Origin of the sequence: Mesorhizobium sp. M1006 (assembly GCF_040318825.1) — a bacterium.
Lineage (GTDB): Bacteria > Pseudomonadota > Alphaproteobacteria > Rhizobiales > Rhizobiaceae > Mesorhizobium.
This window is the reverse complement of sequence record NZ_JAMYMZ010000022.1, coordinates 1-55,844: the sequence shown is the minus strand read 5'-3', so window position 1 is coordinate 55,844 and position 55,844 is coordinate 1. Positions and strand designations below refer to the sequence as shown.

Here is a 55,844-nt window from a genome sequence, read left to right as displayed (position 1 = left end):
GAGAATAACGGGACCAACCAGAGGGAAAACAAAAATGTCGAAATCGTATCGTGACGGACTGCCGATAAGCCCTGAAAAATTCGTCGACCAGTTGATGCGCCTCAAGCGCGGTTCCATCGGCCGCCGCGAGTTCCTTGGCCTCACCGGCCTAGGCATCGCAACGGCAGTAATGGCCCGCGAACTCGGCATCATGCCGTCGCCAGCCTTCGCCCAGGAGGGGCTTGGCGACCGCATGTCGATTGCCACCTGGCCCAATTATCACGACCCGGCGACGTTCGAGAATTTCAAGGCCGAAACCGGCGTTGCCGTCGAGGTGAACGTGTTCGGGTCAAACGAGGAGATGCTGGCCAAGCTGCAGGCCGGCGCCTCGGGCTGGAGCCTTTTCGTTCCGACCAACTACACGATCTCGACTTACAAGAAGCTTGGCATCATCGAGGCGCTGGATATGGCCAAGCTTGCCAATTATGACGGCTCGCAAGAAGACCCGCGCTTCACTGGGGAAGGCACGATCGATGGCGTGACCTACGCGGTGCCGAAGAATTGGGGCACCACCGGCTTTGCCGTCAACACCAAGAAACTGACCAAGCCGATGACAAGCTGGAAGGAATTCTGGGACACGGCCATGGCGGAGGGCGACGGCCGGACCATGGTTCATGATTACCAGCTGACCACGATCGGCAACGCGCTGAAATATTTCGGCTTCTCGTTCAACTCGCTGAAGCCGGACGAACTCGCCAAGGCGGAGGAATTGCTGCTGAAGGTCAAGCCGCATCTGTTCGCGGTCTCCAGCGACTACCAGCCGTCGATGCGTGCCGGCGACGCCTGGATGACGATGTGCTGGACCAATGACGGGGCGCAGCTCCACCGCGACATCCCCGAAATCGCCTACGTGCTTGGCAAGGAAGGCGGCGAGATCTGGACCGACTTCTACGCAATACCCAAGGATGCGCCGAACAAGCCTGCCGGCTATGCCTTGCTCAACTATTTGATGAACCCGAAAGTCGCGGTCAAGGAGCACCTGGCCAACGGCGCGCCTTCCACCGATGCGCGGGTCAATGCGCTGCTGCCCAAGGAGGTGCTGGACAATCCGATCCTCTATCCGGCGGCGGATCTGCTGAAGCCGCTCGAATTCGGTGCGGCTGCAACGCTAACCGATCCGGGCCGGGCCGAATTGATGGCACGCTTCAAGTCGGCTTGAACCTGGCAGGCCACAGGCTCGTTGCAGGCAACTCCCCGGCGGACAGATGTCCGCCGGCACCGGGGCGGTTTTTTCAATGCGCAGCAATGTCCTTCGTCACAATCTCCTGACCGCCCTGCTGCTCGGTCCAGCAACTGCGTGGCTGGTGGTGTTTTTAGTTTTGCCGTTCGTGGCGATTGCCGTTTTCAGCGTCGGCGAGCGGGCGCCGGAAGGCGGCTATCAGGCCGCTTTCACCTTGGCGCAGTTTGCCAATCTTCCGGCGCGGGCGACCGCCTTCTGGAACACCATGGTGCTGGCGCCGGCGGGCGCACTGGCCTGTCTTCTCGTTGCCTATCCGGTCGCCTATTACCTCGCTTTGCGCGCACCGGAACGGTGGCGGCTGATCCTGCTGGCACTTGTCGTCATCCCGTTCTGGACCAGCCTGCTGATGCGAACCTATGCCTGGATGTATGTGCTTGGCGGGCGCGGCATCCCAGCTCTCCTGGCCTATGTCGGGATGGAGGACGTGCGGCTGATCAACACGCCGGGAGCGGTTCTGCTCGGCATCGTCTATGGTTATCTGCCGCTGATGATCCTGCCGATCTATGTCAGCCTCGAGCGGCTCGACCGCCGGCTGCTGGAGGCCTCCGCCGATCTCGGCGCGACGCCGATCTCGACATTCCTCGGCGTGACGCTGCGGCTGTCGCTGCCAGGTGTGATGACCGGCTTCTCGCTGGTCATGATCCTGCTGCTCGGCGAATATCTGATCCCGACGCTACTCGGCGGCGGCAAGGTCTTCTTCATCGGCAACGCGCTGGTCGATCTGTTCCTGCAATCGCGCAATTGGCCATTCGGATCGGCAATCGCCATCACACTTGTGGCGGTTTCAGTGGTCGTGCTGCTTGCCGCGAACCGCATTTCGACCCGGCTTTCGGGTGCCCGCCGGGTGGACCTGATCTGATGCGTGCCTTCGTCGTTGCGGTCTTTGCCTTTCTCTACCTGCCGATCGCGCTGGTGGTGCTGTTTTCGTTCAACGCCGGCCACCACGCCAGCGAGTTCACTGGCTTCTCGGTGCAATGGTACGGCAAGGCACTGGCAAACCCGTTCCTGGTCGAAGCGCTGAAGAACAGCCTGTTCATCGCCACGACCAGCGCCTTGCTGGCGGCGCTGTGCGGCACGGCCGCCGCGCTTGGCCTGGCGCGTGTCGGCGCGCGGACGCGAGCCGTGTTCGATGCGCTTTTGGGTGCTGCGATCGTCGTTCCTGGTGTCGTCATCGGCATCTCGACGCTGGTCGCGCTGGTCCAGCTATTCGGGGTGGTCAACCCGTTTGTCGCTTCGCTGTGGCCGAACGACCAGCCACCGCGCCTGGCGCTCGGCTATGGCTCGATCATCGCCGCGCACGGGCTGTTTTCGATGGCGCTGGTGGCGATGATTGTCAGCACGCGCCTCGGCAGCCTCGACCGCAATCTGGTCGAGGCCTCGAGCGATCTTTACGCCACCCCGCTGACGACGTTCCGCAGCATCGTGTTGCCGCAGATCATGCCGGCGGTGATCGCCGGCTTCCTGCTCGCCTTCACATTCTCCTTCGACGATTTCATCGTCGCTTTCTTCGTCGCCGGCGCACAGACGACGTTGCCGATCTATGTCTTCGCCTCGATCCGGCGCGGGGTCACGCCGGAGATCAATGCCATCGCGACGATCGTGCTCGTCGCCTCCGTTGTGCTCGTGGTGGTTGCCCAATGGCAACTGCGGCAACGAAAACCATCACACTGAAAGATAAAAAACATGATTCTGAGAGATCGCATCGCCGTGGTGACGGGTGCCGGGTCGGGGATCGGGCGTGCCGGGGCCATGATGATGGCCAGGGAAGGTGCGCTCGTGGTGATCGCCGACAGGGACCAGGCGGCGGGGGAAGCAACCGCTTCCGACGTTCGTGCGGCCGGCGGTCGGGCCGAGGCCGTCGCCACCGACGTCGGCGAGGATGCGGCGGTCGAGCAGCTCATTGCGAGAACGCTGGGCCGGCATCGGCGGATCGACATCCTGCACAATCATGCCGGGATCCAGGTCGGCGGCACGCTGACCGAAGTCGGCGCCGACGGCATGGATGCCTCCTGGCGGATCAATGTGCGGGCGCAGTTCCTGGCGGCCAGGCTGGTCATGCCGTCGATGATCGCGCAAGGCGGCGGGGTGATCCTGAATACCGCCTCAAATTCGGGTGTGTTCTACGACCGCGAAATGATCGCCTACGCAACGTCAAAACATGCAGTGGTGGCGATGACCCGGCAGATGTCGCTCGACTATGCCAAACACAATGTCCGCATCAACGCGCTGTGCCCCGGCTGGGTCGATACGCCCTTCAACGAGCCGTTCATCGCGCAGATGGGCGGGCGGGCGGCGATCGAGAACTATGTCCGCACCAAAATTCCCATGCAGCGCTGGGCCAGCGCGGAGGAAATCGCCGAAGCGATCCTGTTCCTCGTCTCCGACCGCTCGTCCTTCATGACCGGCCAGGCGCTGGTGATCGACGGTGGAGAAAGCATCGGCTGATCCGCCGCTCCCGGCGGGCGGCAGCTGAAATTCTCTTTGGCCTAACGGCCGGCGGCGAGATGTGCTTTCGTCTCAAGGAGAATGCGGCCAACATGGCTGGGTCGGGAGCAGAAATCATCAGCGCAACCGGGAAGGCTGTATAATGGCCGAGGCCTATATCTGCGACTACATCCGCACGCCGATCGGACGCTTCGGCGGTTCGTTGTCGGCGGTCCGTGCCGACGATCTCGGCGCTATACCTCTGAAGGCGCTGGTCGAGCGCAATCCAAACATCGACTGGGCTGCCATCGACGACATCGTCTATGGCTGCGCCAACCAGGCCGGCGAGGACAACCGCAATGTGGCGCGCATGGCGCTGCTGCTGGCCGGCCTGCCGAAGCAGGTTTCGGGCTCGACCGTCAACCGTCTCTGCGGTTCGGGCATGGATGCGGTGATGATTGCTGCCCGCGCCATCAAGGCCGGCGAGGCGGAGCTGATGATATCAGGCGGCGTCGAATCGATGAGCCGCGCTCCGTTCGTGCTGCCGAAGGCAGAGACCGCCTTTTCGCGCAATGCCGAGATTTACGACACCACGATCGGCTGGCGCTTCATCAATCCGCTGATGAAGAAGCAATACGGCGTCGATTCGATGCCGGAGACCGGCGAGAACGTGGCGGAAGAGTTCGCTGTCTCCCGCGCCGACCAGGACGCATTTGCCGTGCGCAGCCAGGACAAGGCTGTAGCCGCACAAGCCAATGGCCGGCTGGCAAAGGAAATCACGCCGGTGACGATCGCGCAGCGCAAGGGCGATCCGGTCGTTGTCGACAGAGATGAGCATCCCCGCGGCGGCACGTCGAGCGAAGCGTTGGCCAAGTTGCCGACGCCGTTCCGGCAAGGCGGCACGGTTACGGCCGGCAATGCCTCGGGCGTCAATGACGGCGCCGCGGCGCTGATCGTCGCCTCGGAAGCAGCCGCGAAAAGATACGGGTTGACGCCGATCGCCCGTATCCTCGGCGGTGCCACCGCCGGCGTCGCGCCGCGCATCATGGGCATCGGTCCGGTGCCGGCCACGCAGAAGCTGTGTGCCCGGCTCGGCCTGAAGCCACAACAGTTCGATGTCGTCGAGCTCAACGAGGCCTTTGCCTCGCAAGGCATCGCCGTGCTGCGCCAGCTCGGCATTGCCGAGGATGCGGAGCACGTCAACCCGAATGGCGGTGCCATCGCGCTCGGCCATCCGCTCGGCATGTCCGGCGCGCGCATATCAGGCACGGCGGCGCTGGAGCTGCGCGAACGTAGCGCCCGCTATGCACTTGCCACCATGTGCATCGGGGTCGGCCAGGGGATCGCGGTGGCGCTGGAGAGATTGTGAGCAAGCGTCGATTTGCCGGACCATTTAATGGCGCGTTCCGCCCACTCAAATTTGACCATGTGGACAAAAGCCGGGCACCGTTCCATAGTTCCTTCGCTGATATTCCAGAGAAGAGAGCCGGCTCGACACGGCGCCAATCAGAGGGGCATGCAATGGACAACGGGAAGAGCAGAATCCAATCGAAACGCGAAGAGCTTTCGCGCCGCAACGTGCTGGAGCTGGGCGCGCTCGGCCTGGCGGCGGCGATGCTGCCGGGCAGCGCCTTTGCCAAGACCAAGAAGCTGAAAGTGGCGGCTATCTTCGCCACGCCGATCGAGGAGCCGTGGGACAACCAGATCCACGTTGCCCTGCAGAAGGCCGAGAAGGAACTCGGCATCGAATACAAATGGTCGGAGAAGGTGCAGACGGCCGATTTCAGCCGCGTCATGCGCGAATATGCGCAGGGCGGCTATGAGCTGGTGCTGGGCGATGCCTTCGCCGCCGAGCGCGAATCGCGCAGGACCGCCAAGCAGTTCCCGAAGACCGCCTTCCTGTTCGGCTCCGGCGCCGGGCCGGCCGAGCCGAATTTCGGCGTCTTCGACAACTGGATCCACGAGCCGGCCTATCTGTCCGGCATGATCGCCGGAAAAATGTCGAAATCGGGCACGATCGGCGCCGTCGCGGCGATGGGCATTCCGGAAGTGAACCGGCTGGTCAACGCCTTCTTTGCCGGCGCCAGGGAGGTCAATCCCGACATCAAGAAGAAGGTCGCCTTCATCGGCTCGTTCTTCGATCCGCCAAAGGCAAAGGAAGCGGCGGTCGCCCAGATCGACGCCGGCGTCGACGTCATCTATGCCGAGCGCTTCGGCGTCATCGAAGCGGCGGCGGAGAAGAAGATCCTCGCTATCTCCAACATGTCGGACCAGTCGAGCCTCGGCCCCGACACCGTGATCACCGGGCCGGTCTGGGACATGTATCCGACCGTCGAGCAGGCGATCAAGCTGGTCAAGGCCGGCGTCTTCACCGCGCAGGATTACGGCGATTTCTCGCGCATGGCCAAGGGCGGCTCCTATCTCGCGCCCTACCACAAGTTCGACAAGACGCTGCCGGCCGAGGTCAAGGAACTGGTCGAGAAGAAGAAGGCCGAGATCCTCGACGGCAATTTCCGCGTCGACGTCGATGAGAATACGCCGGTCTCGGACTGAGCGCTGTCTTTTGGGGGTCCGGTGCTTGTCGCACCCCCCTCTGGCCTGCCGGCCATCTCCCCCTCAAGGGGGGAGATTAGCAGCTTCGCCGACAGCACCTCTTCTTCAGCGCTGACGATTTGCGAAAGCCGAAGTGACATCCGATCTCCCCCCTTGAGGGGGAGATGGCCGGCAGGCCAGAGGGGGGTGCAGCGCATTCCCGTCGATCAAACCTGAACCGTAAAGCCAATTCCGATCGGGAGCACCCTTGTCAACGCCTGCCCCTCTCATCGAAATGCGCGGCATCTCCAAGAGCTTTGGCGCCGTCCAGGCGAACGAGGCCGTCGATCTCAGCGTCGCGCCGGGTGAAATCCTCGGGCTGCTCGGCGAAAACGGTGCCGGCAAGACGACGCTGATGAACGTGCTGTTCGGCGCCTATGCGCCCGATGCCGGCGAGATCCTGGTGCAGGGCCGGTCGGTGGCGATCAACAGTTCGGCCGATGCGCTGGCCGTCGGCATCGGCATGGTGCACCAGCATTTTCATCTCGCACCACGGCTTTCGGTGCTGGAGAACCTCTTGATCGGCATTCCCGGCAGATCGGGCCGGATCGACCGCGCCGGCGGGCTGGCGCGGCTCGCCGAGATCGGCCGCCAGCACGGGCTGACGCTCGACCCGGACCTCCCCGTCTCGGCGCTGTCGGTCGGCGAGCAACAGCGGCTCGAAATCGTCAAGGCGCTGTTTCGCGGCGCAAGGCTGCTGATCCTCGACGAGCCGACGGCGGTGTTGGCACCAACCGAGGTCGACGGGCTGTTTTCGGCGCTGCGCTCGATGGCGGCACAAGGGCTCGGCATCATTTTCATCTCGCATAAGCTCAACGAGGTGCGAGCGCTGACGCATCGCTGCGTCGTGCTCCGGCATGGGCGCGTTGCCGGCCGCGTCGATGCGCCGGCCAGCACCACGTCGTCGGAGATGGCGCGGCTGATGTGCGGCCACGAGATCGTGCCTCCGGCCAGAGGACCGTCGATGCCGGGTGCGGCCGTGCTGACCCTCGACGGTATCTCGACATCGCATCATTCCGGCATGGCGCTGCGCGATGTTTCGCTGTCGGTTCGTGGCGGCGAGATCCTCGGCATCGCCGGCGTCTCCGGCAATGGCCAGCGCGCGCTTGCCGAGGTCATCTCCGGCGTGCGTGCGCCCGATGCCGGGAAGATGACCATAGCCGGCAAAACGGTTTCGCGGTTCTCGCCGAGCACAGTGCAGGCGCTCGGCCTCGGCCGCATCCCGGAAGACCGTATGACGACAGGGCTGGTCACCAATCTGCCGCTCGCCGATTCGATGGTGCTGCCGCGCATCGGCACGGCGGCGTTCAGCCGCAACGGCCTGCTCAAGCCGGATGGGATCCGCGCCTTCGCCGAGGCACAGATCAAAGCCTACGATATACGTTGCCCCGGGCCGATGACGCGCGCCGGGGCGCTTTCCGGCGGCAATCTGCAGAAGGCGCTTTTGGCGCGCGAACTCGCCTTCGATCCGAAGGTGCTGATCGTTTCGCAGCCGACTCGCGGCCTCGACATCGGCGCCGCGCGCTTCATCCACGAAAAATTCCTCGACATGCGCGCCAAGCGCTGCGGCATCATTGTCATCGGCGAGGATCTGGAAGAGTTGCTGATGCTCTCGGATCGTATCGCGGTGATGTATGAAGGCCGCATCGTCGGCACGCTGAACAGCGCCGACGCCAGCATCGCCAGACTCGGGTTGATGATGACCGGAGCGGAGGGCCATGCCTGATGTTCCGTCTCGAGGCCCGCACCTCAACGCCCGCCTGGTTCAATCTGGCGCTGCCGCTGCTCGCTATCGGCGCGACGCTGATCCTGTGCAGCGGCCTCATCGCACTGGCCGGCGCCGGCGTCGTCGAGGCTTATGGCGTTATGTTTTCGGCGTCTTTGGGCGACAGCTACGCCATCACCGAAACGCTGGTGCGTGCCGCGCCGATGATCTTCACCGGACTGGCCGTGGCGGTCGCCTTCCGCGCCAAATTCTGGAACATCGGCGCCGAAGGGCAATTGCTGGCTGGTGCGGCGGCGAGCTGTGCCGTCGGTGCAATCCCGATGCCGGGGCCGCTCGCCATGCTGCTGATGGCGCTGGCGGGCGCTGCCGCCGGCGCGGCCGTCGCCCTGATCCCCGCCACGCTGAGGGTAAAATTCAGGGTCGATGACGTGGTCAGCTCACTGCTGCTCAACTCGGTCATTTTCTATGCACTGATGGCGCTGATCGAGGGGCCATGGAAGGACAGTTTCAGCGGCTACCCGATCTCGCCGCCGATCGAGGATACGGCCAATTTTCCGGTGCTGCTCGAAGGCACACGGCTGCATCTCGGCGTCGTCGCGGCGCTGGTCGCGGCACCGGTCATCTGGTTCGTGGTCGCGCGCACCACGCTCGGCTTCCGCATCAGGGTCACCGGCGAAAACCCCGAGGCGGCGCGCTATGGCGGCATCAATGTCGAGCGGGTGCTGATTTCGACGGCGCTGCTGTCTGGCGCATTGGCCGGCCTTGCCGGCGTCGGCGAGGTCGGCGGCGTGCATTTCCAGGTGATGAGCGACATCTCGCCGGGCTATGGCTATTCCGGCATCGTCGTCGCCATGCTGGCGAGGCTCAATCCGCTCGGCGTCGTGCCGGCGGCGATCTTCCTTGCCGCCGTCATGACCGGCGCCGAGGCGATGTCGCGGGCGACCGGCGTTCCGGCCTTCCTCAGCGATGTCATCCAGGGAACGGCGCTGCTCGCCATGCTGGTGGCGCTGCTGTTCACCGCCTATCGCATCCGTCGCGTGGGAATAGCCAAATGAGCGTGGTGCTGGAACAGATCTTCCAGGTCGGCTTCCTGGCCGCCATCATCCGCATCGCCACGCCGCTGGCCTTCGCGACGCTGGGCGAGATGTTCTCCGAGCGCGCGGGGGTGCTCAATCTCGGCATCGAAGGCATCATGCTTTTGTCGGCGATGACCGGCTTCACCGCGGCGAGCCTCAGCGGCAGCCTCTGGCTTGGCGTGCTAGCGGCGGTGCTGACCGGGGCGCTGATGGGCGCCGTGCACGCGCTGTTCACGGTTGCGCTCGGCCTCAGCCAGCATGTCTGCGGCATCGGCGTGACGCTGTTCTCGTCGGGCCTTGCCTATTTCCTCTACCGGCTGATCTTCGGCCAGCAATCGGTGCCACCGAACATCAAGGGGTTCGAGACGCTGCCGATCCCGATCCTGTCCGGCATTCCGGTGCTCGGGCCGGCGGTGTTCAACCAGTTTTCGCTGGTCTACATGGCGATGCTGGCCATTCCCCTGGCCGCCTTCGTGCTCTACCGCACGCCTTGGGGCCTGTCGGTCCGCATGGTCGGCGAAAACCCGCGCGCCGCCGATTCGGCCGGCGTCAGCGTCATTGCAACACGCTTCCAGGCGGTGATCCTCGGCGGTGCCTTGATGGGACTGGCCGGTGCCTTCCTGTCGATGGCGCAATTCAACGCCTTCACCTTCGGCGTGGTTTCGGGGCGTGGCTGGGTGGCAATCGCGCTCGTCGTTTTCGGCCGCTGGGATCCGTGGCGATCGGCAGGCGCGGCACTGCTGTTTGCCTTCGTCGATGCCCTGCAGTTGCGCATGCAGGCGAGCGGGCTTGGCCATATCCCCTACGAGGCCTTCCTGATGCTGCCGTTCATCTTCACCATCGTCGCTATGGCGGTGATGTCGCGCAATGCGGTGGCCCCGTCGGCGCTGCTCAAGCCGTTCCGGCGCGAAGAGCGGTAGCGGCGCTTCGCCTTTCACATCGCGGTGAAGCCGTTATCGACGAACAGATGGGCGCCGTTGACGAAGCTGGCCTCGTCGCTGGCCAGGAACAGGGCTGCCTTCGCGACCTCTTCCGGCTCGCCGATCCGCCCTTGTTGCGCCGCCATTGCCGCGTCGGAGACATCGACGCCGAGTTTGTCGAGATCGGCGACCTCGCGCAGGCCATGCGGTGTCCTGATGAAGCCTGGACAGACCGCATTGCAGCGGATGTTGCGGTCGCGGAACTCGACGGCGATGGCGCGCGCGAACATGTGGCAGGCGCCCTTGGTGGTGTCGTAAAGCACCTCCATCGGCGTCGCCGCCACCGCCGAGATCGACGAGGTGCAGACGATGGAACCACCGCCGGCGGCGATCATGCCGGGCAGCACGGCGCGCGCCATCAGGAACATCGAACGCACATTGACGGCATGCAGCCAGTCCCATTCCTGCAGCGTGGTCTCCAGGAAGGGTTTGATGACGAGGGTGCCGGCGTGGTTGAACAGAACCGTGACCGGGCCGAATTTTTCCGTCGCGCCCTTCACCGCCGCTTCGACCTGTGCCTCATCCGATACGTCGGCGACCCAGTGTTCGGCGACATGGCCGCGTTGCCTGATTGCCGCTGCGGTGGCCGCCGCCGCTTCGCCGTTGCGGTCGACGATCGCCACCTTGGCGCCCTCGGCCGCGAAAAGCTCCGAGGCCGCACCGCCCATTCCTGTCGCGCCACCCGAAATGATGGCGACCTTGCCGGCCAGTCTTGTCCCCATGGTTTGCTCCCTGCTGCCTTGCCGTGACGTCGCGGCTTTCCGCTGAAGCGATGCTATCCCTCATCCATTGGATGGCCAAGGAGCCACAGACACATGGACCTGACGTTTCCTGCCGTCACCCCGGCATGCCGCAAAAGGCAGCGCTAAGCAGTAAAAGCACTAACTTGTCCGCCGTTTGGAGAAAATTGTTCTAAGGATCGCGCGAAAATAGCACTCGACAAAGTCTACTGATTTTATAGATTAAGCGCCGAGACGGAGGTCGATATGTCCTATAGCCAGAACGCTCAGACTGCCCGCAAAGGCCAAAGGCTGGGTTCCGACCAGGTGTGGCGGCCGGCCTATGCCGGTGCTTTCGCCTATCTCGTCTTTGCCCTTGCGTTTGTATTCACCGGGGCAGTGGTACTGGGGCTGATCCCCTGATTGTCAAGGCTCTGATCATCGAGGCTTCCTCGGGATAGCGGCCTGCCGTTTGCAGAAATTCCGGAGTTGATGAACCGAATGCCGGTGTGCATTTGCGCGCCCTGATTCCAACGTGATGGAGGAGATGGCAATGCCGATCGAGTTCACGCATGTTCCCGGTAAGATCCACGCTGCCGACGCCAGCTTTTTCTATGACTTTGTCGAGACCGCGACGAAGCTGTCACTGATCGAGGATGCTGGATTCCAGAGGATCGTCATCGACGACCAGGCCGGGCTGCTGACCAATATGGACCTTGCCGCCCAGACGCTGGACCGGACCTCGTCCCTGGAGGTCGTGCTCACGCATTGGGCAGGCGTGATCGAACCAACCGTGGCGGCGCGGCAGCTCGCTGCCCTCGACGCGAGAAGCGGTGGCCGGCTGTCGCTCAGGATGCTCAGCGAGCCGCTGAGCGACGACGATGCCGAGGCACGTCCGGCCGGCCACACAGTGGTCTGGCAACGCATTGATGAATATCTGGTGCTGCTGAAGCGGTTGTGGTCGAACGACAGGCCGTTCGACCATGAAGGCACCTTTTACAGCATCAAAGGCGGCTATGTGCCGCGCAAGGGGCCGCATGGTGCCGATGTGACCATCCGCATGGGCGGGCAGTCGGGCACTGCGCTCAGGGTCGCGGGCAGGCATGCGGACGTGTTCGAGCTGGCGCCTGGCTCGCTTGCAGAAATTCACCAGTCAATGGAGCGCGTACGCGGCGCTGCTGCCGAACACGGCCGGGCCGGCAAGCTGCGTTTCGCGCTTCCCGTCCGAATCCGTTCGGAAGACAAATCGGCCGCTTCCTGCCAGAAGGCGCTCGAACTTGCCGGGCCGCCGGCGCAGGTCGCGCTGTCGCTGCTTTCCTACGCCGCTTTGGGGATCAAGGAGTTCATGATCGTCGGCGTCGACAGGCCACGCGAGATTGCGACCGCCGGCCGCGAGGCGATCGCGCTCTTGCGCAATTCACTGGCACGGCGCGAGGCCGATGTCCCTCAGCCGGGGGCGTTTGCGTCACGCGCGACACAGGGAGCACGCGCCGGCTGCTGAAGAGCCACCGTCGTCCCGCGCCTTGGTGACGGGTCTACCACCATTCCGGGAAAGCCGCGTAAGCGGCCTTGGCCAGCGTCGGGATCTCCTCGTCGGGAACCGAGTTGTAGGGCCAGAGCAATCGCGGACCGAGCGGCGCCCAGCCGCCGGCCGCCGCCATCGCCTTGTCGAGTGCTGCATCGCTGACATCGTAACGGGTGCGAAACGGTAGAACATGTGCGGCGAGGAACGCCCATATGCGGGCCTCGACCTCGGCAGCTGCGACCATGTCGGTGCGGATCATCTGCCACCACTGCACCGCGCCCTTCGGGTTGAGGCAGGCAACGTTGGAATAGCTGCCATGGGCACCTCCAGCATAGCCTGTTGCCAGCGTGTGGCCGGGGACGAAGACGGAAAATCCGTCCAGTTTGCGGCGCATGTCGGCATACCAGCCGGCGTCGCCGCCCGGCAGCTTGGCGCCGACCAGCGATGGCACGGCCGCACGCAGACTGGCGATGCCGTCGAGCGTCAGGTGGCGCTTGGCGTGCGGCGGATTGTAGAGCACCAGCGGTGTTTCAGGCGCGGCCTCGCACAGGCCGCCGGCAAAGCGCATGACCTCGTCGTCGCTGGGCGGCCACCAGTCGGGCAGCGTGAACTGCACCGCCGCCGGGCGAAGTCCGGCGACCCGCGTCAGTCGCTCGAGCGCGACGCGCGGATTGGACTGGCTGATGCCGATCTGGAAAGGAAGGCGCGCGCGGCCGGCTATGGTTGCGACCAACTCACAAAGCCGGTCGAATTCGGGCTCGGTCTGGCAATGGAATTCGCAGGCCGTGCCATTGGAATAGACGCCGTCGATGCCTGAGGCGCAGAGCCGGGCGATCGTCTCTTCCGTCGCCTGCCAGTCGATCGCTCCGCGATCGTCGATGGCCAGCATCACCGCGCCCCAGATGCCGCGCGGTGCGTGTGCGGGCAAGCGGGCCAGATGGTCGTCGAGGTCAGCGTCCACCGGCGATCTCGTGTTCGCGGCGGGTTTCGTTCGACGCGAAGGCAGCCTCGATAATGGCGACGATCTTGCGCGCATAGATGCCGTCGACCGGCACCGGCGTGTCATCGGCAATGGCATCGCGCATTGCGCTCCATTCGCGCACCAGCGCGTTATGCATCCAGTTCGGCTCAAAGGAACCGGGCAGCTCGGTCCAGACCGTCTCGCGGCCAAGCATGGTGCCGCGGTCCATGTCGATGCGCAGCGTTCCCCGCTCGCAGACCAGATCCATGGCATAGGTGGTGGCGCCGGTGCGATAGCCGACGCTCTGCACCTGGCCGATGCCGCCGCCGGCGAAGCGCAATCCGAGCAGAGCGCTGTCGTCTGCTTCCTGGTCATGGAACTTGGCGCCGAGCATGCCGCTCACCGACACGACATCGTCATCCATCAGCCAGACCAGGCGATCGACCGCGTGGATGCCGGCCGTCAACAGCATGCCGCCGCCGGTCGCCTTGCGCAGATGCCAGTCGCGGCGATTGTGCTCCATCCACAGCTTGATGATCCAGCTCGATCCGGCGAGCGGCCGGCCGAGCTCGCCTTCCTCCAGAATTTGCCTGGCCGCCATGCAGGGCAGGGCGAAATGCATCAGGTGGGCGACCATCAGCTTGACGCCATCCTTGGCCACGGCGGCGTTGATCGCATCGCAGGCAGCCACCGTCGGCGCCATAGGTTTTTCGAGCAGGATATGCTTGCCGGCCTTTGCCGCGCCGATGGCCATTTCGGCATGGAGATGGTGCGGGCTGGCAATGAGGACCGCATCGACCTCCTTGTCGTCCAGCAGCCTTCGCCAGTCCGCGTAGCCGCGGCCGCCATGTTCAGCGGTGAATTGCTGCAGTGCGTCGGCATTTCCTCGAGAGGCGGCGACGAGGCGAATGCCGCCAACCTCACGGATTGCCCGCGCATGGGCTGCGCCGAAATCGCCGGCGCCGATAATTCCTATTCCAATCATGGTCCTGCCTTTTGATAAGCGGCGTCGATCAGCGACATCGCCGCAACATAATCTTCGATGGACACCGGCGGAGGCGCCTTTCTGGCCAGCCGGTCAAGCGTATCGCGTATGAACAGACGGTAGCGCGTTGCCGGCAGTTCGACCGGCAAGTCGACGATTGCCGCGTCGTCGAGCGTTGCGCAGATAACATGGTCGCCATGATCGATGAGGGTGGCATTGGCACTGACGATGCGCCACTCGAAGTCACCGCCGGGGCGCATCGAAGCAAAGGAGTAACCGGCCTCGACGATGAACAGCGCGCCGGCCTCGTCTTCCAGCACCAGAAGTGCGTGATCCTCGACCGGGCCGGGATGGATGCGGTTCGCGATCGAAACGCTTTTCAGGCCGAGTTTGCCGGTTGCGAGGCTGAGTGCCGCGTCGACGCCGTGTATGCCGAGATTCCTCAACGCACCCCCGCCACCAACCGCCGGGTCGAGCACCCAGGCGACACCGTCGGCGATGTAGCGTTGCGGTGGGCCGTTGACCAGCCGGAACTGGCAATGCGCCACGGGGCCGGCGCGACCTTGCCGGCGCAGCCGTTCAAGGCCGGCAACGGCCGGCCCGAAACGGTTGGGCAGGGGAACAGCGACAAAAGCCTGGTACTGCCTGGCAAGGTCGCGCAGCGCCATCAGTTCCCTCGTATGGCTGGCCGCCGGCTTCTCCAGGATCAGCGGTATCCTTGCCGCGATGATCGCACGTGCCCGCGCCGGCACCATCGAAGGGTGCCCCATCAACAGGATCACATCCGGCGGGCTGGAGAGTATCTCCTTGAAATCTTCGATAAACGGCAGGTCGTGGTGCGCGGCGAACGCATGCGCTTGGCCAGGGTTCTCGTCCCAGATACCGGCGATCTCCGCACCGTGAAAGCGTGCGGCGTCGAGGTGCATTTCGGCGTGCCAGTGGCTCGAGCCGGCGAGGATAATCTTCATTCGGAGGCAGCACGTTTGCTATGGGCTTGCAGGATATCCTACAAGTGGCTATACGACAAGCGGCGGGCAAGCTTCAGCGGATGATGAAAGCAGTGGGATGGCGGAACTGAAGTCGATCGAACCGTTGAGCAGACCACCGCTGCTGCACGTCACCGTGCAGGAAAGCCTCAGGGCCTATATCGAAAGCAACCAGCTCAAGGCCGGCGATCCTTTGCCGCCGGAGACGTTCCTGGCGCAGCGGCTCGGCGTCGGCCGCAACTCCGTGCGCGAAGCCATCAAGGCGCTGGAATCGATCGGCATCCTGGAGACGCGACGCGGCATCGGCGTGTTCGTCAAGGAGTTCTCGTTCAAGCCGCTGCTGGACAACCTGGCCTACGGTTTGCAGGATTCGCTGCGCGACGTCGAAGAGCTGCGCGAAATCCGTCGCGTGCTGGAAACCGGCCTCATCGCCAAGACGATCGAGATGATCAGCGCCGAAGATATCGAAGCGCTGCGCCAGTTGACCGAGCGCATGCGGCAACGTGCCGAGCGCCATGAGAGCTTCGCCGAAGAGGACCAGCAATTCCATCAGCTGCTGTTCCGCTGCCAGAACAATCGCATGCTGAGCGCGCTGATCGACATCTTCTGGATGGCGTTCAACAAGGCCTCGAATTTCACCAATCTCGACAATCCGACGCCGCTGGCGACATGGCGCGACCATCACGAGATCGTCGAGGCTGTCGCCGCCAAGGATGTCGACCAGGCGCGTCGGCGGCTCGATGACCATTACCGGGGGATCCAGCGGGTTATCGCCAAAAACCGAGCAAGCTGAAGAACAACCTGACTATGCCAAGGGAGGAAACCATGCGCATCAGGACCATCGCATTCTCAGTCGCCGGGCTGCTGCTCGCCAGCATTGCCCCATTGACCAGTGTCCAGGCACAAAGCGCCAAGACCATTGCGGGCGGCTTCGACGTCGGCCCCGGCGGTTTTCCCAAGAACTTCAACCCGCTGGTCGCGACCGGCGGCTACACCTGGCTCAGCACCTATTTTGAACCGCTGGTCATCTACAATGCCGGGCTGACCGAGATCGAAGGCGACCTCGCCAAGGACTACAAGATCAGCGACGACCAGCTGAGCTATACGTTCAACCTGGTCAACGAGACCTGGCACGACGGCAAGCCGTTCACCTCGAAGGACGTCAAGTTCACCCTCGAGCTTGCCAGGAACAAGGCCTCCGGCAGCCTGTTTGCCGCCCGCCTCGCCGACATCGCCTCGATCGATGCGCCGGATGACCACACCGCAGTGGTGAAGCTATCGAAACCGAACGGCTCGTTTCTATCCATCCTCTCGCAGCTGATGATCCTGCCGGAGCATGCCCTGGCCGCTCTGCCGCCGGAATCGCTGGCGACAAGCACCTGGTGGTCGACCACACCGGTCGGCACCGGCCCGTTCAAGTTCAAGCGCTACGTGACCGACCAATATGTCGAACTGGCAGCCGATGACGATTATCGCGGCGGCAAGCCGAAGGTAGACGTGCTCATCAACCGCTATTTCGAGTCGCCGGCGGCGGCCGTTGCCGCACTCCGTGCCGGCGAAATCCAGTTCACCTATGTCGAGCCCGACGATGCGGCATCGTTCAAGAGCGACAGCAATTTCAAGGTGATCGAAGGTGCCTCGTACGTGGTCAACTATATCGGCCTGAACCAGAAGGTCGACCTGTTTAGGGATATCCGTGTCCGCCAGGCGATCATGTACGCGATCGATCGCAACGCCATCATCGACAGCCTCTACGGCGGTGCCGCCGAGCCAGCCAATTGCGGCTATGTCGCGCCGCATCTCGTTCCCGCAGGCCTCGAACCCTATGCCTACGATCCGGCAAAGGCCAAGGCGCTGCTGAGCGAGGCCGGCTGGGACAAGATCAACGGCGACAAGCCGATCACCTTGCTGACCTATTACGGCTCGCCGCAAGCGGCCAATGTGATGGCCGCTGTCCAGTCGATGCTGGCCGAGGTCGGCATCAATGTGGTGCCGCGGGTCGTCGATACGCCGACCTACAACGGCATCGTCTACAAGCAAGGCACGCCGGACTGGAACGCCTTTCCGATGGTCTATGCCGGCCTGCAGAACGGCCCCAACCCGGCCGGCCTCAATCCCGGCCTCAACAAGTCGCAGATCCCGCCGGCAGGCTTCAACACCATGCGCATCGAGTTCGACGATCTGAGCACCGCATTGGACGCCGCGCTAGGCCAAACCGATCCGGCCAAGCTCGATCAATCCTGGCAGGGGATCTGCAAGGTGATGAACAAGGAGCTACCCTGGGCGACGTTGTGGGTGGCCAACCGCTATGGCGTAGCCTCCAACAAGCTGCATGACTTCGTCTGGACGCCGGCGCCGGGCGGCGGCCCCTACGCAGCTCACCCCGAGCGCTGGGACATCCAGTAAGAAACCCGCAAGCAAGCGAGCAGGCGGGACCACTTTGCCGCCGCCTGCCACCGCCACGGAAAGCCCATGTTGAGCTTCATCGCCCGCCGCAGCGCCACAGGATTGCTGATGCTGGTCGCGCTCAGCGTCCTCATCTTCATCCTGTTGCGGCTGGCGCCGGGCGATCCGATCGACGCCTATATCAACCCATCGGTCCCCATGTCGGCTTCCGACCTCGAGGGCCTGCGCGAACGGCTCGGGCTCGATCGGCCGCTTCCCGTGCAATATCTCGCCTGGCTGCGCGCGGCGCTGAGCGGTGACTTCGGCTATTCGATCCAGCGCAGCGGCGTTGCCGTGCTGCCACTGGTCATGGAACGCATCGGCCCGACGGCGCTGCTGATGGGTACGGGCCTGGCGATCGCCATCGTGCTCGGCATTTCCGCCGGCATTTTCAGCGCGGTGCGCCGTAACGAACCATCCGACATCGCGCTGTCGGTGCTGTCGTTTATCGGTATCTCCAGCCCGGCTTTTCTGACAGCGCTGCTCGGTCTCTATTTCTTCTCGGTGCTGCTGCGCTGGGCGCCGTCCGGCGGCATGCAGACCGCGGGTGCGCCGTTCTCGGCGACGGATGTGCTTGCGCACCTCGTCCTGCCCGCCTGCCTGCTGTCCGTCGGCCATGCCGCGGTGATCATGCGTTACATGCGCGCCTCGCTGCTGGAAGTGCTCAACCAGGATTACGTGCGGACGGCGCGTGCCAAGGGCGTGCGCGAGTTCTGGGTGATCATCAAGCACGCGACCCGCAATGCGCTCTTGCCGGTCATTACCTTGATCGGCTCGACTGTCGGCATCGCCATCGGCGGCGCCATCTTCCTGGAAAGCGTGTTCAACTGGCCGGGCATGGGACTGCTTCTGGTCAACGCCGTCGGCACCCGCGATTACCCGGTGATCATGGGCGCTACCCTGGTGATCGGCGTTTGCGTCATCCTGGTCAACCTGTTGACCGACGTCGTCTATGCCGTCGTCGACCCGCGCATTCAGGTGGCATGATGGCAATCACGGCGCCAGATCCTACAGTTGACCCGACAGCCGTGCCGCAAACCAAAGGCCCGCTTCGCCGCGCGCTCGACCGCTTTTTTGAAAACCGCGCGGCGCGTGCCGGGCTTTTGGTCGTCATCCCGATCCTGCTGGCGGTTTCGACGTATCCTTTGTGGTGGGCGTTCGGTCCTAACACCATCGACCTCCGAGCAATGAACAAGGCGCCGTCGGCCATTCATTGGCTGGGCAGCGACGGCGTCGGGCGCGACGTCATGGCCCGGTTGCTGCAAGGCGGGCGGATCTCATTGCTGGTTGCCGTCAGCTCGGTCGCCATCTCCACCGTCATCGGCTTCCTGGTCGGTGCCGTCGCCAGCTTTGGCGGGCGTCTTGTCGACGGCACGGTGATGCGCCTGGTCGACCTGGCGATGACGCTGCCGCCGGTGATCTTCCTGCTGGTGCTGGCTTCGATCGCCGGCACCGGCATCGCCCCGACCATCCTGGTGATCTCGCTGCTCTCCTGGCCGGTGCTGTCGCGCATGGTGCGTGCCCGGCTGCTCGAACTGCGCGAGCGCGACTTTGTCGTCGCCGCCCGCGGCATGGGGGCAGGGCTGCCGCATCTCTTGTTCCGGCACGGCCTGCCCAATTGCATCGATATCCTGGTCGTCTACGCCACCTTACAGATCGCCAACGCCATCCTGCTCGAGGCCGGCCTGTCCTTCCTCGGCCTCGGCATCGCACCGCCCGAAGCCAGCTGGGGCAACATGCTCAATCTCGCCCGCTCCACCGTCGTGCTTGAAAATTACCCCTGGCAATGGATGTTCCCGGGCGCCGCACTGGTGCTCACCGTGCTCGCCATCAACTTCATCGGCGACGGCCTGCGCGATGCATTCGACCCCCGCTCCGATCTCAACTGACCTCAAAGGTTCATCAAAATGCCCCTGTTTACCGGCGTCGTGCCACCTGTCGTCACCCCGCTCAATGCCGATTTCAGCATCGACTTCCCGTCGTTCACCCGCACTATCGAGAACCTGCTCGACGGTGGTGTTCACGGGCTGTTTGTGCTCGGCTCGACCAGCGAGGTGGTCTTCCACGACGAGGCGGGCCGCAGGGCCATCCTCGAGCACGCGGTCAAGGTCAATAACGGCCGGGTTCCGATCTTCGCTGGGGTCATCGACCCGACTACCGACCGCGTCATCAACCACGCCCGGATCGCCAGATCGGCCGGCGCCGACGCCATCGTCGTCACCGCGCCGTTTTATACCCGCACCAGCCAGCCGGAGATCGGCGACCACTTCCGCTATATCAAGGATGCGATCGACATTCCGGTCATCGCCTACGATATCCCGGTCTGCGTTCACATCAAGCTGGAGCGCAAGACCACGGTCGGCCTCGCCAGGGAAGGCGCCATCGCGGGCATCAAGGATTCCAGCGGCGATGACGGCAATCTGCGTTACGTGCTCAAGGACATGGCCGACGATCCCAGTTTTTTCGGCATGACCGGTTCCGAGATCCTGGTCGACAGTGTGCTGGCGATGGGTGCGCATGGCGTCGTGCCGGGCCTCGCCAATGTCGACCCGCATGGTTATGTCAGGCTGTGGAAGCTGACGCAGGCGGGCCAGCATGCCGAAGCCCGCCTGGAGCAGGAGCGGTTGTTGAAACTGTTCGAGATCGTCTGGATCTCGCTCGGCAGGACCAGCGCCGGCTCGGCCGGCGTCGGCGCCTTCAAGGCGGCGATGAAGAGCCTCGGCATCATCGCCTCGAACACCATGGCGCGGCCGCAACGCAGCCTGAACGAGGAGGAAACCGCGAAGGTCGACGCGATCCTTCGCGATGTGGGGCTGCTCCGCTGAGCGTCGCGCCGATCCTCTCGATTTCCGGCCTGCGCTCGGTGTTCCGCATCGCGGGCCGCGACATCGCGGCGGTAAGGGATGTCGACCTGACGATCGGTGCCGGCGAGACGGTGGCGCTCGTCGGCGAATCCGGATCCGGCAAATCCGTCACCAGCCTGTCGATCATCGGCCTGTTGCCGAAAAGGGTCGGACATATCGCAGAGGGGTCGATCGCGCTGCGGCGCAAGAACGGCACGGTCACCGAGCTGACCAGCCTCGATGCCGAGTCGCTGCGCAAGATACGCGGCAACGAGATCGGCATGGTGTTCCAGGAGCCGATGACCAGCCTAAACCCGGTCTACACGATTGGCGAGCAGATCGCCGAACCGATCCGCATCCATCTCGGCAAATCGCACCGCGAGGCAGAAGCAGACGCGGTGCGGCTGCTGGAACAGGTCGGCATTCCCGATCCGAAGCGGCGGGCGCGGCAATATCCACACGAACTTTCGGGCGGGATGCGCCAGCGTGCTACCATAGCCATGGCCCTGTCCTGCGATCCAGGCTTGCTGATCGCCGACGAGCCGACGACCGCGCTGGACGTCACCATACAGGCCCAGATCCTCGATCTTTTGGCCGAACTGCAGGCGCAGCGCGGCATGGGCATCCTGTTCGTCACCCACAATCTCGGAGTCGTCGCCGAAATCGCCGACCGGGTGGCGGTGATGTATGCCGGGCGTATCGTCGAATCGGGTCCGGTGAGCGAGGTGTTCACCCGTCCGCGCCATCCCTATACCGCAGGGTTGATGCGCTCGGTGCCGCGGCTCGGCCAGGCCACGGCGCTGAAGGCGGCGGGAACGCCGCTGCCGACCATTGCCGGAAATGTTCCGTCGCTCGCCTTGCTGCCCAAGGGCTGTTCCTTCGCGCCGCGTTGCCCGATGGCTATCGCTGCCTGCCGCGCCGCGGTCCCGCCATTGTTTGGGGCGACGCCGACCCAGCAAAGCCGCTGCCTGCGTTGGGAGGAGCTCTGATGGCCGACGCCCCTTTCCTCGCTGTCAAAAACCTGACCAAGCATTTTGCGCCGACAGCGTTCTCGCGCGGACCCGTCGTAAGGGCGTTGGAGGATATTTCTTTCGATATCGGGCGTGGCCAGGTGGTCGGTCTGGTCGGCGAATCCGGCTCCGGCAAGACGACGATCGGCCGCTCGGTGCTGCGTCTGATCGAGCCGACATCCGGCCAAATCAGCTATGACGGCACCGACATCACCAGGCTGGGTGCCGCCCAGTTGCGCCGCCAGCGCCGCAAGATGCAGTATATTTTCCAGGATCCCTTCGCCAGCCTGTCGCCGCGCATGACGATCGGGCAGATCCTCACCGAAGGCCTGGACATTCAAGGCATCGGCAAGAAGTCCGAGCGGCGGGTGAAGGCCGAGAAGGCACTTGCCGCGGTCGAGTTGCCGGTCGACGCCTATGACCGCTACGCCCATGAATTTTCGGGCGGCCAGCGCCAGCGCATCGGCATCGCCCGGGCGCTGACGCTCGAGCCGGAATTCATCGTTGCCGACGAGCCGGTCTCGGCACTCGACGTCTCGATCCAGGCGCAAATCATCAATCTGTTGCGCGACCTGCAGCTCCGGCTCGGCCTGACCATGCTGTTCATTTCGCACGATCTGGCTGTCGTCGAGTACATCTGCGACACGGTCATCGTGCTCTATCTCGGGCGCATCATGGAGGTTGCGCCGGCGGCCGAGCTTTATGCCCGTCCCCAGCATCCCTACACGCGCGCGCTGCTGTCAGCCATTCCGTCGCTCGATCCGCTGGCCAGGCAAAGCCGGCAGGTGCTCAAAGGCGATATTCCAAGCCCGGCAAACCCGCCGTCGGGCTGCGTTTTCCGAACCCGTTGCCCGTTCGCGCTGGAAGCTTGCGCCGGGGCTGTACCGCCGCTGAGGGCGACAGCCGAGGGCCATCTGAACGCCTGCATCCGCGACGACATCGCTTAGGTTTTCTGCCCTCGGCCTACGGGAGAACTTGGGCGAGATGGACAAGGTCGTCGGCCACAAAGTCCCAGCTCTCAAGAGGCGAGAGATCGGTCGTCTGCGTCGGGCCATGCTCTTTTGGCCGAGCAACAAAGGCGGTTCCGATACCGCATTTTCGTGCCGCGGCCAGGTCGTCATTGTGCGCGGCGATTAACACGGCCTCCGCAGGTCGCACCCCCAGGATCTCCACTGCGCGGAGATAAGCCTGCGGCGCAGGCTTGTAGGTGCCGAACACATCCGAGCCAAGGACGGTGTCCCAAGGCAGGCCGGCGCGCTTGGCCATATCCAGCAACAGCCGGGTATTGGCCCCTGATAAGGGCACGATGATGAAGCGTTCCTTCAGCCTCGCAAGGCCTTTCAGCGAATCGGGCCACGGCTCCAGCCGGTGCCAGGCGAGGTTGAGTTCCTCAAGTTCGGCGGTCGGCAGCTCGGATGGGGCCAGCCCGAACTGGACGAGGGTGGCGTCCAGATTCTCCCTGTTGATTACGTCAAGTGACACGAAAGGCCGCTGCCCCGTCCGCATCGCCTCGGTCGAGGCGTCATAGCGCGACGCCCACGCATCGGCGAATTCACCGGGATCGACCTGCTCTGCACCAACTCGCGCGAGGAAGGCGCCGGCCTCCCTTGCGATACCGCTGCGCCAATCAACGACGGTTCCCAGAACATCGAAGAATAGGACTCGAGTAGTGGTCATTGAGCTTTCCTCCGACCTCATTGAAACGTCGCCGACGCCAACCCATATGCAATGCGCGTCGGATGTTTCCTCCCATTCGTCCGGCGCGTTCCCCTCTGAAGGTTTTCGACCTTCACATCTGGCCGGGCTTTGCAGCCCGGCCTTTTTTTGCGGGTAAGTGAGCCAGCCGAGATCATGGCGCAGGTGTGCCCAGCGTATCGATGCGTTTCGCCAGCGCCGCGGGATCGCCAAGCACGCGCAGCGCCTTCAGCCGAGCTGTGCCGCCGGCAGCGATCGAGACGCCCGATGCCGGCACCCCAAGCGCCTTGGCTACCAGCCTTTCCAGCGCTCGATTGGCGGCTCCGTTTTCCGGCACGGCGCGGACGCGAGCCTTCAGATGGCTTCGTCCATCCGCCGATGTTTCGATGCCTTCCAGCCTGTCCATCGCTGATTTCGGCGTCAGCCGGACAAACAGGTCGATGCCGTCGGCGCGCGTGCGGAACGGCGCACTCATCGACGCTCTGGGCTCAGACGACCAGCGAAAGCACGGTGGTGAGCAGGAACTGCCGGATGAAGAACAGGATCAGCAGCAGGATGATCGGCGAGATGTCGATGCCGCCGAGGTCGGGCATGAAGCGGCGGATCGGCCGCAGCGCCGGCTCGGTCAGCCGATAGAGCATGTTGCTGATGGTGTCGACGAACTGGTTGCGGGAGTTGACGACGTTGAAGGCGTAGAGCCAGGAAAATATCGCCGAGGCGATGATGATCCACCAGTAAAGGTCAAGCGCCATGACAATGGTCTGAATGAGGGCGATCATGCCGGTCTCCGATTGTTGCCGACATGTAGCCACTGTAGGTGAAAGCGGCAAGAGCCGCCTTCTGCCGCATGGGCGAGGGCGCACGAACGGCCGAGCGGCATTTCGGCAGCAAGCGCAGCCTTGACAGGAAACCGCAGCGGCCGATAAAAGCCCCATCCGCTGGACGGGGCTGTAGCTCAGCTGGGAGAGCGCGTCGTTCGCAATGACGAGGTCAGGAGTTCGATCCTCCTCAGCTCCACCAGCGGATTTTTTCCGACCCTTTGCCTGGATGAATTCCAAGGAAGTCCTCCTTGGATTCACGGCGTCTCTCAGACGAAGCTCGCGAACGCATTGCAGGCCTGCTGGCGGCTTGGCACTATCGTTGCCGGGTGGATTCACATCGGCGACGTAAAGACCCTCTACAGCAGTAGCGTATGCGGCCTATTGCCACTGCGCCTCGTCCTTGCCAGACTTGGTCCGTCTTCAAAACCGAGGGGAATTCACCATGACCAGCACGACAAGGCGTGATTTTGTAGGTCTTACAGGAATGGCAGCGACTGCCCTGGCCGGTGCTGTTGCAACACGAGCTACCGCCGCGGAAAGCGACGTAGCGCCATCGTTCGATGAGGTTCTTCAAGAGTACAACCAAAACAACACAGAAAGGACTAGATCAAAGCTGGCGATCTATGTGGTGCTTTCTCATCTGCACGCCAGTCTCGAGGAGGAATTTAGCGACCTTGGGTTAGAGCTGCCTTTAGGGAAAAAGGCCTTGCCATCGAACCTGCCGGCCAATTTCGCCGACGCGCAGGTTGCACCCCTTCCTTGGCTCTTTAAGCCCTCGGAAGTTACCGACCACGAACGAAACGGCTATGCGGCGATTGCAATGCGAATGAACGCAGTGATGGCAAGACACACCGCCGACGTGAGTGTCGGGGTTTCGCATATCATGTCGCACAAGGGATAACCGCGACCTTGCCGGCGAGAACGGCACGTCAGGCGAGCACAACGCCGGCCGGCGATTTGTTGTTGCGGGCGAACCGATTACCTGTTTTGGCGAGGCGACTGCGCTGCGAGAGTCCTCACAATGGATAAATACTTCCGGGACGCGCCGCGCGAGATAGCAAAGCTCTCGGCACCCCGGCCAGTGGGAATTGTCAGCCGTCCGCGCGTAGTGGCGCTGCTTTCGCAGGCCCTCGACAGCGGTGCATGCTGGCTGGCGGCGCCTGGTGGATACGGCAAGACCACCGCGGTGATCGACTTTCTGGAACACGGCGGGCTGGAACAAGGCGGGCTGAAGCAAGGCGAATCGGCGTACAACTGGTATCGGGTCGACACCGAGGACCAGGACGTTGCGCGCCTTTTCCACTATCTGACGCTGTCGCTCGACGGCAGGCATGCCGGCATGCCGGTCTTTGGTCCGGAATATGCCGACAATTCCGACGATTTCGCGCGGCTGTTCTTCCGCACCTATTTCTCGCGGCTTGATCCGGGCACGATCCTGGTCCTCGACGATCTGCATCGTGCCGATGCGCCAGGCTTTCGCCGGACGCTGGCGATCCTGTTGCGCGAACGCCCCAACACTGTCTGCTGCATCTGCACATCGCGGATGCTGCCCGAGGGCGACGTCGCCGACCTCGTGCTGTCGGGACAGTTGCCGGTGCTCAACCAAACGCTGCTGGAGTTTTCGCCTGGGGAGGCTCGCAACCTCGTCACCGCCCGCTCGCAATCGCCGTCCGAGGTCGGCGACATTTCGGAGGCGCGCGGCTGGGCGGTGGGCCTTCTCCTGCTGGCCAACGCCGGAATGTACTACCCGCTTTCGCAGACCGGCCTTGCCGGGGGCGCCGGCCTTCGGGAGATTGTCGGACGTTATTTCCTGCGCGACATCGCGCCGGAGGACCAGGATCTGCTTATCAGGCTCAACGTTCTGCCGGAGATCAGCACGGAGCTTGCCGATGCGTTCCTGGGCTCGCCGCAGGCTGCTCGCCTGCTGGTGCGGCTGCAGCATCGCCAGCTGCTGATCACGCGCGACGGTCCGGGCGGCGCCGCCTTCCAGCTGCATGACTTGTTGCGCGAATACCTTGCCGGCCTACTGGACCGGCGCGTGACGGAAGCGGACCGTTCCAGGCTGCGCGAGCAGGCAGCAAAGGTCCTGCACGAGGCAGACAAAACCGACGCGGCAATCGTGCTGGCGTTGCAGGCGGGCGCCTGGCCGCTGGCACGCCAGCTCATTCTGGAGTGCGCTAACGGCGTTCTCACGCAAGGGCGCAGGGCCAGCTTCGTCGAATGGTGCAACAGGCTGCCCCCCGACCAGATGGACGGGTGGGTCCATTATTGGCTGGGCGTCGCCTTCGCATCGGACGATGCGAAGGCCGAACCGCACTTCTCCAAGGCATGGCAAGCATTCGAGAACACCGACATGCGCGGCCAATGCCTGACGGTGGCGCGGGCGGTCGTAGTCAAGACCGCCAGCTGGCGTACGCATGAGGGGCTGGCGGATTGGACGCGCCGAGCCTCACAGGTTCTTGCCAAGGGATTGCCGGAGTTGGATCCGGAGGAACTCATGATGGTCAGGCTCGGCATCCTGCGGGCCGTCGATTTCGCCGAACCTGGCGAATTCGACGCCCATGACGCGAAGCGCCTCGTGAATGATATCCAGCAGCGCCTGACACATCTGCCGATCGAGGATTCGGTCGAGTTGCGCCTGCTGGCAAGCGAAGCGCTCATCGACTACGCGACCTCGTCGGGGCAGCGCGACATTTTTGCCAATGCCGTGGACAGCGTTGCCGCCGATCTCGAACATCCGGATATCCCGCCGTTGGTGCTCGGCATGTGGCTGGTGTCCTTTGGCTCGGCCAGCGGCCGTTACTTCCCCTATTCGCGGCGCGGTTTTGTCTATGCCTCGGCCGAGGATGCGTTGCGACGCGCAACGGCGATAGGCGAGCAGCACGCCTTACGGGGCGTCGAGTTCAGCGCGCTCTATCAGCTTCAATTGCTGATGAAGCTTCACAACAGGTTCTCGGAATTCAATGCGCTCGTCTCCCGGCTGGGCGAGATCGCGGACAGCAGGTTCACAACCCAGGTCGCTGTAGTCGCCGACTGCCACGCGGCGATGCACACGCGCAACGGCGACTTCGTCAAGGCTTATCTCGACTGCGATGCCTTCATGGATGCGATCGAGCGGGCGAATGAGCCGATGATCGAACGCTGGCCGCATTACGTCACCAAATACCAGGTCCTGCTGGCCGATCGGCGTCCAGCGGAGGCCATTGCGCTACTCCAGGAGATCGTCGAAAGGCTGAGCGGCGGCCCTCGCCAGCGCGTCGAACTCAACATTCTGGCCGCTCGGGCCCTGGAGCAGAAGTGGAACGGCGGCGCGTCCTATGGCAGTCGTCTGGCTGAATTCATGGAGGCGTTGCGCCAGGTCAACCCCTCCGCAATCCTGCTCAACCTGCCGGACCTATTGGCCGATCTTGTCGCCGATGCGCTGGAGCGAAAGATCGACGTCGATCTCTGCCGCCGTGTCGTTCGGGCGCGATATCTGGTCCCGCCCGCTGGCCGACCCGTCCAGTGGCCTTGGCCGCTCAGGATCCACTTGATGGGAGGCTTCCGCCTCGAAATCGATGGTGCCGAGGTCGCGCCCGGTGCCAAACCTACCCGCGCGCTCGACATATTGCGCATTATCTGCCTGTCGAGGGACCAGGTCTGTTCGGTGGAAACCCTGCAGGATTGGCTCTGGCCCGACCTCGACGGCGACCAGGCCAAAGCGGCCTTGGAGCAGGCGCTGCATCGTCTGCGCAAATTGCTCGGGCAAGGCGAACTCGTAACGCTGAGAGAAGGCCGTTTGCGGCTCGCTGCCGACAAGGTCTGGATCGATCTGCAGGATTGGGAAGACCGGCTGAAACCCGTTCTGTCGGGCCAAAGAGACTGCGCAATCGAGGAGCAGGAGATGCTGCTGGAAGGCTTTGTCGGCCCGCTTTTCTCGAATGCCCCGATGCCCGCCTGGTCGAATGCCGCGGCCGACCGGGTGCGGGATGGGTTTGTGGAGCTTGCCGTGCGGATCGCCAAACACTGGCAGAGTCAAGGCAATGCGGATCGGGCACGCCAGGCGTGCCGGCGTGCGCTCGATTTCTACCCGGAATCGGCCAAACTCCATGGCACGCTCATCCAGGAGAGCCTCTCCAGGAACGATCATGCCGGCGCCATCGAGGATTACCGGCGCTATGAACGCGCGCTCGCTTCGACCGGCGATGACGAGCCCTCGCCTTTGCTGCGTTCGCTCGTGCGCCCGTTTCTCTAGACCGGTTCATCGTTTCACGGAAACGCCGAACCGCTCTATCTCTTTATTTTTGCGCAATTCCGGACGGAAAACCGTTCCACACTTTTCCTGGAATTACTCTGGCGCAGCTCGGAACTCTGTAAGCCGTCCGTAAGTCGCGGTCTGGGAACCTCGGCTCGTCGATCAAAACCGATCGCCGGAGGCCTGAAGCCCCCGATACCAACACTCACAGGAAGGAAAAGGTCATGCCGTATACTGCCAGAGCAACTTCGAGAGTGCGTGCCGGCACCATCCGCGCTGGAGCCACAAGACTTTCCGACCAGCTCAGGATCGGGCCTTGGTCGCTCCTCTCGCCCGAAGCTGTCATACAGCAAAAGTACAACTCCCTTGGAGGCGCCGGCTTCGCCGAGATCGACAGGAAGGACACTGGAAAAGCCTGGTATCTCAAGAACGGCTCATGCATTTGTTACAACGATGCCATGCACGACGCCTTTGAGATCCATGGCGAAATCTACAGGAAGTGGATTGCGCTTGGCGGTCTCGCGTGGGGCATTCCCTGCACCGACGAAACCGGAACTCCCGACGGCGTCGGCCGATACAATCACTTCAACAACAATACCGCTTCGATCTACTGGACACCGAACACCGGTGCTCAAGCGATTTGGGGGGCAATTCGCGGCAAATGGGCAGCAATGGGCTGGGAGCGCTCGGTTCTCGGCTATCCGGTCACCGACGAAACCGGAACTCCCGACGGCGTCGGGCGCTACAACCATTTTGCCAATGCCGGCTCGATCTACTGGACACCGAACACAGGAGCCAACGTGGTGTACGGTGACATCCGCAAGAAGTGGGAGAGCCTGGGCTGGGAACAGTCATATCTGGGATATCCCACGACCGACGAGACCGAATTTGCCGATGGTGGCCGTGCCAATCTGTTTGAAAACGGCGGCATATACTGGTGGCCCGACACCGGCGCGATCGACCTTCGAGACGTCGTCGTCCACTATACCGGCCTCCATTGCTTCGGCGAGACCGACTGGGATCAGGGATCGAGTGCGGACGAACCCTATGTCATCGTCAGCGTGACAACGCCGCAGATCGCCGACACCAGGCGCAGCCAGGTCTATGGCGACGTCGATGCCGGAGATACGAGACCCGACCTTATGGAAATCTATCGAGGCAAGCCCTACGGCATCAATATCGGCACGGTGCTGATGGAAAACGATTTTGGCGACCCCAACAAATACAAGGACGAGGTGCAGAAGATCGTCATGGGCGTCCATACGGCGGGCACGCTGGCTTTGGGCCTCATTCCGGTGGCAGGACCTATCATTGCCGCGATAGCCGGCCCCGCCCTGGGATCCTTGATGCCATCGATCGGCGGCGCCATCAGCGATCTCTTCGATTGGGGCGATGACAGGATCGGGAGCGCGACAGTGACCATCTCCGCAAAGCAGATGGTGTTGCTCGCGGCACGTACGAACAATACCACCTTCAGCGGGATTGGGTTCAAAGTGGAAACGCCCCTGATTTCCGGCGAGGGGGCTTCCTACAAAGCCTATTTTGGCTTTGTGCCTGCCTAGGCCAATCGCCTCGGCAAAAACCTTCGCCGAGACAATCAAACTTACCAGCCCGGCCTTCCATTGGCGGGGCTGCCACTTCGCGACTGAGAGTTTCCGTAGCGGTCGTCGCAAGGCGCGGTCCGGATGCGGCAGCGGCCGATCAGCATAGCGGGCAAGCTGTCGTTGCCTAACCCCGCACAGCCCGTAGCGCCGCCATGAACGCGGCTCCTTCGGCCGGAACGATGGAGACCGCATTAAGTGCGGTCACCTCAACGACGCGGCCGCAGCCAACGAGGCCGAACGGGACCGGCGGAAACCGGATCAGGCGGTGCGCAACCCGCCGCCATGACAGCCGAGATCAATCAGGATGGAAAGAGAACGGTGACAAGAGCGGGCATGCATCACACCAGCCCGCGCTTGGCCATCATCGCTTCCGGGGAAGGCATCTTGCCGCGGAAGGCGGTGTAGAGTTCTTCCGGGTCCTTTGAACCGCCGGCGGCGTAGATGTTCTTGCGCAGCCGCTCGGCCAGCGCCGGATTGAAGGGATCGCCTGTTTCCTCGAAGGCGGCGAACGCGTCGGCGTCGAGCACTTCCGACCACATGTAGGAGTAATAGCCGGCAGAATAGCCATCGCCGGCGAAGATATGGCCGAAATGCGGGGTGCGGTGACGCATGGCAATGGTGTCAGGCATGTCGAGCTTTTCGAGCGTCTCGGCTTCGAAACGAAGCGCCTGTTCCGGTGCATCCGGCCGGGCGTGGTAGGCCATGTCGACCAAGGCCGAGGCGGTGAACTCGACGGTGGCGAAGCCGGCGCCGAAGGTGCGCGCCGCCAGCATCTTGTCGACCAGCGCCTTTGGCATCGGCTTGCCGGTCTTAATATGCAGCGCATGCTTTTCCAGTACCGCCGGCACCGTCAGCCAGTGTTCGTAGAGCTGCGAGGGCAGCTCGACGAAATCGCGGCTGACCGAGGTGCCAGCGACCGATGGCCAGGTAACGTCGGTCAGCATGCCGTGCAGCGCGTGACCGAATTCGTGGAACAGGGTCTTGGCCTCGTCGACCGACAGCAAGGCTGCCTCGCCGGCCGGCGGCTTGGCGAAATTCATGATGTTGTAGATGACCGGCTTGGAGCCATCGCCAAGCTTGTAGCCGGATTTCAGCGCGCTCATCCAGGCGCCGGAGCGCTTCGAAGGCCGCGCGAAATAGTCGGCGAGGAACAGGCCGCGCTCGCTGCCGTCGGCATTCTTCACGACGAAAACGCGAGCGTCCGGATGCCAGGTGGCAATGCCCTTCTTTTCTTCGAAAGAGATGCCGAACAATCGTGTTGCCACGTCGAAACAGGCGTCGATGATGCGGTCTAGCTGCAGATACGGCTTCAGCTCGGCCTCGTCGAAGGCGAATTTCTCTGCACGCAGCTTCTCCTGATAGAAGCGCCAGTCCCAGGCAGCGAATTTCTCGTTGCTGCCGGCCTCGACCGCCAGCCGCTGCAATTCGGCCTGGTCGCTTGCGGCCTTTTCCACCGCCTTTTCCCAGACCGGATCGAGCAGCGCGTGCACCGCCTCCGGCGTCTTGGCCATGGTGTCGTCGAGCTTCAATGCGGCGTAGGAAGCATAGCCGAGCAGCTTCGCCTTCTCGGCGCGCAGGCGCAGCATGTCGCGCACCACTTCCGTGTTGTCGGTAGCGCCGCCATTCTGACCACGCATGATGAAGGCGCGGAACGCCGTCTCGCGCAGGTCGCGGCGTTCTGAGAAGGTCGAGAACGGCTCGTAGATCGAACGCGACAAAGTGACGGCGTAGCGGCCCTTCTGGCCGCGCATCTCGGCGGCTTCCGCCATCGAGCTTTTCAGGAATTCCGGCAGGCCGGCCAGGTCGGCCTCGTCGAGGAACAACGCCCAGTCGCGCTCGTCGGCAAGCACGTTCTGGCCGAAATTGGTGCCGAGCGACGACAATTCCTCGTTGATCGAGGCCAGCCGCTTCTTGCCTTCGGCGTCGAGCCTGGCGCCGGAGCGGACGAAGTTTTTCCAGGTCTTTTCCAGCACCCGCAGCGTTTCGGCATCGAGCTTCAAAGCCTCGCGGCGCTGATAGAGATCGTCGATGCGGGCAAACAGTCGCTCGTTCATCGAAATCGCCGAGTAATGCCGCGACATCTTTGGCGAGATGTCGCGCTCCAGCGCCTGGATCGCCTCATTGGTGTGGGCGCCGGCGCGGCACCAGAAGATCGAGGAGACATGGTCGAGCGCCTCGCCGGCAAGCTCGAGCGAGGCAAGCGTGTTTTCGATCGTCGGCGTCCCGGTGTTGCCGGCAATCGCCTCGATCTCGGCCTCATGCGCCTTCAGGGCCGCGTCGAAGACCGGAGAAAAATCGCCGTCGCCGATGCGCGTGAAATCGGGCAGGCCGAACGGCCCTTGCCATGCGGTCAGCGGATGGGCGGCGAGGTCGACGGTTGACGGCATGGGCAAACTTTCGCTGGGTGGGCGGGAGAAGCGGATCGTCACCGATGTAAGGCGCCGGCCCGTTGCGCGCAACAGCGGGTCCCGTTCATGGTTCCGTCAGTAGCCGTCGCAATTTTCGGCGATCGCGGCTTGCGAACTGGCGGTGATCTGGTCGTTGGCGACCGCAAAGGTCTCCTGCATCAGCATGTCGTTGCTGGGAAAATCATAGCAGGCGATGACAGTGGTGACGCCGCCCTCCGATTTCTCGATCCGATGGCGGATTTCGGCCCCGGCGACGGCGCCTTGCCACTCGGCGATCGAGGCGATGAATTCCTGCTTGCTTTGCACGACGCCGAGGTCGTCGAGCTTGATGCGGACGTTGTCGGCAAGCAGGTCCGACAATTCGCCGCGGTCGGCGACGAGGAGTGCCGAATACCAGCGATCGATGATCGCGCTATCGTCGGCACGGGCGAAATCTGCCGAGCACAGCAGTGCCGCAGCCGCGAACGCGTCCCGAAGTCGCGTCATGCCTTGTCTCCTACTCCATCTCCGGCCGCTCGAAATCGCCGGTGTCCTTGTTCATCACCCAAAGCTCGCCGGTCGAAATATCGAACCAGGCACCGTGCAGCGACAGCCGCCCCTTGCCTTCGAGGATCGAGACGCAAGGGAAGGTACGCAGATTGGCGATGGAATAGCGGATCGAGATGCGCTCCAGCGCCGTCTGGCGCTCGGTCGCGGTCATGAAGGTGCTGGACGATACGGTCTCGGCCGCGGGCGCGATCAGGCTCATCCACTTGCCGATGAAATCGCCCGGCGACAAGGGTGCGGCCGTGGTGTCGAGTGCCGCGCGGATGCCGCCGCAGCGGCCGTGGCCCATCACCACGATGTTCTTGACCTTGAGGCTCTGCACCGCAAATTCGAGCGCCGCCGATGTCGAGTGGAACTGATCGTCTGGCGCATAGGGTGGCACCAGATTGCCGACATTGCGCAGCACGAACAGCTCGCCCGGCCCGGCATCGAAGATCGCTTCGGGCGCGGCCCGCGAATCGCAGCAGGCGACGATCATCGTTTCCGGTGCCTGGCCCTCCCGCGCCAGCGAGCGATAACGGCCGCTTTCGGTGAGATAGCGGCCGCTCATGAAACTGCGGTAGCCGGTGAGAAGATGCTCGGGAAGATGGGGCATGGGCAGCGGTGGGAGCCTTTCCGGGTTGAAGGCAGCTCGGTTCAATCCCGAAAGGCTCTAGCGCATCGGCCCGAAAATCGGAACCGATTTTCGGAAAGCGGGATGGCGTGGTTTCGACGTGCTAGCCCGTATTTTGACACAGGTGAACGAACGCCGCCATTAATCGGGTTCAGAACCGCAGATTGGCGGTTCGACTATTCCGCGATGTCCAGCAGGGTCGATATCAGCAGCCGGCGCTCTTCGGCGGAGAGAATGTCCGAATCGAACAGGTTCATGCTGCGAAGCCCTTCGATGGCGAGATAGCAGACCAGCAGCGCCTTGAGGTTCGGCGTCTCCTGCTTCAGCCGCTCGAATAGCTGCCGCCTGAACGATTTTATCGGCGTCAGGAAATCGGGATCCTCGGCAATCGCCGAAAATATCCAGGATGCCGACGGTTTCGATTCCTCGGCATGCTCGGCCGACAGCTTGATGTAAGTTGCAAGCGGGCTTTCGCCGTTGACGCCGGCCGTGCGGGCGGACTCCAGGGCCTGCTCGAAGGCGCGCAGGTAATCCTCCACCAGCGCCTGCATCAATTTCGCCTTGGTCGGGAAATTGTAGAGAAGACCGCCCTTCGACACGCCGGCACGGCTGGCGACCGCATCCAGCGACAGGCTGCCAGGACCCGTCTCGCGCGCCACGGCGGCGGCGGCGGCGAGGATCTTCTCGCGCGAATTTGCTCTGCGGGCCTTCATCAAGCGTTCCCCATTCATTAGCTTAGGCGGAATTGACAAGACCGTCCAGACGGTACAGTAAGATCGCCGTCATTTGAAATTGGGACCAGGCACAGGTATGTGTTCCGGTCATCCGACCGTTATGCTGGGCCGTGGCCGAGGGACTGTTCGTGATCAAGCGCTTCATCATCGCCTTCATTCTGCTCGTGCTGGTGTGCGGCGGCATCGTCGGCTTCAACCTGTTTCGCGACAATGCGATCAAACAGTTCTTCGCCACCATGAAGCCGCCGGCCGCGACCGTGTCGACGGTCATCGTCAAACCGATGTCATGGACGCCCGGCATCGAGGCGATCGGCACTGTCAGTGCCGTACGCGGCGTCGACCTGACGGTCGAAACCGCGGGCATCGTCAAGGACATCCTGTTCCATGCCAATCAGAAGGTCGCCGCCAACGCCGTGCTGCTGCAGCTCGACGATGAAGTCGAGCGAGCCGACCTCGTGGCATCGAAGGCGCAAGCCACCTCCGACCAGACGACGCTGATGCGCGCTCTTGAGCTGCAGAAGCGCGGGGTGGGCACCGATGCCACGCTCGACACGGCGCAGGCAGCAGCATCGGTCTCCGCCGCGCAGGTAAACAAGCTGCAAGCGGTGCTCGACCAAAAGCAGTTGACGGCCCCTTTCAAGGGTACCGTCGGTATTCCGAAAATCGACCTTGGCCAGTATCTCACACCCGGCACCGCCGTGGTGACCTTGCAGGACATGGATACGATGCGTGTCGATTTCACCGTGCCGGAGCAGCAGCTTCCGCAGCTGAAGATCGGACAGACGGTGCGGTTGGGCGTCGGCGGCGGCGACATGCCGTTCACCGGCAGCATCCGCGGCATCGATCCGAAGATCGACCCGACCAGCCGGCTGGTGACCGTGAGGGCGGAGGTCGGCAATCCCGAAGGCAAGCTGACGCCCGGCCAGTTCGTCCAGGTGCGCGTCGAACTGCCCGAGGAGAACGACGTGCTGGCGCTGCCGCAGACGGCGCTGACTTCCAGCCTGTACGGCGACTTCGTCTTCGTGGTGCGCCCGGCCAAATCCGCCGAAGCCAACGGCGCGGCGCCCGAGGCAAAGCCGGAAGAAAAGCCGGCTGCAGATGCTGCCAAGCCCGCGGCCGAAGCACCCGCGGCAAAACCCGACGAAAAGCCGGCTGCTACCCCAGCCAAACCGGCAGAGGAAGCCAAGCCGGCAGCGGAAAAACAGAAGCCGCAGCTCGTGCTAGCCCAGGTGTTCGTCAAGCCAGGCCGCCGCAACGCCGGCCTGGTCGAGATTCTGGAGGGCATCGCGCCCGGCGACGAAGTCGTTACCGCCGGCCAGAACCGGCTCTCCAACGGAATGTCCGTTGCCGTCGACAACACGATCGATCCGAGCAAGCCAGGGAACCAGCAGGCAGCCCAGCAATGAGCTTTTCCGACCTCTTCATCCGCCGCCCGGTCCTTTCGACCGTGCTTGCCTGCATGATCCTGCTTCTGGGTTTTCAGGGAATCTTCAACCTTTCGATCCGGCAGTATCCAGAGGTTGAAGAAACGGCCATCACCATCACCACGGCCTATCCCGGCGCCAGTGCCGACCTGATCCAGGGGTTCATTTCCGCGCCGATCGCGCGTGCCGTCGCTTCGACCGAAAACATCGATTATGTCACGTCGTCGAGCCGGCCGTCCTCCAGCACCGTGACAGTGCAGATGAAGCTCGGCTCCGACCCCGACGTCGCGCTGAACGAAGTCTTGTCGAAGGTTCAGAGCGTTCGCGGCGATCTACCGGACGAAACCAAAGACCCGGTGATCGTCAAGGGCACCGGCCAGCAGTTCGCGATGATGTACATCTCGATGCAGAACCCGAACATGACGCCGGAACAGCTCACCGAATATATCGAGCGCGTCGTGCGGCCGCGTATCTCGACGGTCGAAGGCGTCGCCGACGTGCAGATCTTCGGCGCAGCCGAATATTCGATGCGGGTCTGGATCGACCCGATCAAACTGGCGGCGCGCGGCGTGACCGCGGCGGAAGTGCTGGCCGCCATCAACGAATCGAATTTCCTTTCCGCGCCCGGCGACACCGAAAACGAATATGTGGTTTCTTCGATCACCGTTCGCTCTACGCTGCAGACCCCGGAGGCTTTCGCCGCCCTTCCACTCCGGTCGAAGGACGGCAATGTGGTGAGATTGCGCGACGTGGCCCGCGTCGAACTCGCCGCGGCGAACACCGACACCAGGGTCAGCTTCAACGGCAAGCCCGGCATCTTTCTCGCTATCTTTCCGACGCCGGCCGCCAATCCGCTGACCACCGCGGCGGCAATCCACAAGATTGTGCCGACCATCCAGGAGACGCTGCCGCTCGGCATGACGATGGAGATCGTCTACGATTCAACCGAGCAGATCAGTGCGTCGATCGAGGAGGTGTTCAAGACCATCGGCGAGGCGGTCGCCATCGTCATCGTTGTTATCCTGCTCTTCCTCGGCTCGTTCCGCTCGGTGCTGATGCCGATCGTGACCATTCCGCTGTCGCTGATCGGCGTCTGTTTCCTGCTGTTTTCGGTGGGCTATTCGATCAATCTTTTGTCGCTGCTGGCCATGGTGCTGGCGATCGGACTTGTCGTCGACGATGCCATCGTGGTGGTGGAAAACATCCACCGCCACATGGAGGAAGACGGCTTGTCGCCGATGCAGGCGGCGTTCAACGGCATGCGCGAGATCTCGTCCGCCGTCGTCGCCATGACGATAACATTGGCCGCCGTGTTCGCGCCGCTGGCCTTCACCGGCGGCCTGACAGGCGCACTATTTCGCGAATTCGCGGTGACGCTTGCCGGCTCGGTGGTGCTTTCGGGTGTCGTCGCCCTCACCATCACACCGATGATGTCGGCACGTATCCTGAGGTCCGGCTCGCACAGCCGCTTCCAGCGCATTGTCGACAATACGTTCGGGCGCGTCGAACACATCTATGAGCGGCTCGTCACCGGTTCGTTGAACTATCGCCCGGTGACGCTGATGATCGTCCTCGCGCTGGTCGCCACGACCGGTTTCATGTTCACCAAGACCGCGAGCGAACTGGCGCCGGAAGAGGACCAGGGTTTCCTGCTTTCGCTGGTGACCGCGCCGCGGTACGCGACGTCGGACTATACCGAAACCTACGTCAATCAGATACTCGGCCTGGTCAAGGATCTGCCTGAGACGCGGGCACAGTTCTCGGCGGTCGCCTTCGGTGGTGGCCAGACGAACAGCGCTTTCGTCGGCTTTGCGTTCAAGGACTGGGCTGACCGCACGCGCAACTCGAAGGAAATCCAGCAAGACATTACGGGCCGCCTGAGCAAGGTGGCGGGCGTCGAAGCTTTCGTCTTCGCGCCGCCGACGCTGCCCGGCTCCGGCGGCGGCCTGCCGATAACGATGGTCGTGCGCTCGACCGGCGACGCCTCGCAGGTGTACGAGGCGGCCGAAGACATCAAGAACAAGGCGCAGGCCTCCGGCCGCTTCATCGTCGTGCAGAATTCGATGACCTTCGACGCGCCGCAAGTGACGGTGACGATCGACCGCGACCGCGCCGCCGCGCTCAACCTGCCGATAGCCGACATCGGCCGGACGCTGACGCTCCTGGTCGGTGGCGCCGAAGTGGCGCAATTCGACCGCGAATCCAACAGCTACGACATCATCCCGCAGGTGCCGCAGAGCTTTCGCGACAACCCTGAAAAACTGGGCGAGTATTTCGTGCGCAGCGTATCGGGCGAGATGGTGCCGCTCTCGGCGGTGGTGAAGATCTCGACCAACGCGTCGCCGGCCGCCATCGAGCAGTTCAACCAGCTCAACTCGGCGACGATCTCTGCCTTGCCGCGGCCCGGCATCACCACGGGGGATGGGCTACAGGCGATCGAGGACATTGCCAAGCAAAGCCTGCCCGACACCTTCTTCATCGACTATACCGGTCAATCGCGGCAGGAGAAGGAACAGGGCTACACGATCATCATCGCCTTCGCGGCGGCGGTGCTCGTCATCTATCTGGTGCTGGCGGCGCAATTCGAAAGTTTCCGCGATCCGCTGATCATCATGATGGCGGTGCCGCTGTCGATCTTCGGCGCGATCGTGCCGCTTAATGTCGGGCTTGGCACGCTCAACATCTACACCCAGGTCGGCTTGATCACGCTGATCGGCCTGATCACCAAGCACGGCATCCTTCTGGTCGAGTTCGCCAACCAGCAGCGTGAAATGCACGGCATGCGGCGGCGCGATGCGATCATCGCGTCGGCCAGGGTGCGGCTGCGGCCGATCCTGATGACGACGGCGGCGATGGCGCTCGGCGTGGTGCCGCTGATCATCTCCAGCGGCGCTGGTGCCGCGGCACGCTATTCGATGGGCCTGGTGATCTTCACCGGCATCCTGGTCGGAACCATGTTCACGCTGTTCGTGGTGCCGATGTTCTACACCTTTGTCGCCAGCAAGGACCTGCCGCATCACGCCGAAAAGCCGGATCCGAAGCTGATGCCGGTAATGCCGGATTAGATTGCGCTAATATCCGGCCCTTGCCTGGGAGCGACGAGAAGCATCGCTCATTTAACGATGACGATGCTGGTGTTGGCCGGGCCGAAGACCTCGACGAGCTGGTAGAAATCGGCGGCGTTGTCCGGATGCAGACGCACGCAGCCATGCGAGGCTGGCTGGCCGAGGCGCTTGATGGCGCTTGTCGCATGTACGGCGTAGCCGCCGCTGAAGAACACCGAATGCGGCATCGGGGCGTTGTCGTATTTCTTCGAATACCAAATTTCATGCATGCGGGTCGGCTTGAACGAACCGGTCGGCGTGACGTGCGTCCTGTCGCCGGTCGAGACTTTCCAGGCGAATGTCGGCCGGCCGTCGACCAGGATTTCCATGGTCTGCTGCGATAGCGACACACGCGCGACGATCTTGTTGGCGGCGGCGTGGGCTGCGCCGTTGCCGGCACTGACAAGCAAGGCAGTACCGGTGATGACGGCGGCGGCGATGTTGATGAGCTTGGCGGAAATGGCAGTGCACATGATGTCTCCCCTATTCTGCCGGTCGGGACCGGCTCAATTCGATGACCGGCTTATCGGGGCGTCATGTTTCAAGCCGATTTCGCTAGATGCTCGTTTGTGTTTCGATTCTGTTTCCCCTGGTTAACAGAAAAGGTCCGCGCAAAGCAGCTTGCAGTTGCACGACGTCGTCATGACGGTGGCGTGTTTGCCTAGGCGGATCGGCCAAACCGCGGCGCGAATACGCGATTGCCTTTCGTTTGATAGGAAGTCACCTGACTCCGAAACCGAGCTGCAACAAAGCGCAGCCTCGGCGGCATGATCCGGATACAGCGAACAGGCAAAGTTGACCTGACGAAAACAGCGGTCAACGAACGATCGGAAGCCAACACTGTTTTCGCTACGGTCTGGATTGGTCTGGACAGTTTCCAGCCTGCGCGTCGACCGGCTCAAGCCCCTCTGGCGGGGGCGGCTTAGGGCCGTTGAGGATGCGCGGCGCCTCCGGCAACTTGCAGCCGAGAGGACCGAAGGCCCGCGCCGCAACGGGGGGCTCCGCTGGCGGCGCGGGCGCTTCGGGGGTTCCCCTGAAGTGCCCGTAAATTCCAATTTTGAGGAACGAACAGGATGAAAACGAAATTCGCCGCTTCGGTGCTTTCCGCGCTGCTTTACGTCCAGGGGCTGCTCGGCATTGCCGGCCTCGCCACCGTGCTGCTGAAGGAACGTGCCCATGCCGGCGAGGTCAGCACGAACAGTGACATGCCGTCCGGCCCGTCGCTTCTCGTGGTGCGCTGAAGAGCATCGGACCCCAAGGTGGAAACCGGTTGTGGGAAAATCCGATGCTCAAGACAAAAGGGTGGCCGTCCTGCCTTCAATCGGCGAATTGCGTCGGCGGATCGAACCGGTAGCCCGCACCCCGTATGGTGGTGATGGTTTCGGTATCGAGCTTGCGGCGCAGCCGCACGATGCGCGAATCGATCGACCGATCGAAGGCTTCGGCATTTTCGGCGGGCGCGGCGGCGATGATGTCGTCCCGCGTCAGCACCTTGCGCGGGCTGGCCAGGAACAGCCTGAGCAGCGCCACCTGCCCGGGGGACAGCTGTTCTTCCGTGCCCGAGCGGTGCATGACGATGGCCGATCGGAGATCGACGGTCGCGTTCTCCAGCACGATCAGTTCCCCGGCGCTCCTGCCGCGCCGAGCCAGAAGGCCGCCTACGCGAGCGGCAAGCTCCCTGACATTGAGCGGGCTTTCGACGACGTCGGCGGCGCCGAGTTCGAGCGCCAGAACCTTGTCGACCAGATCGGCCGGGCGGCAGATCAGGATGAAATCCGGTCCACCTTCGCCGCCATGTCGCCTGAGCAGGTCGCGCCCCTCTGCCTGGCTGACGCTGTCGCCGACAACCACGACATCGATACCCTTTGCCGAAAGCAGCGATTCGGCCTCCCACGGCTGTCGCGCCGCGCGGACTTCATGACCGCGCCGCTCGAGATGATCGGCGAGATCGGTCGCAATTACTTCAGCGACGGAAACAAGCGCGATAACGGATCGTGCAGCCATGTTTTTCTACCCCGCATACGGCAACCCAAGAAGAGTGCTGGACATCATGTTTATACCCAATCTACTTTCCGCTGAAAGCGGGAGCGAAAGCATCGTGCGGGCACGAATTGTCATTGTCGAGGACGAGCCCGACCTGAGGGATGCGGTCGCCGAGTATCTCGGCGCCAGCGGCTATGATGTGGCCACGGCCGAAAGTGCGGCGGCGGCGCGCGACCTTTTGGAAACCCAGTCCTTCCATCTGGCCATTCTCGACATCGCCATGCCGGGCGAGGACGGCCTGTCGCTCGGCCGCTGGATGCGGTCGAAAATGCCGATCGGCATCATCTATGCGACGGCCGCCGGTACCGCGCTCGACCGCATCGTCGGACTGGAGCTCGGCGCTGACGATTACATCGTCAAGCCTTACGAATTGCGCGAAGTGCTGGCCAGGGTGCGCAGCGTGCTGCGTCGCGTTCCTGAGCCGACCGAGCCACAAAAGGCCAAGGCTGAAACATCCGGCGGCCGCCGGTCCGTGAGCTTCGGACCCTTTCACGCAGATCTCGACGGCAGGCTCGTCACCGGCGCCAACGGCGCGGTCATCGACATGGCCAAGAGCGAGTTCGACGTGCTGGAGGTGTTCCTGACGCGCGCCAACCGGCTGTTGACGCGGGCGGCGATCTCCGAGGCGATCGGTTTCGTCGAGGACCCGGAATCGTCCCGCGCGGTCGACATCCGCATCATGCGGCTGAGAAAGAAGATCGAAGCGGACCCGGCCAACCCGAAATTCCTGCGCACGGTGCGCGGCGAAGGCTATATCTTCTCGCTGCCGGCCGGTGAAAATAACTGAGGCCTGGCGGCTTGAGCAAGCCAAGGCCAGGAAATGACCATGACGGCTGAAACAGCACGCGCGGACACGCAGGGCGCCAGGCAGGGCGCGGCGATGGTGGCCGTGCATGTGGTTCGCCGGCTGCGCGAAGCCGGCGATTGGCAGCGCGAGATGGAAGGTATCCTCCAGACGCTTTGCGAAGCCATGGATTGTCACCGCGGCATCCTGTTTCGCCTGCGCGAACTGCCCGGCCAGGGTTTCGCCCAGTCGGTCGCCGCTTATTGGATCGCCCCCCGGTTTGGCGGTGAGCTGGCGTCACCTACCGTCATCGTGCAGTCGGTCGTCGATTCGGACCCATTGCTGGAACGGCTGGCAGAGGACGAGCGTCAAGGCAAGATCTTCGCCGGGCACACACGCGATCTCGAAGGCTTTCTGCGGACCGATTTCGAAAAGCAGAACATCAAGTCGTTCCTGTCGGTGTCGGTCTTTTCGCACGGCAATTTGTGGGGCACGCTGGCGGTCAACGATTGCGTCAACGAACGCGAATGGACCGACCAGGAAGAGGCGGCGCTGCACATGGTGGCACTCGCCATCGGCGATGCCATCGAACGATCGCCCTCCGACGCGCATGCCAGCGACGTCATTCGCCGCACCATGCTGCAGGCCTCGCTCGACGCCATCATCGTCATCGACGAGACCGGCTCGATCATCGAATTCAATCCGGCCGCCGAGAAGATGTTCGGCTATCGGCGCAGCGATATCCTCGGCAAGGACCTGCTCGACACGGTCGTGCCGGAATATTACCGCAAGGGCTATGCGTCCGGCGCCGAATATATGTCGGGCCGCGGCGCGCCGATGGTCGGCCAGCGGCTCGAAACGGTCACCCAGAACGCCGCCGGCGAGGTTTTTCCGATCGAGCTGACGGCAACCGAGATGCGGGTCGCCGATCGCCAGCTGATCTTCGGCTCTATCCGCGACCTGCGCGACAGATTGCGCGCCGAGGAGGAAATCAACCGCCAGCGCGAAAAACTGCACCAGAACGAGAAAATGGCGGCGATGGGCTCGCTGCTTGCCGGCGTTTCGCACGAGCTCAACAACCCGCTGGCCGTGGTCGTCGCCCAGTCGACGCTGCTGCATGAATTCGCCGCCGATCCGCAGACCAAGGTGCGCGCCGAAAAGGTGCGCGCCGCTGCCGAGCGCTGCGGCCGTATCGTCAAGAGCTTCCTGTCGATGGTCCGCCTGCACCCGGCCGCACAGGCCGAAACCGACCTCAACCAGGTGATCCGCGCCGCACTCGAAGTGACCGCCTATGGCGCACGGTCGAGCGGCATCATCATCGACACCGATTTCGCCAGCGGCCCGTTGCTGGCCATGGCAGATGCCGACCACGTGACGCAAGTGGCCGCCAACTTCCTCATCAACAGTCAGCACGCCTTGGCCGGCGTTGCCGGCGACCGCCGGATCAAGGTCCGGACGTTTCGCAGCGACCGCGGCAATCCCGGATTCTCGGTCGAGGACAACGGACCAGGCGTGCCGGAAGCGATACGCTCACGCATATTCGAATCCTATTTCACCACCAAGCCGGTCGGTGTCGGTACCGGCATCGGCCTGTCGATCTCGAAATCGATCATCGAGCGGCACAATGGCAATATCTGGTTCGAGGAGGTTTCGCCGAGAGGTGTGCGTTTTGTCGTGCAGCTGCCGGCGATCGCTGCTGGCGCGGCCGCCGCTAGCGACAGTCCGTCGCGGTCGAGCGGCTTGCGTCACGCGCTGATCATAGACGATGAGCCGGATGTCGCGGCGTCGCTGTCCGACATTCTGGAGTTGATGGGCATCAAGTCGCGGATCGTGCCGGCCTGGGTCTCGGCCGCCGCGACGCTGAGCGGCCATGTCCCGCCGGACATCGTGTTTTCCGATTTGCGCATGCCCGGCACCAGCGGCATAGCCGCCTATCGCGAGCTACTCGCCGAAATGCCGGGTCTGGCGCGGCGCTTCGTGCTTGTCACCGGCGATCTGATCGGCGCGAAAGGCGAGATCGAGGCGCTGCCGGCGCCGCAGCGGCCGCCAATCCTCGAAAAACCGTTCAGCACGCTGGATGTGCGCGGCGTGCTCTCGGCCATTGCCGAGCAGGCCGGTCTGGGCGGCTAACTCCGCGATCTCTCCCGGAAGAAAAAGGCTCCCGGCCGACATTGCGGCGGGAGCCTGACTGGAGTGCTGGAGGGCGCTCGCAAAAAAATCAAAAAACGTTCGGCGTATCAGCCAGCGGGGCGGCATTGGCGATCATGCGGACCGGTCGTGCCTTGCCCGACTGGGCAGCGATGACGCGCAGGCAATCCAGGCTCTCGGCGCCCCAGGCCTGCCCCTTGCAGGCAAAATCGATCTCCGGCATCGGCAGGCGCGCCGTCTTGGTGGTGGTTGTCGCGCCGTCGATGAGGTTGGCCGGCGGGTTCAGTGAGGCGAAGGCCGGACCGACGGTAGGCGTCAACGCCATGCCGGCAAATGCGGCAGCCGCCAGCAGCATGAACATCGCCATCGGATGATCACTGGCGCGCTGGCGCAGCGCCAGCTTCGGGCGCCGGTCGTTACGCTGGGGACCCTGCTGGCGAAGGTCGGTATCGGTGATCTGGATTTTCGTACGCATCGTCGTTTCCTTCGGTCTTCTTCTTTTCTCTGTTGAAACGAACCTAATCGCACCTTGTAACCGGCCAACGATGATGAATTAACGTTGTGTAACCGGCATGAAACCAAGCCCGCGGCCATTCCTGGGCAAACCGATCCGGCGTAGCTGGCAGCACCGGTGGCATTCTCTGCTCGTTTTGCGCTACCCACGGCACCAGATCCGCGTCGCCTTTCCAGGCCCACGGAGCGTCGGGCGCTCAACAAGTGTAAGGGGATTAACGTCTGGAATTCCCGGGATTTTCCCGGCTTCGATCGTTCGGACTGGGCTCTCGAATCCCGTTCGATTTCCCGTCAAGACTTAGCCCCATTTTTCCAAGCCATTGCATTTCAATGGAAAATATGCTTTTATTGAACGACCATTCAATAAATAAAGAGCCTTTATGAACCCGCATCTGCGTGACGTGGCAATCCCCAACGATTGGGATCGGCGGGGGCTGCCGGGCTGGAGCTATCATTCCGACGCCTTGCTCGAACTCGAGAAAGAGCACGTCTTCCGCAACCATTGGCAGATCGCCGGCCATGTCTGCGACGTGCCGAACGCCGGCGACTATCTGACGATGGATGTGGTCGGCGAGCGGGCGCTGATCGTGCGCGGCAAGGATGGCGTTGTGCGCGCCTTCAACAATATGTGCCGCCACCGCGGCAGTCGCGTCGTTGCCGACAGCCAGGGCACTTGCAAGAATGCGCTGGTCTGCCCCTTTCATGGCTGGGTCTACAATCTCGACGGCACGCTGCGCGGTGCTGCCCGCCCCCGTTCATTCCCCGACCTCGACAAGACCGATTTCGGCCTGATGCCGCTCGAGCTCGAAATCTGGATGGGCTTCATCTTCATCCGTTTCCGCAAGGGTGGGCCGCAGCCATCGGTGGCCGAGCTGTTGAAGCCGATCGAAGCCGAGATTGCCCATTACGGCGTCGCCGAGATGGTGCCGTCCTGGGGCATCTGGACCCAAAGGACGCCGGTCAACTGGAAGTCGGTGCGCGATGTCGACAATGAAGGCTACCACGTCGCCATGGCGCATCCGGCGCTGCAGGACCTTTACGGTGCGACCTATTTCGACGAGCCGTTCGTCAACGGCGTGTCGCGCTCGTTCGCCACCTACAATCCGCATGCCGGACGGCGCTGGAGCGTCGCGCAGTACATCAAGCTCGCACCCGAGGCGAAGCACCTGCCGGAACACCTGCGCAAGGCCTGGATCTACTACGGCATCTTCCCGAACAACGTGCTGTCGCTCATGCCGGAATCGGTGCAGTTCTATCAGGAATTTCCGCTGTCGACGGGTGAGACGCTGCTGCGCGGCGCCATCTACCGCTATCGCGACGAGACCAGGGAACAGGCGGCAGCCCGCTACCTATCCTACCGCATCGACCGCGACACGCTGGCCGAGGATGTACAGCTTTCGATATGGTCCAACGAATCCATGCTGTCCGAAGCCTTCGGAGGTTTTTACCTCTCCGATCTCGAATATGGCGTGCGCACCCACCACGACCATTTGCGTAAGCAAGTTCCCGTGCTCGGATTGGAGACCGCGCCCGAGGAGAAGGATATGTGGGCACTCAACGAGGCGCTCAGATCACGCTCCTGACGCCCCGGTCCTCAGGCCCAAATGGCGACCGGAATGCCGAAACGATCGGCGAGCGGCGGATCCGGAAACGGCATTGCCTCGCCTCTGACGATGCGTCCGGCAACCACCATCATCGCCGCGGCGTCGAGGAAATCGTCGGCGGCCGCGCCGCGCGGCGGCGTCTGGTCGAGAAAATCCTGGCTATAACCATGCTGGGCAAGCAGCGCCTTGCGTTCGGCCATGCCGGCCGGATTGATGTTGCCCCTGATCTTCTTCGGCAAGCGCATAGCGCGGTCGCCGTTTAGTTTGCAGAAGGCAACTTCCGGATGCGATTCGAAGACGCGGCTGCGCAGTTCGGGCCGCGCGATCAGCAGCGAATCGATCTCGCGGATCTTGGCGAAGATACCGAAGGCCTGGATCGAGACACCGCGCGGCGGATCTGATGTCGTCCTGGCCACCTCGCTTGCCTTGCGATGTGCGGCGTACCAGGCATCGACCGTGGTGAAGGCTTCGACCTCGGCGTAAAGCGCGGCGCGGGAGGGGATGGCAAAGACACTGGACTGCCGGGCCCCGAGCAGCGGCCGCACCAGCGCCTCCGGGCCGCGACCGCCTCTTTGCGAGAAATCGGGCAGGCCGATTGGCATATCGACCGCTACCAACGAGTCGGCGGGCAGTCGGTCGAGCAACGCCGCGAAGCTCGGGAAAACGGCTGTCGACGGTGCCGCACCGGGATCGCGGCGGACGGCTATCCAGCCGGCCTTGCAACCGTCGACGCCGACAAGCACAACACCCCAGGGCATAACATCGTCGGGCGCAACGTCGTCGGGCGCAACATCCTCGGGCGCATCATCCTGGGGCACGGCGTCTTCGGCCTGCGTCACGCCCGGCGGTCCCGTTCCGGATGCAGGAGATGGCGAAGTTGCACCATCGCCATCGGGTGCGACAGGCTCTGGGCATCGGTCTCGAGCTGCAACTCGTCGCCGCCGCGCTTGGCGGTCCGCGCCAGGATCTCGTAGACCGCCGCCGTGGTCGATTGCAGCGCCTTGGCGGCCGGCTGGCCGGACAGGATCCGCGCCAGGTAGACGGCAGCCGTCAGGTCGCCGAGCCCATTCGGCGGCTTGTCGATGAGCCGGTGTTCGGCAAGCAGTGCCTCTCTGCCGGCGAGCAGTAAATTGCCGGTGCCGCCGGCCATCATCGCCGGCGCCGATGTGACCAGCATGGCCGGTGGGCCGGCCTGCAGGGCTGCAGCCATTGCCGATTTAAGGTCTGGCAGCGGCGCTCCGGCCATCCATTCCAGCTCGTAGCGGTTGGGCGTGGCGATATCGGCGATCGGCATCAGCCGGTCGCGCATGGCGATTGCGGTCGGCTCAGGTACGTAGAGCCCGCCCGAATCGCCCATCACCGGATCGCAGATATAGAGGGCGTCCGGCGTCTTCGCCTTGACCGCGCCGACCAGCGAAGCGACGGCTTCGGCCTGGCCAGCCTCGCCGAGATAGCCGGACAGCACGGCGCCGACCTCGCCCAGCCACGGCGCGCCCTCGAGGTCGGCCATCAGCGCCTTGAACTGGTCCAGCGGCGGCACAATGCGGGTGGCCCGGCCATGGCCCGGATGCCAGGGCAGGATGACGGTCGGTACCGCCCAAACCGGAAAGCCGAGCGTCTCCAGCGCAAAGACAGCGGCACGGTTGCCGACTGAGCCACGGGCGACATGACTGGAGACGACGATGACCGCGCGGGGCGCGTCGGTTTTTTCGGCACTCATTGATTTTTCCTAACTGCCCCTGGTGACGAAAAGCACGAGCCAGATCAACAGGCCGATGGCAATAAGCAAGCCCGCTGCCCGACCGATGCGGGTGCCCCAATATTCGATCGGGTCCGACCGGTCGGCATCGGCCGCGGTGACGTGGTCGCGCGCGCCTTTGGTGGTTCGTGCAAGGAACGAGGTGCCCCCCGGGTCGGTCTCGCGCGCCACCCGTTCGATGATGCGGCGCGATTCCGCGTCGCTGTCGTGGCGTTTCGCCATGGTGATGTCCCGTTCTATGCCAGAGCTTAACCCGTTCGCCTCGTCTGTCACAGGGCCCGACGGCGAATGGCAGAAACCAGTAACACTTCTCGGCCGAAGTCATTTTCTTACGCAAGGATTGTGCTAATGCTTCGCCTGCCAATGCTATTGAGGGGACTTATCATGCTTGCCCAGCGCCTTTCTTCGCCGCCAACCTTCCGTAATTTAGCTGCGTTCCTGGTTATGGCCGTCATGCTGCCGCTGCTTGCCGGCTGCGGCTACAACACCATTCCGACGGCTGAGGAAAACGCCAAGGCCGCATGGAGCGAGGTGTTGAATCAATACCAGCGCCGCGCCGATCTCATCCCCAATCTGGTCAACACGGTCAAGGGCTACGCCGCGCACGAGAAGGACACGCTCGATGCCGTGGTCGAAGCGCGCGCCAAGGCGACGCAGGTGACCGTGACGCCGGAAACGCTGAACAATCCGGAAGCCTTCAAGAAATTCCAGGACAGCCAGGCCGGCCTGACCAGCGCGCTGTCGCGCCTGCTGGCGGTGGTGGAGAACTATCCCGATCTCAAGGCCAACCAGAACTTTCTGGCGCTGCAAGCACAACTCGAAGGCACCGAGAACCGGATCACGGTCGCCCGCCGCGACTATATCCAGGCAGTGAGAGAGTACAATCTGACGCTGAGGACCTTCCCGTCGGTGATCTGGGCGACCTTGTGGTTCCGCGGCAACCAGCCGTTTGCGAATTTCACCATCGAGGAGGATAAGATGCAGCCGCCGAAGGTCGATTTCGGCACGCAGCAGGGCGGGTGAAGAACAGCCGGTGAGCGTGGTCCCTATTGGCCTTGCACTCCGTAGCGCCCCCCTCTGCCCTACCGGGCATCTCCCCCTCAAGGGGGGAGATTGGCAGCTTTGGCCTCACCGCCCATCCTGCAACGTTGGAGATTGGCGAAAGCGGTCGCGATAGTCGATCTTCCCCCAAGTGGGGGAGATGTCCGGCAGGACAGAGGGGGGCGCGACGAAGTGCAAACCACACGCTTCTGAGCGTCACTTTGCTTCTTCTTTGCCTTGGTCTGTTCCTCCCGCTCACCGCCCTTGCCGCCGCACTGCCGGCGCTGACCGGACGGGTCGTCGACAACGCCGGCATCATCGACGCCGCGACCGAGGCGGCGCTGACGCAGAAGCTTGCCGAGTTCGAGACCAAAGGGTCCGACCAGATCGTCGTCGCGACCATCCCCAGCCTCGACGGCGAGGAGATCGAGCCTTACGCCAACCGGCTGTTCCGCGCCTGGAAACTGGGCCAGGCGAAGGAGAACAACGGCGTGCTTTTGCTGGTGGCGCCGAACGACCGCAAGATGCGCATCGAGGTCGGCTATGGGCTTGAAGGCACGCTGACCGACCTGCACACCAAGCTGATCATCGAAAACGACATGGTGCCGGCCTTCCGTGCCGGCGATTTCTCAGGCGGCATCAGCAAGGCCGTCGACGACATGATCATGGTGCTGGAAGGCAATCCCGAAGAGCTGGAGGCGCGCGGCGAACGCAACCAGCAGCCGCCGTTCAACAGCGACGATCTGTTCTTCACGATCTTCATAGCCATCTGGGCAATCATCTTTTTCGGCGGCCTCGCAGCCTCCATCCTGCCGCCGATCTTCGGCCAGAAGATCGGTCCCGGCCGCTATCGCTGGCTGGGCATGACCTTCGAGCCAAACCGGCGGTCCTCCGGCGGCTGGTCGGGAGGTTCCGGCGGGGGATGGTCGTCGGGTTCAAGCGGTGGCGGGTTTTCCGGCGGCGGCGGTTCGTCCGGCGGCGGCGGCTCCTCGGGAAGTTGGTGACGAGATGACAAGACACGCCATCAGCCCGGTGGAATCCGGCCGTTTCACCAAAATGATCGGCACCGCGCTGTTGGCCATGGCGGTGCTGCTGGTCGGCTTCGCGGCCTTCGCCGCCGCACTGCCGGCGCTGACCGGACGGGTCGTCGACAATGCCGGCATCATCGATGCCGCGACCGAGGCGGCGCTGACGCAGAAGCTTGCCGAGTTCGAGACCAAAGGGTCCGACCAGATCGTCGTCGCGACCATTCCCAGCCTCGACGGCGAGGAGATCGAGCCTTACGCCAACCGGCTGTTCCGCGCCTGGAAACTGGGCCAGGCGAAGGAGAACAACGGCGTCCTGCTTCTGGTGGCGCCGAACGACCGCAAGATGCGCATCGAAGTCGGCTATGGGCTGGAAGGCACGCTGACCGACCTGCACACCAAGCTGATCATCGAAAACGACATGGTGCCGGCCTTCCGTGCCGGCGATTTCTCAGGCGGCATCAGCAAGGCCGTCGACGACATGATCATGGTGCTGGAAGGCAATCCCGAAGAACTGGAGGCGCGCGGCAAGCGCAATCCGGCGAATGACAATCCTGTCGATCCCATCTTCATGCTGTTCATCGTCCTGTGGGCGACGATGTTCTTCGGCGGCTTGGCAATGGCGTTCCTGCCGCCGATCTTCGGCACGAAGCTGTCGCCGGGCGTGTACAAGTGGCTGGGCATGACGTTCCGCTACGGCCGTGGGCCAGCTTCGTCATCTTCCGGCGGCGGTAGCTGGACATCCGGGACCTCGTCAGGCAGTGGCTGGTCGTCTGGAAGTTCCGGCAGCGGTTGGTCGTCCGGAAGTTCGGGCGGCGGGTTTTCAGGCGGCGGCGGCTCGTCCGGCGGCGGCGGTTCTTCAGGAAGCTGGTGAGACATCAATCATGGCAACACGACCGATCAGCCCCGAGGATCATGAGCGCATCGCCGATGCGATCCGCGCTGCCGAATCAAAGACCGACGGCGAGATCTACTGCGTCGTGGCGCATGCCAGCGACAGCTATTTCTTCCCGGCCGCTTTCATGGCGATGCTCAGCATGCTCGTCGTCAGCCTCGCCGTCGGTTACGGGCTGGAAGCCTGGTGGCTGTCGATCCGCTTGCCGCATTTCGTCATCGCCGAGCTTCTGGCGCTTGCCAGTGTGCTCATCCTGTTGTGGGCATTGCCGGCACTGCGCATCCATTTGGTGCCGAGGCGGCTGCGCTACCAGGCCGCCCACGCCAATGCGATGAAGCAGTTCCTCGCCCGCAACGTCCACCGCACCACGGCGCGCACTGGCGTGCTGGTGTTCGTCTCGATTGCCGAGCGCTACGCCGAGGTGGTCGCCGACAGCGGCATCGATTCTCGTGTCGGCCAGCATGTCTGGGACGGTGTCGTCCGCGACCTTACGGCGCATGCCGGCGACGATCGGCTTGCCGAGGGGTTCGTCAAGGCGATCCAAGCAGTCGGTGGGGTACTGGCCGAGCATTTTCCGGTCTCGACCGGCGACAGCAACGAACTGGACGACCATCTGGTCGAGATTTGATCTCGCCAAAAGCGGTTTCGCAGCGTCTCAAGGACGCACCGTCCGGCTGTGTGAAAGCATCGCGGCGGTTGACCGGACTCTTGCAATCGGGCGCGGCGGGTTTATGGTTAACCAATCATGAATACGCTGAGCATCGACATCAGGAAAGCCGAACCGCGCGATGCAGCCGCCATCGCCGACGTGCATCTCGAGGCCTGGCGCGGCGCCTATTCAGGCATCATCCCGCACCGCACGCTGACATCGATGATCAACCGCCGCGGCGCCGACTGGTGGGCGAATGCCATTCGCCGCGCTGCCACCGTCCTGGTCGTCGAAATCGGCGGCAAAATTGCCGGCTATGCGACGATCGGCAAGAACCGCGCCCGCGAACTCAGGCAGCAGGGCGAGATCTACGAACTTTACCTGCGGCCGGAATATCAAGGCATCGGGCTCGGCAGCCGGCTGTTCTCGGCCGCGCGGGCACGGCTGGCCGACCATGGCCTGAAAGGCATGGTGGTCTGGGCGCTGGAAGACAATCAGAACGCACTTGCCTTCTATGCCGGCGCCGGTGGCCGCGATGTTGCCGAAGGCGTCGAGATCTTCGAGCAGAAGGCGCTGAAGAAGGTCGCTTTCGTCTGGGAATGACGGCCAGCGCATGATCCGGCCGGTTTTCGGTTAGGACGGTCTCCCCGTACCATTCGCCGCATTGCACCATTCGCCGTCGCCCGCTATCGATCTGCAATCGAGAGAGGGATAAAGCGATGCGTATCGAAGCGATTGCCAGCGGAAAGAACCCGCCCGAGGACGTCAACGTCATAATCGAGGTGCCGATCGGCGGCGAGCCGATCAAGTACGAGATGGACAAGGAGGCCGGCACGCTGTTCGTCGACCGCTTCCTGCACACTTCGATGCGCTATCCCGGCAATTACGGTTTCGTACCACACACGCTGTCGGGCGACGGTGACCCGATCGACGTATTGGTCTGCAACACGCGCGCGCTGGTGCCAGGCTGCGTCATCAATGTGCGGCCGATCGGCGTGCTGGTGATGGAGGACAATGCGGGCCAGGACGAGAAGGTCATCGCTGTGCCTTCGCCCAAGCTGACCTTGCGCTACGAGGACGTCCACGAATACACGCAATTGCCCGACATCACCCGCCAGCAAGTGCAGCACTTTTTCGAGCACTACAAGGATCTCGAACCCGGCAAATGGGTCAAGATCGAAGGCTGGTACGATGCGGCCTATGCCAAGAAGATGATCGTCGAGGCAATCGAGCGGGCCAGGCGCAAGTAATTATCGGGCGCAAATAATCAGTTGTCGACGCGGCCGAAAGCGGGCGCGTCGCCCAGCACCTCACGCTTGTCCTTGCCGCAGGCGAAGGTGCGTGCCTTCTCGTCGGCAAGCTTGCGCGCCTGATCGTTGGCGGCGGGATTGCCGGTGGCGAGCACAAGGCCGATCGTGCAGCCTTCGTGGGCGTCAGGCTGGGCAACCTTGGCCACAATCAGCACTTCCGTCGACTTGTTCTCGCCCTCGGTATCGCTGATCGAGCGACGATGAATGACGGCGAACGGAATGGCAGTTTTGCCGTTGGTTTCGATCCGCCACTCGACCTTGGGTCCAGCCGAATTGAGGCCGGAAAAGCTTTCCCAGACCGTGGTCATATCGCCAGGTGGAAAGCCGTAGAACAGCGATTCCCGCGCATCGTCGTAGGAAACCAGCACCGGGTAGCCGCGGTAGCCCGAACAGGCGAGATCGGCCCAGTCGCCGTTGCCTTCTTCCGCTTGGGCATAGGTGACGCAGTCCTTCTCCCAATCGAGATCGGTATAGACGCTGGATATGTCGCCGGCCCGGGCCGCCTGGCAGAAACCGGCGAGGGCAAGCGGGATCAAGAGAGCGCGCATGGCGGAACAACTCAGTTCAGGGGGCGCAGCGTACCGTCAAATTTAGCAGCAGCCTAGAGGAAGTCAGGCTGCGCACAGTGGTCTGGCAAAACGGAACACTATTTCTTCAAACTTGCCTCTATCAGAAGATCGGCGTTGCGGGCCACCGACTGCGCCGGTCCGCCGGCACCGAACAGCTGGCCGCTAATATAGGCGCCCTCGATCAGCAGCAGCAGCCCGTCGCCCAGCGTCTCGGCGTCGCCGGCGCCCATCGCCGCCGCCATGGCGCGCAGGCGGCGGCGCAGTTCCTGCTTATTGGCCTCACTCACGACGCGGGCCGGATGGCCATGTTCGGGATATTCGACCGCGGCATTGGTCATGCCGCAGCCGCGATAGTCGGGCCTTTGCGTACGCTTGCCGACACGCGTCAGGAAGGCGACGATCTGCGCGCGCGGATCGCCGGGATGGGCATCCACCGCCTCGTCGAAACGCTCCCAGAATTCGAGGTCATAGTGCCGGAGGTAGGATGCGGCCAGCTCGTCCTTGGACGGAAAGCTGCGGTAGAGGCTGGGCTTGGTGACGCCGGCACGCCGCACGATCTCGTCGACGCCGATCGCCCTGATGCCTTGCCGGTAGAACAGATCGCGCGCCACCTGGAGAATCCGTTCGGCGGCGCGAGGCGGCGGTGCGTCATTCGCCTTGATCGTTGGTTCAATGCTTTTCATGCCTGGTCTGCCGATTAGCTGGTTGACAATGTTACAGGTCGGTACGTATGTTTCGCGCTCCTGCAACGTACCGGTCAGTAACATGATAGCTCAATCCCGCCCGTTTGGCCAGCGCTACGCTTTCGTCGTGGTCGCCGTCATCTTCCTTTGCCTGCTGATCGCAGCGGGCCTGCGTTCGGCGCCGGCAGTCATGATGCTGCCGCTGGAGAACAGTTTCGGCTGGCGGCGCGACGTGGTGTCGCTGGCGGCGGCCACCGGCATCTTCCTCTATGGCCTGACCGGGCCGTTTGCCGCGGCGCTGATGGAGCGGATCGGGCTGCGCCGCACCTTGCTTGCCGCGCTGCTGTTGATGTCGGGATCGACCGCGCTCAGCCTGTTGATGACCAAACCGTGGCATCTGCTCCTCACCTGGGGCGTGTTTTCCGGCGTCAGCTCGGGCGCCGTCGCCACCGTGCTCGGCGCGACCATCGTCAACCGCTGGTTCAAGACCAATCGCGGCTTGGTGATGGGACTGATGTCGGCGTCCAGTGCCACCGGGCTGCTGGTCTTCCTGCCGCTGCTCGCCTCGCTCGCCCAGTCGGGCGGCTGGAAGCCGGTCGCCATCGCCATTGCCGTGGCCACCGCCTGCCTGGTGCCGCTGGTCTATATGCTGGTGCCGGAGCGCCCGGCGTCGATCGGCATGGTCCGCTATGGCGCCGATGCCGACGACGTGCCGCCGGTGCCGCCAGCCTCGCAAGGCAATTTCCTTTCGCATACATTGAGCACGCTGCGCCGCGCCGCCGGCACGCGCGTCTTCTGGTATCTGTTCGCCACCTTCTTCGTTTGCGGCTTCACCACCAACGGGTTGGTCGGCACGCATCTGATCGCCTTTTGCGGCGATATGGGCATCGGCGAAGTGCAGGCCGCAGGCCTGCTCTCGATGATGGGCATCTTCGACCTTATCGGCACGACGCTGTCGGGCTGGCTCACCGACCGTTTCGACCCGCGCAAGCTGCTCGGCGTCTATTATGGCATTCGCGGCCTGTCGCTGATCTATCTGCCCTATTCCGGCTTCTCGGCGACCAGCCTGATCATCTTCGCGGTGCTTTACGGACTGGACTGGATCGCCACCGTGCCGCCGACGCTCAGGCTTTCCAACGAGGCGTTCGGCGACCGCAGCGGGCCGATCGTCTTCGGCTGGATCGTCGCCGGCCATCAGGTGGGTGCGGCAACGGCGGCCTTTTTCGGCGGCACCATGCGCGAGCTGCAAGGCAATTACGAGCTTGCCTTTCTGATTGCCGGCATGACGGCAATAGCCGCTGCCTGCATCTCGCTGCTGATCAACACCACCCGCCCGGCCTTTGATCCGGAACCGCAGGCGGCGTAGGGCGCAATCGGCCGTGCTAATCTCCCCCCTTGAGGGGGAGATGGCCGCGAAGCGGCCAGAGGGGGTCGGTCCAACCGGGCTCGGCCCCTTATCGCAGGCGCAAGAGGTCGGTGCTCCATCCGAGACGACCCCCTCTGTCGCCTTCGGCGACATCTCCCCCTCGAGGGCAGGGGAATCGCATATGGCGATTTTGGGGTTGAGTTTAGGCTGAGAAAGGATTCTTTGGAGAGGCAGTTGAGCGAAGGAGCGACTGCCATTTCCTGCCTTGAGAGCTACTTTGGCGCGGTGCCTGATCCACGCGCGCCCAACGCCACGCACCGGCTTGGCGACCTGATCGTGATGATGATCGCAGCAAGCCTGTGCGGCGCCAGCAATGCGACGGAATTTGCCCTGTTCGCGCAGGAGCGCAAGCAGGCGCTGTCGCGGCTGATCGACTATGACGCAGCTCCCAGCCACGACACCTTCTCGCGGCTGCTGCGTCTGCTCGACCCGGAGGCCTTTGGTCGCGCCTTTGCTGCCTTTGCCGCAGCTTTCGCCCGAGCCAGCCGAGAGACGCCCGAGGTGGTGTCGCTTGACGGCAAGGCTTTGCGGCGAGCCTACGAGAAGGGCTTGGCAGCCAGTCCGCCGTTGACGGTGTCGGCCTTCGCCGCCGAGACCCGGCTGTGCCTGGCGGCAGTCTCGCCGAGCGATGGTGAGAACGAAGTCGAGGCCGCGCTCAAAG

Annotated in this window: 55 protein-coding genes and 1 tRNA gene (1 of these 56 running past the window's edge); 37 read left to right on the top strand and 19 right to left on the bottom strand. The window is 63.4% G+C overall.

Annotated elements, in window-relative coordinates:
* The 10 genes from NKH60_RS21045 to NKH60_RS21000 all read left to right on the top strand — a co-directional run.
* A protein-coding gene (locus NKH60_RS21045; RefSeq protein WP_352540866.1) for an ABC transporter ATP-binding protein crosses the window boundary here: on the top strand, positions 1 to 54 show its 3' end. 1,077 nt of this gene lie to the left of the window's left edge; 54 of the gene's 1,131 nt are visible here — the last part of the coding sequence; its start codon lies off the left edge, out of view; its stop codon occupies positions 52 to 54.
* Positions 35 to 1,198, top strand: coding sequence for an ABC transporter substrate-binding protein (locus tag NKH60_RS21040; RefSeq protein WP_352470751.1), 1,164 nt, complete (start codon positions 35 to 37; stop codon positions 1,196 to 1,198). The genes NKH60_RS21045 and NKH60_RS21040 overlap by 20 nt, the downstream gene beginning before the upstream one ends.
* Positions 1,199 to 1,274: 76 nt before the next feature.
* Positions 1,275 to 2,138, top strand: coding sequence for an ABC transporter permease (locus NKH60_RS21035; protein WP_352451300.1), 864 nt, complete (start codon positions 1,275 to 1,277; stop codon positions 2,136 to 2,138).
* Complete coding sequence (locus NKH60_RS21030; RefSeq protein WP_352834690.1) at positions 2,138 to 2,950, top strand: ABC transporter permease; 813 nt, start codon at positions 2,138 to 2,140, stop codon at positions 2,948 to 2,950. Before NKH60_RS21035 ends, NKH60_RS21030 begins: the two co-directional genes overlap by 1 nt.
* Positions 2,951 to 2,962: 12 nt before the next feature.
* A complete protein-coding gene (locus tag NKH60_RS21025) occupies positions 2,963 to 3,724 on the top strand; it encodes an SDR family NAD(P)-dependent oxidoreductase (RefSeq protein WP_352834687.1) in 762 nt (253 codons plus the stop codon).
* A 142-nt stretch (positions 3,725 to 3,866) separates the two neighbouring features.
* Positions 3,867 to 5,072, top strand: a complete 1,206-nt coding sequence (gene pcaF / locus NKH60_RS21020) for a 3-oxoadipyl-CoA thiolase (protein WP_352873173.1) — start codon at positions 3,867 to 3,869, stop codon at positions 5,070 to 5,072.
* A gap of 152 nt (positions 5,073 to 5,224) precedes the next feature.
* Positions 5,225 to 6,256 (top strand): BMP family protein, encoded by a 1,032-nt coding sequence (locus tag NKH60_RS21015; protein WP_352683733.1) that lies wholly within the window; start codon positions 5,225 to 5,227, stop codon positions 6,254 to 6,256.
* Between the two features lie 274 nt (positions 6,257 to 6,530).
* A complete protein-coding gene (locus NKH60_RS21010; protein ID WP_502898597.1) occupies positions 6,531 to 8,021 on the top strand; it encodes an ABC transporter ATP-binding protein in 1,491 nt (496 codons plus the stop codon).
* Positions 8,021 to 9,076: an ABC transporter permease gene (locus NKH60_RS21005; protein ID WP_352834684.1), complete on the top strand. Its 1,056-nt coding sequence runs from the start codon at positions 8,021 to 8,023 to the stop codon at positions 9,074 to 9,076. The genes NKH60_RS21010 and NKH60_RS21005 overlap by 1 nt, the downstream gene beginning before the upstream one ends.
* Positions 9,073 to 10,017 carry an ABC transporter permease gene (locus NKH60_RS21000; protein ID WP_352574549.1) on the top strand — a complete coding sequence of 315 codons (945 nt, stop codon included), beginning with the start codon at positions 9,073 to 9,075 and terminating at the stop codon, positions 10,015 to 10,017. Before NKH60_RS21005 ends, NKH60_RS21000 begins: the two co-directional genes overlap by 4 nt.
* A 14-nt stretch (positions 10,018 to 10,031) precedes the next feature.
* Here NKH60_RS21000 and NKH60_RS20995 read toward each other — a convergent pair whose 3' ends face one another.
* Complete coding sequence (locus tag NKH60_RS20995) at positions 10,032 to 10,799, bottom strand: SDR family NAD(P)-dependent oxidoreductase (protein ID WP_352834681.1); 768 nt, start codon at positions 10,797 to 10,799, stop codon at positions 10,032 to 10,034.
* A gap of 264 nt (positions 10,800 to 11,063) precedes the next feature.
* Here NKH60_RS20995 and NKH60_RS20990 point away from each other — a divergent pair, with 264 nt between their 5' ends.
* Both NKH60_RS20990 and NKH60_RS20985 read left to right on the top strand, forming a co-directional pair.
* Positions 11,064 to 11,219: a hypothetical protein gene (locus tag NKH60_RS20990; protein WP_023678176.1), complete on the top strand. Its 156-nt coding sequence runs from the start codon at positions 11,064 to 11,066 to the stop codon at positions 11,217 to 11,219.
* 130 nt (positions 11,220 to 11,349) lie between these two features.
* Positions 11,350 to 12,297 carry an LLM class flavin-dependent oxidoreductase gene (locus NKH60_RS20985; protein WP_352834679.1) on the top strand — a complete coding sequence of 316 codons (948 nt, stop codon included), beginning with the start codon at positions 11,350 to 11,352 and terminating at the stop codon, positions 12,295 to 12,297.
* Between the two features lie 34 nt (positions 12,298 to 12,331).
* Here the strand turns inward: NKH60_RS20985 and NKH60_RS20980 are convergent, their stop codons facing one another.
* From NKH60_RS20980 to NKH60_RS20970, 3 genes are read right to left on the bottom strand one after another with little or no spacing between them, the layout of a single operon-like run.
* Positions 12,332 to 13,282: a dihydrodipicolinate synthase family protein gene (locus NKH60_RS20980; RefSeq protein ID WP_352834678.1), complete on the bottom strand. Its 951-nt coding sequence runs from the start codon at positions 13,280 to 13,282 to the stop codon at positions 12,332 to 12,334.
* Positions 13,272 to 14,267: a Gfo/Idh/MocA family protein gene (locus tag NKH60_RS20975; RefSeq protein WP_352834676.1), complete on the bottom strand. Its 996-nt coding sequence runs from the start codon at positions 14,265 to 14,267 to the stop codon at positions 13,272 to 13,274. The genes NKH60_RS20980 and NKH60_RS20975 overlap by 11 nt, the downstream gene beginning before the upstream one ends.
* Positions 14,264 to 15,235: a Gfo/Idh/MocA family protein gene (locus NKH60_RS20970; RefSeq protein ID WP_352834673.1), complete on the bottom strand. Its 972-nt coding sequence runs from the start codon at positions 15,233 to 15,235 to the stop codon at positions 14,264 to 14,266. The genes NKH60_RS20975 and NKH60_RS20970 overlap by 4 nt, the downstream gene beginning before the upstream one ends.
* A 97-nt stretch (positions 15,236 to 15,332) precedes the next feature.
* Here NKH60_RS20970 and NKH60_RS20965 point away from each other — a divergent pair, with 97 nt between their 5' ends.
* The 7 genes from NKH60_RS20965 to NKH60_RS20935 all read left to right on the top strand — a co-directional run bounded on the left by NKH60_RS20965 (position 15,333) and on the right by NKH60_RS20935 (position 22,498).
* On the top strand, positions 15,333 to 16,046 hold the full coding sequence (locus tag NKH60_RS20965; protein ID WP_352834670.1) for a FadR/GntR family transcriptional regulator: 714 nt from the start codon (positions 15,333 to 15,335) through the stop codon (positions 16,044 to 16,046).
* A gap of 32 nt (positions 16,047 to 16,078) precedes the next feature.
* Complete coding sequence (locus NKH60_RS20960) at positions 16,079 to 17,659, top strand: ABC transporter substrate-binding protein (RefSeq protein WP_352873168.1); 1,581 nt, start codon at positions 16,079 to 16,081, stop codon at positions 17,657 to 17,659.
* 66 nt (positions 17,660 to 17,725) lie between these two features.
* On the top strand, positions 17,726 to 18,685 hold the full coding sequence (locus NKH60_RS20955; RefSeq protein WP_352681868.1) for an ABC transporter permease: 960 nt from the start codon (positions 17,726 to 17,728) through the stop codon (positions 18,683 to 18,685).
* The gene (locus tag NKH60_RS20950; protein ID WP_352681866.1) at positions 18,685 to 19,587 is read left to right on the top strand and encodes an ABC transporter permease; all 903 of its coding nucleotides are present in this window, start codon (positions 18,685 to 18,687) and stop codon (positions 19,585 to 19,587) included. Before NKH60_RS20955 ends, NKH60_RS20950 begins: the two co-directional genes overlap by 1 nt.
* Before the next feature lie 18 nt (positions 19,588 to 19,605).
* Positions 19,606 to 20,523 carry a dihydrodipicolinate synthase family protein gene (locus NKH60_RS20945; RefSeq protein ID WP_352681864.1) on the top strand — a complete coding sequence of 306 codons (918 nt, stop codon included), beginning with the start codon at positions 19,606 to 19,608 and terminating at the stop codon, positions 20,521 to 20,523.
* Positions 20,520 to 21,530, top strand: a complete 1,011-nt coding sequence (locus NKH60_RS20940; RefSeq protein WP_352681929.1) for an ABC transporter ATP-binding protein — start codon at positions 20,520 to 20,522, stop codon at positions 21,528 to 21,530. The genes NKH60_RS20945 and NKH60_RS20940 overlap by 4 nt, the downstream gene beginning before the upstream one ends.
* On the top strand, positions 21,530 to 22,498 hold the full coding sequence (locus tag NKH60_RS20935) for an ABC transporter ATP-binding protein (protein WP_352834664.1): 969 nt from the start codon (positions 21,530 to 21,532) through the stop codon (positions 22,496 to 22,498). Before NKH60_RS20940 ends, NKH60_RS20935 begins: the two co-directional genes overlap by 1 nt.
* A 16-nt stretch (positions 22,499 to 22,514) precedes the next feature.
* Here NKH60_RS20935 and NKH60_RS20930 read toward each other — a convergent pair whose 3' ends face one another.
* Genes NKH60_RS20930 through NKH60_RS20920 form a run of 3 tightly spaced genes read right to left on the bottom strand, consistent with a single transcriptional unit; the run spans position 22,515 to position 24,025 of the window.
* Positions 22,515 to 23,459, bottom strand: a complete 945-nt coding sequence (locus NKH60_RS20930; protein WP_352834661.1) for a haloacid dehalogenase type II — start codon at positions 23,457 to 23,459, stop codon at positions 22,515 to 22,517.
* Positions 23,401 to 23,721: a DUF167 family protein gene (locus NKH60_RS20925; RefSeq protein ID WP_352834659.1), complete on the bottom strand. Its 321-nt coding sequence runs from the start codon at positions 23,719 to 23,721 to the stop codon at positions 23,401 to 23,403. Before NKH60_RS20925 ends, NKH60_RS20930 begins: the two co-directional genes overlap by 59 nt.
* A gap of 13 nt (positions 23,722 to 23,734) precedes the next feature.
* Positions 23,735 to 24,025, bottom strand: a complete 291-nt coding sequence (locus NKH60_RS20920; protein ID WP_023678162.1) for a YggT family protein — start codon at positions 24,023 to 24,025, stop codon at positions 23,735 to 23,737.
* A 165-nt stretch (positions 24,026 to 24,190) separates the two neighbouring features.
* Here NKH60_RS20920 and NKH60_RS20915 point away from each other — a divergent pair.
* The 4 genes from NKH60_RS20915 to NKH60_RS20900 all read left to right on the top strand — a co-directional run bounded on the left by NKH60_RS20915 (position 24,191) and on the right by NKH60_RS20900 (position 29,863).
* A tRNA-Ala gene (locus NKH60_RS20915) sits at positions 24,191 to 24,266 on the top strand.
* Positions 24,267 to 24,509: 243 nt separating this feature from the next.
* Positions 24,510 to 24,968: a hypothetical protein gene (locus tag NKH60_RS20910; protein ID WP_352683710.1), complete on the top strand. Its 459-nt coding sequence runs from the start codon at positions 24,510 to 24,512 to the stop codon at positions 24,966 to 24,968.
* Between the two features lie 120 nt (positions 24,969 to 25,088).
* Complete coding sequence (locus tag NKH60_RS20905; RefSeq protein WP_352873163.1) at positions 25,089 to 28,301, top strand: AfsR/SARP family transcriptional regulator; 3,213 nt, start codon at positions 25,089 to 25,091, stop codon at positions 28,299 to 28,301.
* A gap of 224 nt (positions 28,302 to 28,525) precedes the next feature.
* Positions 28,526 to 29,863: an LGFP repeat-containing protein gene (locus NKH60_RS20900; protein ID WP_352451262.1), complete on the top strand. Its 1,338-nt coding sequence runs from the start codon at positions 28,526 to 28,528 to the stop codon at positions 29,861 to 29,863.
* Positions 29,864 to 30,243: 380 nt separating this feature from the next.
* Here the strand turns inward: NKH60_RS20900 and NKH60_RS20895 are convergent, their stop codons facing one another.
* From NKH60_RS20895 to NKH60_RS20880, 4 genes are all read right to left on the bottom strand, one after another.
* The gene (locus NKH60_RS20895) at positions 30,244 to 32,298 is read right to left on the bottom strand and encodes a M3 family metallopeptidase (protein ID WP_352817795.1); all 2,055 of its coding nucleotides are present in this window, start codon (positions 32,296 to 32,298) and stop codon (positions 30,244 to 30,246) included.
* A 90-nt stretch (positions 32,299 to 32,388) separates the two neighbouring features.
* A complete protein-coding gene (locus NKH60_RS20890; protein ID WP_352834649.1) occupies positions 32,389 to 32,799 on the bottom strand; it encodes a nuclear transport factor 2 family protein in 411 nt (136 codons plus the stop codon).
* 10 nt (positions 32,800 to 32,809) lie between these two features.
* A complete protein-coding gene (locus NKH60_RS20885) occupies positions 32,810 to 33,454 on the bottom strand; it encodes a carbonic anhydrase (protein WP_352681849.1) in 645 nt (214 codons plus the stop codon).
* Between the two features lie 194 nt (positions 33,455 to 33,648).
* Positions 33,649 to 34,185 (bottom strand): TetR/AcrR family transcriptional regulator, encoded by a 537-nt coding sequence (locus tag NKH60_RS20880; protein WP_352683701.1) that lies wholly within the window; start codon positions 34,183 to 34,185, stop codon positions 33,649 to 33,651.
* Positions 34,186 to 34,334: 149 nt separating this feature from the next.
* Here NKH60_RS20880 and NKH60_RS20875 point away from each other — a divergent pair, with 149 nt between their 5' ends.
* Both NKH60_RS20875 and NKH60_RS20870 read left to right on the top strand, forming a co-directional pair.
* Positions 34,335 to 35,612, top strand: a complete 1,278-nt coding sequence (locus NKH60_RS20875; RefSeq protein ID WP_502895634.1) for an efflux RND transporter periplasmic adaptor subunit — start codon at positions 34,335 to 34,337, stop codon at positions 35,610 to 35,612.
* The gene (locus tag NKH60_RS20870) at positions 35,609 to 38,695 is read left to right on the top strand and encodes an efflux RND transporter permease subunit (RefSeq protein WP_352613219.1); all 3,087 of its coding nucleotides are present in this window, start codon (positions 35,609 to 35,611) and stop codon (positions 38,693 to 38,695) included. Before NKH60_RS20875 ends, NKH60_RS20870 begins: the two co-directional genes overlap by 4 nt.
* A 47-nt stretch (positions 38,696 to 38,742) precedes the next feature.
* On the opposite strand, the gene NKH60_RS20865 is transcribed toward NKH60_RS20870, so the two are convergent.
* Positions 38,743 to 39,207 carry a L,D-transpeptidase gene (locus tag NKH60_RS20865; protein WP_352834647.1) on the bottom strand — a complete coding sequence of 155 codons (465 nt, stop codon included), beginning with the start codon at positions 39,205 to 39,207 and terminating at the stop codon, positions 38,743 to 38,745.
* A 600-nt stretch (positions 39,208 to 39,807) separates the two neighbouring features.
* Here NKH60_RS20865 and NKH60_RS20860 point away from each other — a divergent pair.
* A complete protein-coding gene (locus NKH60_RS20860) occupies positions 39,808 to 39,975 on the top strand; it encodes a hypothetical protein (RefSeq protein ID WP_023721318.1) in 168 nt (55 codons plus the stop codon).
* A 76-nt stretch (positions 39,976 to 40,051) separates the two neighbouring features.
* Here NKH60_RS20860 and NKH60_RS20855 read toward each other — a convergent pair whose 3' ends face one another.
* Positions 40,052 to 40,738, bottom strand: coding sequence for a winged helix-turn-helix domain-containing protein (locus tag NKH60_RS20855; protein WP_352834644.1), 687 nt, complete (start codon positions 40,736 to 40,738; stop codon positions 40,052 to 40,054).
* 46 nt (positions 40,739 to 40,784) lie between these two features.
* Between NKH60_RS20855 and NKH60_RS20850 the strand changes: the two genes are divergently transcribed.
* On the top strand, positions 40,785 to 41,564 hold the full coding sequence (locus NKH60_RS20850) for a response regulator (protein WP_352492215.1): 780 nt from the start codon (positions 40,785 to 40,787) through the stop codon (positions 41,562 to 41,564).
* 39 nt (positions 41,565 to 41,603) lie between these two features.
* Positions 41,604 to 43,691, top strand: a complete 2,088-nt coding sequence (locus NKH60_RS20845; protein ID WP_352470718.1) for a PAS domain S-box protein — start codon at positions 41,604 to 41,606, stop codon at positions 43,689 to 43,691.
* 88 nt (positions 43,692 to 43,779) lie between these two features.
* Here the strand turns inward: NKH60_RS20845 and NKH60_RS20840 are convergent, their stop codons facing one another.
* A complete protein-coding gene (locus NKH60_RS20840; RefSeq protein ID WP_023678146.1) occupies positions 43,780 to 44,184 on the bottom strand; it encodes a hypothetical protein in 405 nt (134 codons plus the stop codon).
* Between the two features lie 418 nt (positions 44,185 to 44,602).
* Between NKH60_RS20840 and NKH60_RS20835 the strand changes: the two genes are divergently transcribed.
* On the top strand, positions 44,603 to 45,805 hold the full coding sequence (locus tag NKH60_RS20835; protein WP_352852000.1) for an aromatic ring-hydroxylating oxygenase subunit alpha: 1,203 nt from the start codon (positions 44,603 to 44,605) through the stop codon (positions 45,803 to 45,805).
* 11 nt (positions 45,806 to 45,816) lie between these two features.
* Here NKH60_RS20835 and NKH60_RS20830 read toward each other — a convergent pair whose 3' ends face one another.
* The 3 genes from NKH60_RS20830 to NKH60_RS20820 form a co-directional block, all read right to left on the bottom strand.
* Positions 45,817 to 46,584, bottom strand: a complete 768-nt coding sequence (locus NKH60_RS20830; RefSeq protein ID WP_352683763.1) for a DUF429 domain-containing protein — start codon at positions 46,582 to 46,584, stop codon at positions 45,817 to 45,819.
* Between the two features lie 77 nt (positions 46,585 to 46,661).
* Complete coding sequence (gene pdxY, locus NKH60_RS20825; protein ID WP_352873158.1) at positions 46,662 to 47,546, bottom strand: pyridoxal kinase PdxY; 885 nt, start codon at positions 47,544 to 47,546, stop codon at positions 46,662 to 46,664.
* 9 nt (positions 47,547 to 47,555) lie between these two features.
* Entirely contained in the window at positions 47,556 to 47,807 is a 252-nt protein-coding gene (locus tag NKH60_RS20820) for a hypothetical protein (protein ID WP_023678142.1), read from the bottom strand.
* Positions 47,808 to 47,969: 162 nt separating this feature from the next.
* On the opposite strand from NKH60_RS20820, the gene NKH60_RS20815 reads away from it, so the two are divergent.
* The 6 genes from NKH60_RS20815 to ppa all read left to right on the top strand — a co-directional run bounded on the left by NKH60_RS20815 (position 47,970) and on the right by ppa (position 52,445).
* Positions 47,970 to 48,608, top strand: a complete 639-nt coding sequence (locus NKH60_RS20815; protein ID WP_352834637.1) for a LemA family protein — start codon at positions 47,970 to 47,972, stop codon at positions 48,606 to 48,608.
* Between the two features lie 227 nt (positions 48,609 to 48,835).
* Positions 48,836 to 49,630: a TPM domain-containing protein gene (locus NKH60_RS20810; RefSeq protein ID WP_352852001.1), complete on the top strand. Its 795-nt coding sequence runs from the start codon at positions 48,836 to 48,838 to the stop codon at positions 49,628 to 49,630.
* A gap of 52 nt (positions 49,631 to 49,682) precedes the next feature.
* On the top strand, positions 49,683 to 50,525 hold the full coding sequence (locus NKH60_RS20805; protein WP_352834701.1) for a TPM domain-containing protein: 843 nt from the start codon (positions 49,683 to 49,685) through the stop codon (positions 50,523 to 50,525).
* Positions 50,526 to 50,535: 10 nt separating this feature from the next.
* Positions 50,536 to 51,174, top strand: coding sequence for a TPM domain-containing protein (locus tag NKH60_RS20800; protein WP_352540896.1), 639 nt, complete (start codon positions 50,536 to 50,538; stop codon positions 51,172 to 51,174).
* Positions 51,175 to 51,291: 117 nt separating this feature from the next.
* Positions 51,292 to 51,798 carry a GNAT family N-acetyltransferase gene (locus NKH60_RS20795; RefSeq protein WP_023678138.1) on the top strand — a complete coding sequence of 169 codons (507 nt, stop codon included), beginning with the start codon at positions 51,292 to 51,294 and terminating at the stop codon, positions 51,796 to 51,798.
* A gap of 116 nt (positions 51,799 to 51,914) precedes the next feature.
* The gene (gene ppa, locus NKH60_RS20790; protein WP_352451245.1) at positions 51,915 to 52,445 is read left to right on the top strand and encodes an inorganic diphosphatase; all 531 of its coding nucleotides are present in this window, start codon (positions 51,915 to 51,917) and stop codon (positions 52,443 to 52,445) included.
* A 17-nt stretch (positions 52,446 to 52,462) separates the two neighbouring features.
* Here ppa and NKH60_RS20785 read toward each other — a convergent pair whose 3' ends face one another.
* Positions 52,463 to 53,053: a hypothetical protein gene (locus NKH60_RS20785; RefSeq protein ID WP_352767490.1), complete on the bottom strand. Its 591-nt coding sequence runs from the start codon at positions 53,051 to 53,053 to the stop codon at positions 52,463 to 52,465.
* A gap of 98 nt (positions 53,054 to 53,151) precedes the next feature.
* Entirely contained in the window at positions 53,152 to 53,757 is a 606-nt protein-coding gene (locus tag NKH60_RS20780) for a TetR/AcrR family transcriptional regulator (RefSeq protein WP_352540898.1), read from the bottom strand.
* 82 nt (positions 53,758 to 53,839) lie between these two features.
* Here NKH60_RS20780 and NKH60_RS20775 point away from each other — a divergent pair, with 82 nt between their 5' ends.
* Together NKH60_RS20775 and NKH60_RS20770 are read left to right on the top strand one after the other, a co-directional pair.
* Positions 53,840 to 55,123: an MFS transporter gene (locus NKH60_RS20775; RefSeq protein WP_352817462.1), complete on the top strand. Its 1,284-nt coding sequence runs from the start codon at positions 53,840 to 53,842 to the stop codon at positions 55,121 to 55,123.
* A gap of 234 nt (positions 55,124 to 55,357) precedes the next feature.
* Positions 55,358 to 55,844: ISAs1 family transposase (locus NKH60_RS20770; RefSeq protein ID WP_352873155.1), on the top strand; the 487-nt coding region annotated here is incomplete at its 3' end.

Bases quoted from the DNA above. Each gene is read 5' to 3' on its own strand.
- NKH60_RS20785 (WP_352767490.1), bottom strand. From the start codon at position 53,053: ATGCGCGCTCTCTTGATCCCGCTTGCCCTCGCCGGTTTCTGCCAGGCG.
- NKH60_RS21035 (WP_352451300.1), top strand. From the start codon at position 1,275: ATGCGCAGCAATGTCCTTCGTCACAATCTCCTGACCGCCCTGCTGCTC.
- NKH60_RS20835 (WP_352852000.1), top strand. From the start codon at position 44,603: ATGAACCCGCATCTGCGTGACGTGGCAATCCCCAACGATTGGGATCGG.
- NKH60_RS20995 (WP_352834681.1), bottom strand. From the start codon at position 10,799: ATGGGGACAAGACTGGCCGGCAAGGTCGCCATCATTTCGGGTGGCGCG.
- NKH60_RS21015 (WP_352683733.1), top strand. From the start codon at position 5,225: ATGGACAACGGGAAGAGCAGAATCCAATCGAAACGCGAAGAGCTTTCG.
- NKH60_RS20855 (WP_352834644.1), bottom strand. From the start codon at position 40,738: ATGGCTGCACGATCCGTTATCGCGCTTGTTTCCGTCGCTGAAGTAATT.
- NKH60_RS21010 (WP_502898597.1), top strand. From the start codon at position 6,531: ATGCGCGGCATCTCCAAGAGCTTTGGCGCCGTCCAGGCGAACGAGGCC.
- NKH60_RS20860 (WP_023721318.1), top strand. From the start codon at position 39,808: ATGAAAACGAAATTCGCCGCTTCGGTGCTTTCCGCGCTGCTTTACGTC.
- NKH60_RS20990 (WP_023678176.1), top strand. From the start codon at position 11,064: ATGTCCTATAGCCAGAACGCTCAGACTGCCCGCAAAGGCCAAAGGCTG.
- NKH60_RS20925 (WP_352834659.1), bottom strand. From the start codon at position 23,721: ATGAGTGCGCCGTTCCGCACGCGCGCCGACGGCATCGACCTGTTTGTC.
- NKH60_RS20975 (WP_352834676.1), bottom strand. From the start codon at position 14,267: ATGATTGGAATAGGAATTATCGGCGCCGGCGATTTCGGCGCAGCCCAT.
- NKH60_RS20970 (WP_352834673.1), bottom strand. From the start codon at position 15,235: ATGAAGATTATCCTCGCCGGCTCGAGCCACTGGCACGCCGAAATGCAC.
- NKH60_RS20880 (WP_352683701.1), bottom strand. From the start codon at position 34,185: ATGAAGGCCCGCAGAGCAAATTCGCGCGAGAAGATCCTCGCCGCCGCC.
- NKH60_RS20985 (WP_352834679.1), top strand. From the start codon at position 11,350: ATGCCGATCGAGTTCACGCATGTTCCCGGTAAGATCCACGCTGCCGAC.
- NKH60_RS20820 (WP_023678142.1), bottom strand. From the start codon at position 47,807: ATGGCGAAACGCCACGACAGCGACGCGGAATCGCGCCGCATCATCGAA.
- NKH60_RS20805 (WP_352834701.1), top strand. From the start codon at position 49,683: ATGATCGGCACCGCGCTGTTGGCCATGGCGGTGCTGCTGGTCGGCTTC.
- pdxY (WP_352873158.1), bottom strand. From the start codon at position 47,546: ATGAGTGCCGAAAAAACCGACGCGCCCCGCGCGGTCATCGTCGTCTCC.
- NKH60_RS20905 (WP_352873163.1), top strand. From the start codon at position 25,089: ATGGATAAATACTTCCGGGACGCGCCGCGCGAGATAGCAAAGCTCTCG.
- NKH60_RS20815 (WP_352834637.1), top strand. From the start codon at position 47,970: ATGCTTGCCCAGCGCCTTTCTTCGCCGCCAACCTTCCGTAATTTAGCT.
- NKH60_RS20965 (WP_352834670.1), top strand. From the start codon at position 15,333: ATGGCGGAACTGAAGTCGATCGAACCGTTGAGCAGACCACCGCTGCTG.
- NKH60_RS21005 (WP_352834684.1), top strand. From the start codon at position 8,021: ATGTTCCGTCTCGAGGCCCGCACCTCAACGCCCGCCTGGTTCAATCTG.
- ppa (WP_352451245.1), top strand. From the start codon at position 51,915: ATGCGTATCGAAGCGATTGCCAGCGGAAAGAACCCGCCCGAGGACGTC.
- NKH60_RS20870 (WP_352613219.1), top strand. From the start codon at position 35,609: ATGAGCTTTTCCGACCTCTTCATCCGCCGCCCGGTCCTTTCGACCGTG.
- NKH60_RS20935 (WP_352834664.1), top strand. From the start codon at position 21,530: ATGGCCGACGCCCCTTTCCTCGCTGTCAAAAACCTGACCAAGCATTTT.
- NKH60_RS20845 (WP_352470718.1), top strand. From the start codon at position 41,604: ATGACGGCTGAAACAGCACGCGCGGACACGCAGGGCGCCAGGCAGGGC.
- NKH60_RS20830 (WP_352683763.1), bottom strand. From the start codon at position 46,584: ATGCCCTGGGGTGTTGTGCTTGTCGGCGTCGACGGTTGCAAGGCCGGC.
- NKH60_RS20890 (WP_352834649.1), bottom strand. From the start codon at position 32,799: ATGACGCGACTTCGGGACGCGTTCGCGGCTGCGGCACTGCTGTGCTCG.
- NKH60_RS20955 (WP_352681868.1), top strand. From the start codon at position 17,726: ATGTTGAGCTTCATCGCCCGCCGCAGCGCCACAGGATTGCTGATGCTG.
- NKH60_RS20780 (WP_352540898.1), bottom strand. From the start codon at position 53,757: ATGAAAAGCATTGAACCAACGATCAAGGCGAATGACGCACCGCCGCCT.
- NKH60_RS21000 (WP_352574549.1), top strand. From the start codon at position 9,073: ATGAGCGTGGTGCTGGAACAGATCTTCCAGGTCGGCTTCCTGGCCGCC.
- pcaF (WP_352873173.1), top strand. From the start codon at position 3,867: ATGGCCGAGGCCTATATCTGCGACTACATCCGCACGCCGATCGGACGC.
- NKH60_RS20900 (WP_352451262.1), top strand. From the start codon at position 28,526: ATGCCGTATACTGCCAGAGCAACTTCGAGAGTGCGTGCCGGCACCATC.
- NKH60_RS20795 (WP_023678138.1), top strand. From the start codon at position 51,292: ATGAATACGCTGAGCATCGACATCAGGAAAGCCGAACCGCGCGATGCA.
- NKH60_RS20885 (WP_352681849.1), bottom strand. From the start codon at position 33,454: ATGCCCCATCTTCCCGAGCATCTTCTCACCGGCTACCGCAGTTTCATG.
- NKH60_RS20910 (WP_352683710.1), top strand. From the start codon at position 24,510: ATGACCAGCACGACAAGGCGTGATTTTGTAGGTCTTACAGGAATGGCA.
- NKH60_RS20840 (WP_023678146.1), bottom strand. From the start codon at position 44,184: ATGCGTACGAAAATCCAGATCACCGATACCGACCTTCGCCAGCAGGGT.
- NKH60_RS20960 (WP_352873168.1), top strand. From the start codon at position 16,079: ATGCGCATCAGGACCATCGCATTCTCAGTCGCCGGGCTGCTGCTCGCC.
- NKH60_RS20945 (WP_352681864.1), top strand. From the start codon at position 19,606: ATGCCCCTGTTTACCGGCGTCGTGCCACCTGTCGTCACCCCGCTCAAT.
- NKH60_RS20920 (WP_023678162.1), bottom strand. From the start codon at position 24,025: ATGATCGCCCTCATTCAGACCATTGTCATGGCGCTTGACCTTTACTGG.
- NKH60_RS20800 (WP_352540896.1), top strand. From the start codon at position 50,536: ATGGCAACACGACCGATCAGCCCCGAGGATCATGAGCGCATCGCCGAT.
- NKH60_RS20950 (WP_352681866.1), top strand. From the start codon at position 18,685: ATGGCAATCACGGCGCCAGATCCTACAGTTGACCCGACAGCCGTGCCG.
- NKH60_RS21040 (WP_352470751.1), top strand. From the start codon at position 35: ATGTCGAAATCGTATCGTGACGGACTGCCGATAAGCCCTGAAAAATTC.
- NKH60_RS20775 (WP_352817462.1), top strand. From the start codon at position 53,840: ATGATAGCTCAATCCCGCCCGTTTGGCCAGCGCTACGCTTTCGTCGTG.
- NKH60_RS20850 (WP_352492215.1), top strand. From the start codon at position 40,785: ATGTTTATACCCAATCTACTTTCCGCTGAAAGCGGGAGCGAAAGCATC.
- NKH60_RS21030 (WP_352834690.1), top strand. From the start codon at position 2,138: ATGCGTGCCTTCGTCGTTGCGGTCTTTGCCTTTCTCTACCTGCCGATC.
- NKH60_RS21025 (WP_352834687.1), top strand. From the start codon at position 2,963: ATGATTCTGAGAGATCGCATCGCCGTGGTGACGGGTGCCGGGTCGGGG.
- NKH60_RS20865 (WP_352834647.1), bottom strand. From the start codon at position 39,207: ATGTGCACTGCCATTTCCGCCAAGCTCATCAACATCGCCGCCGCCGTC.